This window comes from Variovorax sp. PMC12, assembly GCF_003019815.1.
GTDB lineage: Bacteria > Pseudomonadota > Gammaproteobacteria > Burkholderiales > Burkholderiaceae_C > Variovorax.
In genome coordinates, this window is the sequence record NZ_CP027773.1 from 4,823,314 (window position 1) to 4,879,144 (window position 55,831).

The 55,831-nt window shown below is 68.4% G+C and carries 53 protein-coding genes and 1 riboswitch (2 of these 54 running past the window's edge); of the genes, 42 read left to right on the top strand and 11 right to left on the bottom strand.

Annotated features, from left to right (window positions below; all coding sequences use genetic code 11):
- The 9 genes in view from C4F17_RS22460 to C4F17_RS22500 are tightly spaced (at most 59 nt apart) and all read left to right on the top strand, a layout consistent with a single transcriptional unit that may run on beyond the window.
- On the top strand, positions 1-1,227 hold the 3' portion of the coding sequence (locus C4F17_RS22460) for an AMP-binding protein (RefSeq protein ID WP_106936712.1). The gene continues 453 nt to the left of window position 1, outside the view; 1,227 of the gene's 1,680 nt are visible here — the last part of the coding sequence; its start codon lies beyond the left edge, outside the window; its stop codon occupies positions 1,225-1,227.
- Positions 1,224-2,852, top strand: coding sequence for a carboxyl transferase domain-containing protein (locus tag C4F17_RS22465; RefSeq protein WP_081269647.1), 1,629 nt, complete (start codon positions 1,224-1,226; stop codon positions 2,850-2,852). The genes C4F17_RS22460 and C4F17_RS22465 overlap by 4 nt, the downstream gene beginning before the upstream one ends.
- Positions 2,853-2,873: 21 nt before the next feature.
- The gene (locus C4F17_RS22470) at positions 2,874-3,740 is read left to right on the top strand and encodes an alpha/beta hydrolase family protein (protein WP_106936713.1); all 867 of its coding nucleotides are present in this window, start codon (positions 2,874-2,876) and stop codon (positions 3,738-3,740) included.
- 16 nt (positions 3,741-3,756) lie between these two features.
- Entirely contained in the window at positions 3,757-4,557 is an 801-nt protein-coding gene (locus C4F17_RS22475; protein ID WP_106936714.1) for an enoyl-CoA hydratase/isomerase family protein, read from the top strand.
- Between the two features lie 5 nt (positions 4,558-4,562).
- Positions 4,563-5,066 carry an SMI1/KNR4 family protein gene (locus C4F17_RS22480; protein WP_159053686.1) on the top strand — a complete coding sequence of 168 codons (504 nt, stop codon included), beginning with the start codon at positions 4,563-4,565 and terminating at the stop codon, positions 5,064-5,066.
- A 15-nt stretch (positions 5,067-5,081) separates the two neighbouring features.
- Entirely contained in the window at positions 5,082-5,756 is a 675-nt protein-coding gene (locus C4F17_RS22485; RefSeq protein WP_081269650.1) for a DUF4126 domain-containing protein, read from the top strand.
- Positions 5,749-7,773 (top strand): acetyl/propionyl/methylcrotonyl-CoA carboxylase subunit alpha, encoded by a 2,025-nt coding sequence (locus tag C4F17_RS22490; protein ID WP_106936715.1) that lies wholly within the window; start codon positions 5,749-5,751, stop codon positions 7,771-7,773. The genes C4F17_RS22485 and C4F17_RS22490 overlap by 8 nt, the downstream gene beginning before the upstream one ends.
- Positions 7,774-7,832: 59 nt before the next feature.
- The gene (locus C4F17_RS22495; protein ID WP_106936716.1) at positions 7,833-8,798 is read left to right on the top strand and encodes a DUF4349 domain-containing protein; all 966 of its coding nucleotides are present in this window, start codon (positions 7,833-7,835) and stop codon (positions 8,796-8,798) included.
- A 57-nt stretch (positions 8,799-8,855) separates the two neighbouring features.
- The gene (locus tag C4F17_RS22500; RefSeq protein ID WP_325002787.1) at positions 8,856-9,143 is read left to right on the top strand and encodes a hypothetical protein; all 288 of its coding nucleotides are present in this window, start codon (positions 8,856-8,858) and stop codon (positions 9,141-9,143) included.
- Positions 9,144-9,149: 6 nt separating this feature from the next.
- Here C4F17_RS22500 and C4F17_RS22505 read toward each other — a convergent pair whose 3' ends face one another.
- Complete coding sequence (locus C4F17_RS22505) at positions 9,150-9,464, bottom strand: EthD family reductase (RefSeq protein WP_106936718.1); 315 nt, start codon at positions 9,462-9,464, stop codon at positions 9,150-9,152.
- 86 nt (positions 9,465-9,550) lie between these two features.
- Here C4F17_RS22505 and C4F17_RS22510 point away from each other — a divergent pair, with 86 nt between their 5' ends.
- From C4F17_RS22510 to C4F17_RS33180, 13 genes are all read left to right on the top strand, one after another.
- Positions 9,551-10,471: a 2-hydroxyacid dehydrogenase gene (locus C4F17_RS22510; protein ID WP_106936719.1), complete on the top strand. Its 921-nt coding sequence runs from the start codon at positions 9,551-9,553 to the stop codon at positions 10,469-10,471.
- Positions 10,472-10,564: 93 nt separating this feature from the next.
- Positions 10,565-11,314 carry an IclR family transcriptional regulator gene (locus tag C4F17_RS22515; RefSeq protein WP_106936720.1) on the top strand — a complete coding sequence of 250 codons (750 nt, stop codon included), beginning with the start codon at positions 10,565-10,567 and terminating at the stop codon, positions 11,312-11,314.
- Entirely contained in the window at positions 11,311-11,700 is a 390-nt protein-coding gene (locus C4F17_RS22520) for a cupin domain-containing protein (protein WP_106936721.1), read from the top strand. Before C4F17_RS22515 ends, C4F17_RS22520 begins: the two co-directional genes overlap by 4 nt.
- Before the next feature lie 26 nt (positions 11,701-11,726).
- A complete protein-coding gene (locus C4F17_RS22525) occupies positions 11,727-12,746 on the top strand; it encodes a Bug family tripartite tricarboxylate transporter substrate binding protein (protein ID WP_106936722.1) in 1,020 nt (339 codons plus the stop codon).
- A gap of 52 nt (positions 12,747-12,798) precedes the next feature.
- Positions 12,799-14,022 carry a CaiB/BaiF CoA transferase family protein gene (locus C4F17_RS22530; RefSeq protein WP_106936723.1) on the top strand — a complete coding sequence of 408 codons (1,224 nt, stop codon included), beginning with the start codon at positions 12,799-12,801 and terminating at the stop codon, positions 14,020-14,022.
- Positions 14,019-15,188, top strand: coding sequence for an acyl-CoA dehydrogenase family protein (locus C4F17_RS22535; RefSeq protein WP_106936724.1), 1,170 nt, complete (start codon positions 14,019-14,021; stop codon positions 15,186-15,188). The genes C4F17_RS22530 and C4F17_RS22535 overlap by 4 nt, the downstream gene beginning before the upstream one ends.
- Positions 15,189-15,325: 137 nt before the next feature.
- Positions 15,326-16,246 (top strand): hydroxymethylglutaryl-CoA lyase, encoded by a 921-nt coding sequence (locus C4F17_RS22540; protein ID WP_106936725.1) that lies wholly within the window; start codon positions 15,326-15,328, stop codon positions 16,244-16,246.
- 3 nt (positions 16,247-16,249) lie between these two features.
- Complete coding sequence (rhtB, locus tag C4F17_RS22545; protein ID WP_081269661.1) at positions 16,250-16,891, top strand: homoserine/homoserine lactone efflux protein; 642 nt, start codon at positions 16,250-16,252, stop codon at positions 16,889-16,891.
- A gap of 14 nt (positions 16,892-16,905) precedes the next feature.
- Positions 16,906-17,394 carry a YbaK/EbsC family protein gene (locus C4F17_RS22550; protein WP_081269662.1) on the top strand — a complete coding sequence of 163 codons (489 nt, stop codon included), beginning with the start codon at positions 16,906-16,908 and terminating at the stop codon, positions 17,392-17,394.
- Complete coding sequence (locus C4F17_RS22555; protein WP_081269663.1) at positions 17,391-17,648, top strand: DUF1289 domain-containing protein; 258 nt, start codon at positions 17,391-17,393, stop codon at positions 17,646-17,648. Before C4F17_RS22550 ends, C4F17_RS22555 begins: the two co-directional genes overlap by 4 nt.
- Complete coding sequence (locus C4F17_RS22560) at positions 17,645-18,292, top strand: 2-hydroxychromene-2-carboxylate isomerase (RefSeq protein ID WP_106936726.1); 648 nt, start codon at positions 17,645-17,647, stop codon at positions 18,290-18,292. Before C4F17_RS22555 ends, C4F17_RS22560 begins: the two co-directional genes overlap by 4 nt.
- Before the next feature lie 182 nt (positions 18,293-18,474).
- Complete coding sequence (locus tag C4F17_RS22565) at positions 18,475-20,169, top strand: MFS transporter (protein WP_106936727.1); 1,695 nt, start codon at positions 18,475-18,477, stop codon at positions 20,167-20,169.
- A 124-nt stretch (positions 20,170-20,293) separates the two neighbouring features.
- On the top strand, positions 20,294-20,443 hold the full coding sequence (locus C4F17_RS33180) for a hypothetical protein (protein WP_199851880.1): 150 nt from the start codon (positions 20,294-20,296) through the stop codon (positions 20,441-20,443).
- An 18-nt stretch (positions 20,444-20,461) separates the two neighbouring features.
- On the opposite strand, the gene C4F17_RS22570 is transcribed toward C4F17_RS33180, so the two are convergent.
- Positions 20,462-21,574, bottom strand: a complete 1,113-nt coding sequence (locus tag C4F17_RS22570) for an ABC transporter substrate-binding protein (RefSeq protein WP_106936728.1) — start codon at positions 21,572-21,574, stop codon at positions 20,462-20,464.
- A gap of 187 nt (positions 21,575-21,761) precedes the next feature.
- Here C4F17_RS22570 and uvrA point away from each other — a divergent pair, with 187 nt between their 5' ends.
- Positions 21,762-27,614 (top strand): excinuclease ABC subunit UvrA, encoded by a 5,853-nt coding sequence (gene uvrA / locus C4F17_RS22575; protein WP_106936729.1) that lies wholly within the window; start codon positions 21,762-21,764, stop codon positions 27,612-27,614.
- 10 nt (positions 27,615-27,624) lie between these two features.
- On the opposite strand, the gene C4F17_RS22580 is transcribed toward uvrA, so the two are convergent.
- A complete protein-coding gene (locus C4F17_RS22580) occupies positions 27,625-28,584 on the bottom strand; it encodes a LysR family transcriptional regulator (protein ID WP_106936730.1) in 960 nt (319 codons plus the stop codon).
- A gap of 112 nt (positions 28,585-28,696) precedes the next feature.
- On the opposite strand from C4F17_RS22580, the gene C4F17_RS22585 reads away from it, so the two are divergent.
- The 5 genes from C4F17_RS22585 (at position 28,697) to C4F17_RS22605 (ending at position 34,298) form a co-directional block, all read left to right on the top strand.
- On the top strand, positions 28,697-29,683 hold the full coding sequence (locus C4F17_RS22585) for a Bug family tripartite tricarboxylate transporter substrate binding protein (RefSeq protein ID WP_106936731.1): 987 nt from the start codon (positions 28,697-28,699) through the stop codon (positions 29,681-29,683).
- Between the two features lie 11 nt (positions 29,684-29,694).
- A complete protein-coding gene (locus tag C4F17_RS22590; RefSeq protein ID WP_106937663.1) occupies positions 29,695-30,903 on the top strand; it encodes an amidohydrolase in 1,209 nt (402 codons plus the stop codon).
- A gap of 143 nt (positions 30,904-31,046) precedes the next feature.
- On the top strand, positions 31,047-32,096 hold the full coding sequence (locus C4F17_RS22595) for an ornithine cyclodeaminase (protein ID WP_106936732.1): 1,050 nt from the start codon (positions 31,047-31,049) through the stop codon (positions 32,094-32,096).
- Between the two features lie 40 nt (positions 32,097-32,136).
- The gene (locus C4F17_RS22600; protein WP_106936733.1) at positions 32,137-33,177 is read left to right on the top strand and encodes a histone deacetylase family protein; all 1,041 of its coding nucleotides are present in this window, start codon (positions 32,137-32,139) and stop codon (positions 33,175-33,177) included.
- Positions 33,178-33,317: 140 nt separating this feature from the next.
- Positions 33,318-34,298 carry a Bug family tripartite tricarboxylate transporter substrate binding protein gene (locus C4F17_RS22605; protein ID WP_106936734.1) on the top strand — a complete coding sequence of 327 codons (981 nt, stop codon included), beginning with the start codon at positions 33,318-33,320 and terminating at the stop codon, positions 34,296-34,298.
- Here C4F17_RS22605 and C4F17_RS22610 read toward each other — a convergent pair.
- Positions 34,285-34,854 carry a TetR/AcrR family transcriptional regulator gene (locus C4F17_RS22610; protein WP_106936735.1) on the bottom strand — a complete coding sequence of 190 codons (570 nt, stop codon included), beginning with the start codon at positions 34,852-34,854 and terminating at the stop codon, positions 34,285-34,287. The genes C4F17_RS22605 and C4F17_RS22610 overlap by 14 nt on opposite strands.
- Before the next feature lie 88 nt (positions 34,855-34,942).
- On the opposite strand from C4F17_RS22610, the gene C4F17_RS22615 reads away from it, so the two are divergent.
- Positions 34,943-36,193: an MFS transporter gene (locus C4F17_RS22615; protein WP_106936736.1), complete on the top strand. Its 1,251-nt coding sequence runs from the start codon at positions 34,943-34,945 to the stop codon at positions 36,191-36,193.
- A gap of 13 nt (positions 36,194-36,206) precedes the next feature.
- Here C4F17_RS22615 and C4F17_RS22620 read toward each other — a convergent pair whose 3' ends face one another.
- A complete protein-coding gene (locus C4F17_RS22620; RefSeq protein ID WP_106936737.1) occupies positions 36,207-37,040 on the bottom strand; it encodes an HAD-IIB family hydrolase in 834 nt (277 codons plus the stop codon).
- 107 nt (positions 37,041-37,147) lie between these two features.
- On the opposite strand from C4F17_RS22620, the gene C4F17_RS22625 reads away from it, so the two are divergent.
- From C4F17_RS22625 to C4F17_RS22635, 3 genes are all read left to right on the top strand, one after another.
- Positions 37,148-38,143, top strand: a complete 996-nt coding sequence (locus tag C4F17_RS22625) for an ABC transporter ATP-binding protein (protein ID WP_106936738.1) — start codon at positions 37,148-37,150, stop codon at positions 38,141-38,143.
- A gap of 2 nt (positions 38,144-38,145) precedes the next feature.
- Complete coding sequence (locus tag C4F17_RS22630) at positions 38,146-38,982, top strand: ABC transporter permease (RefSeq protein WP_106936739.1); 837 nt, start codon at positions 38,146-38,148, stop codon at positions 38,980-38,982.
- A gap of 311 nt (positions 38,983-39,293) precedes the next feature.
- On the top strand, positions 39,294-40,097 hold the full coding sequence (locus tag C4F17_RS22635) for an ABC transporter permease (RefSeq protein ID WP_106936740.1): 804 nt from the start codon (positions 39,294-39,296) through the stop codon (positions 40,095-40,097).
- A 14-nt stretch (positions 40,098-40,111) separates the two neighbouring features.
- Here the strand turns inward: C4F17_RS22635 and C4F17_RS22640 are convergent, their stop codons facing one another.
- From C4F17_RS22640 to C4F17_RS22655, 4 genes are all read right to left on the bottom strand, one after another.
- Positions 40,112-41,740 carry a peptide chain release factor 3 gene (locus tag C4F17_RS22640; protein WP_081269679.1) on the bottom strand — a complete coding sequence of 543 codons (1,629 nt, stop codon included), beginning with the start codon at positions 41,738-41,740 and terminating at the stop codon, positions 40,112-40,114.
- A 95-nt stretch (positions 41,741-41,835) separates the two neighbouring features.
- Positions 41,836-42,339 carry a TIGR01841 family phasin gene (gene phaP / locus C4F17_RS22645; RefSeq protein WP_106936741.1) on the bottom strand — a complete coding sequence of 168 codons (504 nt, stop codon included), beginning with the start codon at positions 42,337-42,339 and terminating at the stop codon, positions 41,836-41,838.
- A 132-nt stretch (positions 42,340-42,471) separates the two neighbouring features.
- On the bottom strand, positions 42,472-43,116 hold the full coding sequence (locus tag C4F17_RS22650; protein ID WP_081269681.1) for a hypothetical protein: 645 nt from the start codon (positions 43,114-43,116) through the stop codon (positions 42,472-42,474).
- Between the two features lie 143 nt (positions 43,117-43,259).
- On the bottom strand, positions 43,260-45,377 hold the full coding sequence (locus tag C4F17_RS22655; RefSeq protein ID WP_159053687.1) for a hypothetical protein: 2,118 nt from the start codon (positions 45,375-45,377) through the stop codon (positions 43,260-43,262).
- A gap of 192 nt (positions 45,378-45,569) precedes the next feature.
- A riboswitch (S-adenosyl-L-homocysteine riboswitch) is annotated at positions 45,570-45,639 on the top strand.
- Positions 45,640-45,706: 67 nt separating this feature from the next.
- Here C4F17_RS22655 and ahcY point away from each other — a divergent pair.
- The 4 genes from ahcY to C4F17_RS22675 all read left to right on the top strand — a co-directional run bounded on the left by ahcY (position 45,707) and on the right by C4F17_RS22675 (position 49,475).
- Positions 45,707-47,146: an adenosylhomocysteinase gene (ahcY, locus tag C4F17_RS22660; RefSeq protein ID WP_106936743.1), complete on the top strand. Its 1,440-nt coding sequence runs from the start codon at positions 45,707-45,709 to the stop codon at positions 47,144-47,146.
- A gap of 10 nt (positions 47,147-47,156) precedes the next feature.
- Positions 47,157-47,933: a TlyA family RNA methyltransferase gene (locus C4F17_RS22665; protein WP_106936744.1), complete on the top strand. Its 777-nt coding sequence runs from the start codon at positions 47,157-47,159 to the stop codon at positions 47,931-47,933.
- A gap of 10 nt (positions 47,934-47,943) precedes the next feature.
- Positions 47,944-48,768: a methylenetetrahydrofolate reductase [NAD(P)H] gene (gene metF / locus C4F17_RS22670; protein WP_106936745.1), complete on the top strand. Its 825-nt coding sequence runs from the start codon at positions 47,944-47,946 to the stop codon at positions 48,766-48,768.
- Between the two features lie 92 nt (positions 48,769-48,860).
- Positions 48,861-49,475: a septal ring lytic transglycosylase RlpA family protein gene (locus C4F17_RS22675; protein ID WP_081269708.1), complete on the top strand. Its 615-nt coding sequence runs from the start codon at positions 48,861-48,863 to the stop codon at positions 49,473-49,475.
- 10 nt (positions 49,476-49,485) lie between these two features.
- On the opposite strand, the gene C4F17_RS22680 is transcribed toward C4F17_RS22675, so the two are convergent.
- The gene (locus C4F17_RS22680) at positions 49,486-50,457 is read right to left on the bottom strand and encodes a 23S rRNA (adenine(2030)-N(6))-methyltransferase RlmJ (RefSeq protein WP_106936746.1); all 972 of its coding nucleotides are present in this window, start codon (positions 50,455-50,457) and stop codon (positions 49,486-49,488) included.
- A gap of 160 nt (positions 50,458-50,617) precedes the next feature.
- Between C4F17_RS22680 and C4F17_RS32855 the strand changes: the two genes are divergently transcribed.
- The 6 genes from C4F17_RS32855 (at position 50,618) to mdtD (ending at position 55,575) form a co-directional block, all read left to right on the top strand.
- The gene (locus tag C4F17_RS32855; protein ID WP_159053688.1) at positions 50,618-51,232 is read left to right on the top strand and encodes a hypothetical protein; all 615 of its coding nucleotides are present in this window, start codon (positions 50,618-50,620) and stop codon (positions 51,230-51,232) included.
- Entirely contained in the window at positions 51,229-52,509 is a 1,281-nt protein-coding gene (locus tag C4F17_RS22695; protein WP_106936749.1) for a S1C family serine protease, read from the top strand. Before C4F17_RS32855 ends, C4F17_RS22695 begins: the two co-directional genes overlap by 4 nt.
- A 175-nt stretch (positions 52,510-52,684) precedes the next feature.
- Positions 52,685-53,116 (top strand): 50S ribosomal protein L13, encoded by a 432-nt coding sequence (gene rplM, locus C4F17_RS22700; RefSeq protein ID WP_007827946.1) that lies wholly within the window; start codon positions 52,685-52,687, stop codon positions 53,114-53,116.
- Between the two features lie 12 nt (positions 53,117-53,128).
- Complete coding sequence (rpsI, locus tag C4F17_RS22705; RefSeq protein WP_081269689.1) at positions 53,129-53,521, top strand: 30S ribosomal protein S9; 393 nt, start codon at positions 53,129-53,131, stop codon at positions 53,519-53,521.
- A 182-nt stretch (positions 53,522-53,703) separates the two neighbouring features.
- The gene (gene erpA, locus C4F17_RS22710) at positions 53,704-54,069 is read left to right on the top strand and encodes an iron-sulfur cluster insertion protein ErpA (RefSeq protein WP_007827949.1); all 366 of its coding nucleotides are present in this window, start codon (positions 53,704-53,706) and stop codon (positions 54,067-54,069) included.
- A gap of 81 nt (positions 54,070-54,150) precedes the next feature.
- A complete protein-coding gene (mdtD, locus tag C4F17_RS22715) occupies positions 54,151-55,575 on the top strand; it encodes a multidrug transporter subunit MdtD (protein ID WP_106936750.1) in 1,425 nt (474 codons plus the stop codon).
- 13 nt (positions 55,576-55,588) lie between these two features.
- On the opposite strand, the gene C4F17_RS22720 is transcribed toward mdtD, so the two are convergent.
- On the bottom strand, positions 55,589-55,831 hold the end of the coding sequence (locus C4F17_RS22720) for an anhydro-N-acetylmuramic acid kinase (RefSeq protein ID WP_106936751.1). It continues 882 nt past the right edge of the window; only the last 243 of its 1,125 coding nucleotides appear in the window; its start codon lies beyond the right edge, outside the window; the stop codon is at positions 55,589-55,591.

The window sequence follows — 55,831 nt, forward strand, 5'->3', positions numbered from 1 at the left end:
CTGCAGCACATCTTCTGGATCGACAGGCCCGGCCAGGGCGATGAACAGCCCGGCATGCGGCGCTTCAGCGAACTGCTGGCCAGCGGCGATGCGGCCGATCCGCGCATCGCGCAGATCCAGAAGACGCTGAAGGCCACCGACCCGATCAACATCCAGTTCACCAGCGGCACCACCGGCTTTCCCAAGGGCGCGACGCTCACGCACCGCAACATCCTGAACAACGGCTTCTTCATCGGCGAATGCATGAAGCTGTCGCCCGTCGACAAGCTGTGCATTCCGGTGCCGCTGTACCACTGCTTCGGCATGGTGCTGGGCAACCTGGCCTGCCTCACGCACGGCTCGGCCATCGTGTACCCGAACGACGGGTTCGATCCGCTCACCGTGCTTGAGACGGTGCAGGCCGAGAAGTGCACCGGCCTGCATGGCGTGCCCACCATGTTCATCGCCGAGCTCGACCATCCGCGCTTCAAGGAGTTCGACCTCTCCACGCTGCGCACCGGCATCATGGCCGGCTCGCCGTGCCCGATCGAGGTGATGAAGCGCGTGGTCAGCCAGATGCACCTGAGCGAGATCACCATCGCCTACGGCATGACCGAGACCAGCCCCGTGAGCTGCCAGAGCAGCACCGACACGCCGCTGGACCGCCGCGTGTCCACCGTGGGCACGGTGCAGCCGCACCTCGAGGTGAAGATCGTCGACCCCGAGACCGGCGCGATCATGCCGCCCGGACAGTCGGGCGAGCTGTGCACGCGCGGCTACTCGGTGATGCACGGCTACTGGGACGACGAGCCCAGGACGCGCGAAGCCATCGACCCCGAACACTGGATGCACACCGGCGACCTCGCCACCATGGACGCCGAGGGCTACGTCAACATCGTCGGGCGCATCAAGGACCTGGTGATCCGCGGCGGCGAGAACATCTACCCGCGCGAGATCGAGGAGTTCCTCTACCGCCACCCCAAGGTGCAGGACGTGCAGGTGGTCGGCCTGCCCGACAGGAAGTACGGCGAAGAGCTGTGCGCGTGGATCATCGTCAAGCCCGGCCAGAGCGCCACCGACGAGGAGATCCGCGACTTCTGCAAGGGCCAGATCGCGCACTACAAGGTGCCCAGGTACATCCATTTCGTCACCGAATTCCCGATGACCGTCACCGGCAAGATCCAGAAATTCAAGATCCGCGAAGCCATGACAGAGCAACTCGGCCTCAGCCAAGAAAAAACCGCATGAGCAAACTCGAAACCAAACTGAACGCCCGCTCGGCCGACTTCCAGGCCAATGCCGCCGCCATGCGCGCGCTGGTCGACGACCTGCGCCAGCAGTTCGCCAAAGTGGAGCAGGGCGGCGGCGAGGCCGCGCGCGCCAAGCACACCGCGCGCGGCAAGCTGCTGCCGCGCGACCGCGTGGCGGAACTGCTCGACCCGGGCACGCCCTTCCTCGAAATCGCGCCGCTGGCCGCGCATGCGATGTACCTCGACGCCAAGGGGGCCGAGTCGGCACCGGGCGCGGGCATCATCGCGGGCATCGGCCGGGTGAACGGCGTCGACTGCATGATCGTCTGCAACGACGCCACGGTGAAGGGCGGCACCTACTACCCGATGACGGTGAAGAAGCACCTGCGCGCGCAAGAAATCGCCGAGCAGAACCGCCTGCCCTGCATCTACCTGGTCGACTCGGGCGGCGCCAACCTGCCGAACCAGGACGAGGTGTTTCCCGACCGCGACCACTTCGGCCGCATCTTCTACAACCAGGCCAACATGAGTGCGCAGGGCATTCCGCAGATCGCGGTGGTCATGGGCTCGTGCACGGCCGGCGGCGCGTATGTGCCGGCCATGAGCGACGAGTCGATCATCGTGAAGAACCAGGGCACCATCTTCCTGGGCGGCCCGCCGCTGGTGAAGGCGGCCACGGGCGAAGTGGTCACGGCCGAAGACCTGGGCGGCGGCGACGTGCACACGCGCCTGTCGGGCGTGGTCGACCACCTCGCGCAGAACGACCTGCATGCGCTGGCGCTTGCGCGCACGGCGGTGGCGAACCTCAATGCGAAGAATGCGGGCGCCGAGGCCGCGGACGGCAAGGCGGTGCGCGCGCCCGAGTTCCCGCGCGAGGAACTGTACGGCGTGATCCCCACCGACACGCGCAAGCCCTTCGACGTGCGGGAGATCATCGCGCGCATCGTCGACGGCAGCGAGTTCCACGAGTTCAAGGCGCGCTTCGGTGCCACGCTGGTCTGCGGCTTTGCCGAGATCGAGGGCATGCCGGTGGGCATCATCGCGAACAACGGCATCCTTTTCAGCGAGTCGGCGCAGAAGGGCGCGCACTTCATCGAGCTGTGCTGCCACCGCAAGATCCCGCTGGTGTTCCTTCAGAACATCACCGGCTTCATGGTGGGCCGCAAGTACGAGAACGAAGGCATCGCGCGCCACGGCGCCAAGATGGTGACGGCCGTGGCCACCGCCAACGTGCCCAAGTTCACCATCATCATCGGCGGCAGCTTCGGCGCCGGCAACTACGGCATGTGCGGCCGCGCATACAGCCCGCGCTTCCTCTGGATGTGGCCCAACGCGCGCATCAGCGTGATGGGCGGCGAGCAGGCCGCGAGCGTGCTGGCCACCGTGAAGCGCGACGGCATCGAACTCAAGGGCGGCAGCTGGAGCAAGGAAGAGGAAGAAGCCTTCAAGGCGCCTATCCGCCAGCAGTACGAGGACCAGGGCCACCCCTACTACGCCACCGCGCGGCTGTGGGACGACGGCATCATCGATCCGGCGGACACGCGCCGCGTGCTGGCGCTGGGCCTGGCGGCCGCGCGCAACGCGCCGGTGCCCGAGCCGAAGTTCGGCATCTTCCGGATGTAAGAGGCGCCCGAGGAATCCTTCATGACGTTGCGCAAGCTCGCGTTCATTGCCACCGCTCTGTTGTGCTGCGCGCTCGGCGCGCAGGCCCAGGACGTGGCGCGCCGCGACGTCGAGATTCCGATGACCGTCAAGGGCTTCTTCGGCGAGTCGCACGTCAAGCTCGCGGCCACCGAATACAAGCCCGAGGGCGACGGGCCGTTTCCGGTGCTGGTGATCAACCACGGCACGCCGCGTTCGCCTTCCGACTTCGCGAAGATGCAGGACCGCTATGCACGGCAGGCCCAGATGTTCGCGCGCCACGGCTTCCTGGTCATCAACCCGATGCGCCGCGGCTACGGCAAGTCCGACGGGCCGTGGGCCGAGAACTACTTCAGCTGCAGCAACCCCGACTACGTGCGCGCCGGCCTGGAGAGCGCCAAGGACATCGGCGCCGCGCTCGACTACGCCCGCGCGCTGCCGTATGCCGACGCGCAGCGCATCGTGCTGCTGGGCAAGTCGGCCGGCGGCTTCGGCGTGCTGGCACTGTCGAGCCTGAACCCGGCCGGCGTGATCGGCACCATCAATTTCGCGGGCGGACGCGGCTCGCGCGGACCGGACGACGTGTGCAACGAGGCCAGCCTGGTGGACGCCTTCGGCCGCTATGCCTCGACCACGAAGGTGCCGATGCTGTGGGTCTATTCGCAGAACGACCATTTCTTCGGCCCCGCATTGGCGAGCCGGCTGCTGGACGCCTACAAGGCCAGGGGCGTGGACGTGCGCTTCGAGGCCGTGCCGCCCTACGGCGACGACGGCCACGCCTTCTTCGAAGGTCGGGACAACGCGGCCATCTGGGTGCCGATGGTGGATCAGTTCCTTGCGAAGCTGGGGCTGCCACAGCGCCTTCAATGAACAAACGACAAGAGACATGAGCGAATACACCAAACTGCAACTGCGCATCGACGGCGCCATCGCCCGCATCTGGCTCGACCAGCCCGACGCGCGCAACGCCTTCGACGACGTCGTCATCGCCGAGCTGACGCAGGCCTTCACCGAGGCCGGCGCATTGCCGCAGGTCAAGGCCATCGTGCTCGGCGCCAACGGCCCGGCCTTCTGCGCGGGCGCGAATCTCAACTGGATGCGCCGCATGGCCGACTACACGCGCGACGAGAACATCGCCGACGCGGGCAAGCTGGCCGCCATGCTGCGCACGATTGCCGAGTGCCCCAAGCCCACCGTCGCGCGCGTGCAGGGCGACGTGTACGCGGGCGGCATGGGGCTGGTCGCCGCATGCGACATGGCCGTGAGCGTGGACACCGCCTGGTACTGCCTGAGCGAGGTGAAGATCGGCCTGGTGCCCGCGACCATCAGCCCGTATGTGCTGCGCGCGATGGGCACCCGCGCTTCTCAGCGCTACTTCCTCACGGCCGAGCGCTTCACCGCCGCCGAGGCGCACCGCATCGGCTTCGTGCATGAAGTGGTGGCCGCCGACGCGCTCGATGCCAAGGTCGACGAACTGCTGAAGGCGCTGACCGGGGCCAGCCCTGCGGCCGTGCGCGCCTGCAAGCAGCTGATTGCCGACGTGGACGGCCGAGAGATCGACGATGCGCTGATCGCGAAAACCGTCGAGGGCATTGCCGACATCCGCGCGAGCAACGAAGGCCGCGAGGGCGTGCAGGCCTTCCTGCAGAAGCGCAAGCCCTCGTGGCTGGAAACGGGCAAGGCCTGAGCACCATGGCGCACGACGCACTCGTCGAACGCATGGATGCGTGGCTGGCCGCGCATCGCGCGGACTACCACGCGGTGCTGCAGCCCGGCGTGAGCGATGCCGGCCTCGACGCATTCGAAGCGAAGTTCTCGCTGAAGCTGCCGGAGGCTTTTCGTGCGCTCTACCGCTGGCGCAACGGCCAGCCGGACAGCAGCTTCGACAGCCTGCAGGGCAACCGCATGTTCAGCGCGCTCGAGGACATCGCCGACACCAAGGAGATGCTCGACGACATGATCGGCACCGACTTCGAGGACCCCGCCACCTGGCGGCGCGGCTGGGTGCCGTTTCTGTCGAACGGCGGCGGCAGCTACCTGTGCGTCGACATCGATGCCGAGGGCGGCGGGCAGCCGGGGCAGCTCATCGCCTTCTGGAAAGCCGACGAAGACCGCCCCGTCGAACATGCGTCGGTCGAGTCATGGCTCGCGGACCTCGTGGCTTCCATGGAAGCCGGCACCATCGAATTCGACTGACAGAGAGCCGCCGCCATGAACACCAGCCTCGACATGCCCCAGCTCATCGCACTGGCCGCCGCCATCGGCTGGGCCAGCGGCGTGCGGCTCTACCTGGTCGTGCTGCTGACGGGCATCGTCGGCTACTTCGGCTGGGTTCCGTTGCCGAGCGGCCTGCAGTTGCTGGCGCACCCGGTGGTCATTGCAGCCAGCGGCTTCATGGTGTTCATCGAATTCTTCGCCGACAAGATTCCCGGCCTCGATTCGCTGTGGGACGTGGTGCACACCGCCATCCGCATCCCGGCCGGTGCCGCGCTCGCTGCCAGCGTGTTCGGCACCGACCACGGCGTGATGGCCATCGTCGCGGCGCTGCTGGGCGGCGGCTTCGCTGCCACGGCGCACGCGGCCAAGGCCACCACGCGCGCGGCCATCAACACCTCGCCCGAGCCGTTCTCGAACGTGGGCGCCTCGCTGGTCGAGGACTCCATGGTGCCTGCCGGGCTGTGGCTGGCGGTGGCGCACCCTTTCGTCTTTCTCGTGCTGTTCGTGCTGGTGCTTGTGCTGAGCGTGTGGCTCATCCGCAAGAGCTGGCGTTTCCTCAAGGCGCTGTTCGCCCGCGTGGCCCGCATCTTCAGCGGCCGACCCGATCCGGGCGTGGTGCCCGCGTTTCAACTGAAAAAGAATCCTCCGGGAGACACTCCGAATGTTTAAGAAGATCCTCATTGCGAACCGTGGCGAGATCGCCTGCCGCGTCGCGGCAACTGCGCGCCGCATGGCCATTCGCACGGTCGCCGTGTATTCCGATGCCGACGCGCATGCCAACCACGTGCGTGCCTGCGACGAGTCGGTGCACCTCGGCGGCAGCGCGCCTAAAGACAGCTACCTGCGCTGGGAAAAGATCCTCGAAGCCGCCAAGGCCACGGGCGCCGAGGCGGTGCACCCGGGCTACGGCTTCCTGAGCGAGAACGAAGAGTTCGCGCAAGCCTGCGCCGACGCCGGCCTGGTCTTCATCGGCCCGCCGCCCTCGGCCATCAAGGCCATGGGACTGAAGGCCGAATCGAAGCAACTGATGGAGAAAGCCGGCGTGCCGCTGGTGCCCGGCTACCACGGCCACGACCAGGACCCGCAACTGCTGCAGCGCGAGGCCGACCGCATCGGCTACCCGGTGCTCATCAAGGCGAGCGCGGGCGGCGGCGGCAAGGGCATGCGCGCGGTCGACAAGGCGGAGGACTTCGCTGCCGCGCTCGCATCGTGCCAGCGCGAAGCCATCAACAGCTTCGGCGACGACGCGGTGCTGATCGAGAAATACGTGCAGCGCCCGCGCCACATCGAGATCCAGGTGTTCGGCGACACGCACGGCAACTACGTCTACCTGTTCGAGCGCGACTGCTCGGTGCAGCGCCGCCATCAGAAGGTGCTGGAAGAAGCTCCCGCGCCTGGCATGACCGAGGCCATGCGCAAGCAGATGGGCGATGCCGCTGTGGCGGCCGCGCGCGCCGTGAACTACGTGGGCGCGGGCACGGTGGAGTTCATCGTCGAGCAGCGTGAAGGCGGGGAGATGAACTTCTTCTTCATGGAGATGAACACGCGTCTTCAAGTCGAGCACCCGGTGACCGAAGCCATCACAGGCCTCGACCTCGTCGAATGGCAACTGCGCGTGGCCTCGGGCGAGGCATTGCCCGCGAAGCAGGCCGACCTGAAGATCCACGGCCACGCCATCGAGGCGCGCATCTGCGCCGAGAACCCCGACAACAACTTCCTGCCCGCCACCGGCACCCTGCGCGTGTACCGCAAGCCTCAGGCGACGGCCTTCCAACGCATGGCCCTGACCGGCGCGAGCGCCGGGGTGCGCATCGACGACGGCGTGCGCGAGGGCGGCGAGATCTCGCCGTTCTACGACTCGATGATCGCCAAGCTCATCGTGCACGGCGCCACGCGCGACGAAGCACTGGCGCGGCTCGACGCCGCGCTGGCGCAGGTGCAGATCGTGGGCGTGCAGACCAACGTGCAGTTCCTGCGCGGCATCCTGGCGACCGAATCGTTCTCCAGGGCCAACCTCGACACCGCGCTGATCGAACGCGAGCGCGCGGTGCTGTTCGACCGCGAGACGCTGGGCCTGCCGCTGGCCGCCGCCGCCGCCATCACGCGCACGCTGGTCACCGAATGGCCTGGCAAGATGCCCGACCCCTTTGCCCGCCGCGACGGCTGGCGCTCGCTGGGCGAGTACCGGCGTCATTTCGACTTCGAGTTCCGCGGTGCGGCGCAGGCCGCCGTGCTCACCTACAAGCGCGACGGCGGCCTGTGGCTGGAAGCCGGCGGCACCGAGGGTCCGCTGGTGATCGGCCAGTTCCCGTCGGGCGAATTCGAGGTCGAGTTCGCCGGCATGCGCCAGACGCTCGACGTGCACCTCGACGGCGCCACCGCCCACGTCTTCGCATCGAAGGGCGCGACGAAGATCACCACCATCGACCGCCTCGCCCACGCTGGCGACGCCCAGGCCGAAGGCGGCCGGCTCACCGCGCCCATGCCGGGCAAGGTGGTGTCGTTCGCCGTCAAGGCCGGCGACAAGGTCAGCCGCGGCCAGCCGCTCGCGGTGATGGAAGCCATGAAAATGGAGCACACCATCGCGGCACCGGCCGACGGCACCGTGGAGGAACTGATGTTCGCCCCCGGCGAGCAGGTGGCCGAAGGCGACGAATTGTTGCGAATGGCCGCCGCAACGGTTTAACCCCGTTCCGGGCGCTGGCCCGTATCAGCTGCGGTAGTCATTCTTTCAAAGGGATTTTCATGACCGCTCGCAGGCCCTTCGCTTCTTTCTTCCTCGCCCGCCATCGCTCAGGGCTCGCCCTGCTGGCCCTGGCCGCCGCCCTGTCGCTGGCCGGCTGCGGCCGCAACAACGGGCATGACGAATCGCTCGCCCGGCCGGCACCTCCGCCCGCACCCATGCAGGCCGCCGCCGGCTACGGCGGTGGCGTCGCGATGAAGGAGTCGCGCTCGCGAATGGCCGACACGGCCGCGGAGCCGTCGGCGGCCGAGGCGTCGTCGGCGCAGGACTCGCCGCTGCAGCGCTTCCTCGCCGTGCGGCAGGACTTGAACGTCGAAGTGCCGGCGGAGCAACTGGCCGACGCATGGGGCAAGGTGCGCGACCTGTGCGGCACGCTCAAGTGCGAGCTGCTGTCGTCCTCGTTGCTGCGCGAGACGCCGCAGCAGCCCGGCAACGCCATGCTCGAGATGCGCGTGGAGCCCGCCGATGTCGAGAAGCTGCTCGGCGGCCTGGCCGGCGTGGCGAACGTGGTTTCGCACACCACCACCAGCGAGGACAAGACCGCCGAAGTGATCGACGTCGAGGCCCGCATCAAGAACCGCACCGAGTTCCGCGACAGCCTGCGCGTCATGCTGCGCGATACCGTCACCAAGCGCACCATGGCCGACCTGCTGGCGATCCAGCGCACGCTGTCGGACACGCAGGCCGAGCTCGACGCCATCGCCACGCAGCGCAAGGTGCTGGCGCAGGAAACCAGCAAGCAGCACATCCAGATCCAGTTCACGCCCAAGCGCGCGCTGGTGAGCAACGGCGACGGCTACAGCCCGATGCGGCAGGCGCTGCGCAACGCGGGCTCGGTGCTGGCGGAGAGCGTGGGCGCGCTCATCACCTTCGTCGCGGCGGTGCTGCCGTGGCTGGTGCTGGTGGTGCTGCCGCTGGGGTGGCTGGTGCGGGTGCTGTGGCGCCGTCGGCGGATCAAGGTGGCGTGAGGCCCGCGGTCGGGCCTGCCGTCAAACCCCAGGAGCCATTCCCGATGCAGCACCCCGATCCGGCAGGAGCGTTCGGCGGAGGTCGTGTTCTTCAGGCCGTCGAGCGCGCCGCTGTCCGCAGCGGCGCAGGCCTGCGCGAAGTCGCTGTTCGACGCGGTGGAGGCGCCGCTGCCCGCCGATGCGCAGAACCTGTTCGGGCAATGGTCGATCGCCGATGTGGACCTGGCGCTGATGCTGAACCGGCTGATGATGAACGGGGACGAAGTGCCGCAGCGGTTGGCCGCGTATGCGGCGCGGCAGTGGCAGCGGCCTTCGGTCCAGCGGTGGGTGAATCTGGCGCGCTGACCCGCGTCAGCCCACCACCACTTCGCTGATCTGCATCACCGGCGCGATGTCGGTGTAGTTCTTCACGTCGCCCATGATCTCCTTCATGTGCGGGCCGAAGGCCTTCTGGAAGGCTTCGACGGATTCGCTGAACACGTGGCACATGCCGACGTAGGTGGGCGGGGAGCCAGGCGCGCCGCCGGCCAGGCCCTTGTCGATGGTGTACGAGAGGCAGGCGTCGCCCATGCGGGCCTTGAGCATCGGCATGTGCTTGTCGCGGTAGTAGTCGTGGTCGAACCGCGCGCCGGGGGTGTGGGGGTACATCACGCTGACTTTGATCATGGGTGTCTGTCTCCTGATTGAAGCAAGGCGTTCGAGCATAGCCATCCGTGCGCGCCGCGTCAGCGGCTTCACTAAGATTCGGCCCCATGCGAATCACCGTCTACCTCACCGACAACCGCCCAGAACCCTGGATCGAAGGCCTCAAGGCCGAACTCCCCGATGCCGTCATCGAGCCCTGGAAGCCCGGCGCGCCGCAGGCCGACCATGCCGTGGTGTGGGCGCCGCCGCAGGAGCTCATCGACGAGCAGCCGCAGCTGCGCGGCATCTTCAACATCGGCGCGGGCGTCGATGCGCTGCTCAAGCTCAGGGTGCCGGCGCACACGCGCATCGTGCGGCTCGACGACGCGGGCATGTCGGTGCAGATGGCCGAGTACGTGTGCCACACGCTCATTCGCCACTTCCGCGAGTTCGACGCCTATGAGGCCGATGCGCGCGAAGGCAAGTGGAGCTATCGCAAGCCGAAGCTGCGGCGCGACTTCCCGGTCGGCATCATGGGCCTGGGCGTGCTCGGCGAGCGCGTGGCCAGGGCCGTGGCGCAGTTCGAATTCCCGGTGCTCGGCTGGAGCCGCTCGCCGAAGGACATCGACGGCGTGCAGGTGTTCAGCGGCGAAGCGCAGTTCGACGAGTTCCTGTCGTCCACGCGCGTGCTGGTCAACCTGCTGCCGCTGACCGAGGCCACGCGCGGCATCCTGAACCGCAAGACGCTCGGCAGGCTCAAGCCCGGGGGCTACCTGATCAGCATCGCGCGCGGCGGCCACCTGGTGGAAGACGACCTGATCCCGATGCTCGATGCAGGCGAGCTCGCGGGCGCCACACTCGACGTGTTCCAGGTCGAGCCGCTGCCCTCGGACCATGCCTTCTGGCGCCATCCGAAGATCACCGTGACGCCGCACGGCTCGGCGCGCACGCTGCGCGAGGAGTCCATTGCCCAGATCGCCGGGAAGATCCGCGCGATGGAGCAGGGCCTGCCGATCGCCGGCGTGGTCGATCCGGCGCGCGGCTACTGAAGGCGGTCGCCACCGCTTCCGGCGCTGGCGTGATTCGGCGCGGGCAGGGGAAACCCTGAAGCGCGAGTTTTTCACAAGCATGAAAATCTTTTCATGACTGTGAAAACTGCGTTTCGGGTGATCGAGATCGTCGAGCTATTCGCCCGGGAGAAGCAGCCGCTGGCGCTTTCGGAAATGGCGCGGCTGCTCGACATGCCGGTGTCCAGCTGCCTGGGGCTGATCCGTACCCTCGAAGAGCAGGGCTACATGTATGAAACCGGCCGTCGCCAGGGCTACTACCCGACCGGCCGGCTGCTGGCGATGGCGCAGGTCATCGCCGCCCACGACCCGGTGCTCGACCGGGTGAAGGCCACGCTGGAAGAACTGCGCGACGCGGCGCGCGAGACGGTGGTCTTCGGCAAATTCCGCGACGCGGGCCAGGTGGTGTACCTGGAGGTGCTGAGCGCACCGCAAGCCATCCGCTATTCCGCCGAGTCGGGCGAAACGCGCCCGGCCTATGCCAACTCGCTGGGCCGCGCGCTGCTGTCCACGCTCGAACCCGAGGCGCGCCGCAAGCTGCTGGACGGCATGGCGCTCGCGCCGCTGACCGAAGCCACGCTCACCACCGCCGAAGCCATCGAAGCCGAGCTGCAGCGCGGCGCCGCGCGCGGCTGGTACGGCAACCTCGGCGAAAGCATTCCGGACCTGATCGGCCTGGCCTGGCCGCTGCGCATCGGCGGCGAGGCCTACGCCATCTCGGTCGCGGGCCCGCGCTACCGCATGGAGCCGCGCATCGAAGACATCGCCGCGATGCTGCGCTCCGCCTGCCTCGCCATCGAACCCAAGACCGAGAACCCCCGATGACCACCTCCACCGCCCGCTACTTCGTCCGGGAAGCCGACATCGCCGGCTACCACCCCGCCAACCACACCGGCACGCTGAACAAGCGGCTGATCGGCCCCGAGACGGTGGGCGCGAGGCAGCTCGAGGTGCTGGTCGGCCACATCCAGAAGGGCAAGGGCGCGCTGCCGCATGCGCACCCTGGCATCGAACAGGTCTGCTACATGCTCGAAGGCCGCGCGGTCGCCGAGGTGGGCGGACAGCGGCAGGAGCTGCACCCTGGAGACAGCTGCTTTTTCCCGGCCGACGCGATGCACACCTTCACGGTGGTGAGCGACGAGCCGGTGCGCGTGCTGGTGATCTACAGCCCGCCGTACGAGGAATCGCCGGAGCGCGTGATCCGGCCCTGAAGCGACAACAACCCGGAGACAAGCAAATGCAGACAACGAAGAACGCGACCGAGAAATCGGTCGTGGTGGCAAGCCGCCGCCGTTTCATTTCCATCGGTGCCGCCACGGGCCTGGCCAGTGCGGCGCCCTGGGCCTTCGCGCAGGACGGCGGCTACCCGAAGCAGCCGATACGCATCGTCGTGCCCTTCGCGGCCGGCAGCGGCACCGACGCGGTGGCCCGCATCGCCGGGCAGATGCTCGGCGATGCGCTCAAGGGCTCGGTCATCGTCGACAACAGGGCGGGCGCAAACGGCGTCATCGCGGCCGAGTACGTCGCCAAGGCGGCGCCCGATGGCTACACGCTGTTCATGACCACCAACACCACGCACTCGGCCAACCCGAGCCTGATGAAGTCGCTGCCCTACGACCCGGTGAAAGACTTCGCGCCCGTCAGCCGCATGGGCAACCTGCCGTTCATGCTGGTGGTGAACAACGACCTGCCGGTGAAGAGCGTGGCCGAGCTGCTGGCCTGGGGCCGCGCGCATCCCGGCAAGCTGACTTACGCGAGCGGCAACAGCACCGGCATCGTCAGCGGCGCCACGCTGTCGCGCATGAGCGGCGTGCCGATGCTGCACGTGCCCTACAAGAGCACGCCGCCCGCGATTGCCGACCTGATCGGCGGGCAGGTGTCGATGATGGTGGTCGACCTCGCCGCGGGGCTGGCAACGGTGAAGGCCGGCAAGATGCGCGCGATTGCCGTCACCACGCAGGAGCGCACCAAGCTCTTTCCCGAGCTGCCGCCGCTGGCCGACACGCCGGAGCTGAAAGGCTTCGACATCACCTCGTGGAACGGCGTGTTCGCACCGGCCGGCACGCCGCGCGACATCGTGCTGAAGCTCAACAAGGTGCTGTCGGACATGGCGAACGGAGCGGTCTTCCGCGAGCGCGTGGCGAAGCTGGGCTTCGATGCCTTCGGCAGCACGCCGGAGGAGCTGGGGGCGTTCACGGTATCTGAATTGGCGAAGTGGAAGAAGCTGATCCAGGCCGCCGGCATTCAACCCGAATGAGCGAACTGAATTTCTCCCTCGCCCCAGAGGGGGAAGGAGCCAACGCAAAGACATGAGTACATCCGGACCTCTCCAAGGCATCCGCATCCTCGACCTCACGGCCGTGGTGATGGGCCCTTACGCCACCCAGACGCTCGGCGACCTCGGCGCCGACATCGTCAAGGTCGAGCCGCCCGGCGGCGACAACCTGCGCGCCGTGGGTCCGATGCGCCATGCGGGCATGGGCGCGATGGCGATGCACCTCAACCGCAACAAGCGCTCCATCGTGCTCGACCTCAAGCAGCCCGAGGGCCGCGAGGCCTGCTTGAAGCTGGCGGCGGGCTGCGATGCGCTGATCTACAACACGCGACCGCAGGCGATGGCGCGACTGGGGCTCGGCTACGAAGCCGTGGCGGCGGCCAACCCCAAGATCGTCTACCTCGGCGCCTTCGGCTACGGCGAGCAGGGCCCCTACGCGGGCAAGCCCGCGTACGACGACCTGATTCAAGGCGCGGCCGGCATCGCCTCGCTGTTCGCGCAGCAAAGCGGCGGCGAGCCGCGCTACGCGCCCGTCACGCTGGCCGACCGCGCCGTGGGTCTGCAGGCGGCCATCGCATTGCTGGCCGCCGTGCTGCATGCGCAGCGCACCGGCAAGGGCCAGGCGGTGGAGGTGCCGATGTTCGAGGCGCTCTCGCAGTTCGTCATGGGTGATCACCTCGGCGGCCGCAGCTTCGAGCCGCCGCTCGGCCCCACCGGCTACGCGCGCCTGCTCGCGCCGCACCGCAAGCCCTATGCGACCTCGGACGGGCACCTCAGCGTGCTGATCTACAACGACAAGCACTGGCAGGCCTTCTTCGACGTGATCGGCCGGCCCGAGCTGCGCGACTCGCCCATGTTCGGCACGCACACCGCGCGCGCCGCGAACATCGGCGCCGTGTACGCCTTCGTTGCCGAAGTGATGGCCACGCGCACCAGCGACGAATGGTTCGCCGCGCTGGCGGCGGCCGACATTCCGGTCGCGCGCCTGCACAGCACCGACAGCCTGCTCGACGACCCGCACCTGCGTGCCGTGGGCTTCTATCCCGAGTTCGACCATCCGAGCGAAGGGCGCATCCGCACCCTTGCGCCGGTCGGCCGCTACAGCGCCACGCCCACCGCCATACGCCGCCTTGCGCCGCGCATCGGCGAGCAGAGCGTGGAGCTGCTGCGCGAGGCGGGCTACGACGACGAGAGCATCGAAGCCATGCTGGCGCGCGGCGTCACGCTGCAACCGGAACCAACGAAAGACAGCGAATGAATTTTTCCCTGAACGATGACCAGCGCTCGCTGGTCGCGGCCATCGAGCGCCTGTGCGAAGACTTCCCGGCCGACTACTGGCGCGACCATGACGACCGCGCCGTGTTCCCGCACGAGTTCCACCGCGCCGTGGCCGAGAGCGGCTGGCTCGGCATCGCCATGCCCGAGGCACAGGGCGGCGCGGGCCTCGGCATCACCGAGGCGGCGCTGATGATGCGTGCCATCAGTGCGTCGGGCGCGGGCATGTCGGGCGCGTCGTCGGTGCACATGAACATCTTCGGGCTCAACCCGGTGGTGGTGTTCGGCACAGAGGAACAGCGCCAGCGCTTCCTGCCGCCGCTCATCGCCGGCACCGAGAAGGCCTGCTTCGCCGTGACCGAGCCCGATGCGGGGCTCGACACCACCAGCCTCAAGACGCAGGCGGTGCGCCAGCCCGATGGCGGCTACCTGCTGCACGGCCGCAAGATCTGGATCTCGACCGCGCAGGTGGCCGACCGCATGCTGATCCTCACGCGCACCACGCCGCTCGACCAGGTGAAGAAACCCACGCAGGGCCTCACGCTCTTCTACACGCCGCTGGACCGCAGCAAGGTCGAGGTGCGCGAGATCCACAAGCTCGGCCGCGCGGCGGTGGACTCCAACATGCTCTTCATCGACGGGCTCGCGGTGCCTGAAGAAGACCGCATCGGCGAGGAGGGCAGGGGCTTCGAATACATCCTGCACGGGCTCAACCCCGAGCGCATCCTCATCGCGGCGGAAGCCATCGGCATCGGCCGCGCGGCGTTGCGCATCGCCTCGCAGTACGCGCAGGAGCGGGTCGTGTTCGGCCGGCCCATCGGCCAGAACCAGGGCGTGGCGCATCCGCTGGCGCGTGCCTGGGCCAACGTGGAGGCGGCCGACCTGATGATGCTCAAGGCCGCCACGCTGTACGACGCGGGAGAGCCCTGCGGCGTCGAGGCCAACGCCGCCAAGTACCTCGCGGCCGAGGCTGCGCACGACGCCTGCCAGAACGCGGTGCTCACGCTCGGCGGCATGGGCTATGCCAAGGAATACCATGTGGAGCGGCTGCTGCGCGAGAGCTACATACCGCGCATCGCGCCGGTGAGCCCGCAGATGATCCTGAACTTCATCGCCGAGAAGGCGATGGGGCTGCCCAAGTCGTACTGAGCCGCGCGGCTGGCACCATTTGCAACCCCGCAGGCAGGCATTGCTACCTTCCGCGACTCGTGCGGCGAGCAGGGCATTTGCAGGTGTCGGACAATCGCAGGCGGTCTTCCATCCTCCCGCGATACAAGAGACATCCCATGAAACTCCCCGCCCAAGTCAAGATCATCGACGTCGGCCCGCGCGACGGCCTGCAGAACGAAAAGCAGCCGGTCTCGGCCGAAGTGAAGATCGGCCTCGTGCACCGCCTGCAGGACGCGGGCCTGAAGGAGATCGAGGTCACCAGCTTCGTGTCGCCCAAGTGGGTGCCGCAGATGGCCGACAACGCCGAGGTGATGCACGGCATCCGCCGCCAGCCCGGCGTGCGCTACTCGGTGCTCACGCCGAACATGAAGGGCTTCGAGGCCGCCATCGCCGCGCCGCGCGAAGAATGGCCCGACGAGATCGTGGTGTTCGGCGCCGCCAGCGAAGCCTTCAGCCAGAAGAACATCAACTGCTCGATCGCCGAGAGCATCGAGCGCTTCGCGCCCGTGGTGGCCGCGGCGCTCGACAAGGGCATCCGCGTGCGCGGCGCCATGTCGTGCACCGTGGGCTGCCCCTATGAGGGCGAGATCGCGCCGGCCAAGGTCGGCCATCTCGCGCAGCTCATGAAGGGCATCGGCGTGCAGCGCGTGGACGTGGCCGACACCATCGGCGTGGGCACGCCGCGCAAGGTGCAGGCGGCCATGGAAGCCACGCTGGCGCACTTCGATGTCGACGCCGTTTCAGGGCACTTCCACGACACCTACGGGCAGGCGCTGGTCAATACGCTGGCGGCGCTCGAGCTGGGCGTGTGGAACTTCCAGTCGTCCTCGGCCGGGCTGGGCGGCTGCCCCTACGCCAAGGGCGCGACGGGCAACGTGGCGACGGAAGACGTGGTCTACATGCTGCACGGCATGGGCATCGAGACCGGCATCGACCTCGACCGGCTGATCGACGCGGGCTTGTACATCAGCGAGGCACTGGGCCGCGAGCCGAACTCGCGCGCGTCCAAGGCCATCCGCACCAAGCGGGCGGGTTGAAGCATGGACCTGAATGTCTGGCTCGCATTCCTGGTGGCGAGTTGCGTCATCGCGGTGTCGCCCGGTTCGGGCGCCGTGCTCAGCATGAGCCACGGCCTCAGCTACGGCGTGCGGCGCACCACCGCGACCATCGTCGGCCTGCAGCTGGGGCTGGCGGTGATCCTGCTGGTGGCCGGCCTCGGCGTGGGCGCGGTGCTCACCGCCTCGGCCACCGCGTTCACGGTGATCAAGGTGGTTGGCGCGTGCTACCTGCTGTGGCTGGGCTGGCGCCAGTGGCGCGCGCCCGTGGCGCCGGCGGCGAGTGCAGAAGGCGGCGAGGCCGCGCGCGAGCCCGACCTCACGGCGCCGCAGCGCGTGCTGCGCGGCTTTCTCACCAACGTGACCAACCCCAAGGGCATCGTCTTCATGGCCGCGGTGCTGCCGCAGTTCATCCAGCCGACGCGCCCGCTGTGGCTGCAGCTGCTGGTGCTGCTGGCCACGACGGTGATGGTCGACGTGACCGTGATGCACGGCTACGCCTGGCTGGCCGCGCGGCTGCAGGGCGTGCTGCGCAGCGTGCGTGCCCGGCGCGCGCAGAACCGCGTCTTCGGCGGCGTGCTCATGAGCATGGGCGCCTTCCTGTTCCTCTTCAAGCGAAGCGCCTGATAGATTCGAATCCCATGTGCGGCTCCGAACTCCACTCCCTCCCCGAAGGCGTCCAGCGCGTTTCCCGCGTGCTGCAGGACGCCGGCCATCCCCATTCGCCACGCATGCTCGATGACGCCTGCCGCACCGCGCAGCAGGCGGCCGACGCGCTCGGCATTTCCGTCGGGCAGATCGCCAAGAGCATCATCTTCCGCCGCAAGAGCGACGAGGCGGCGGTGCTGGTCATCACCTCCGGCGACAAGCGCGTGGACGAGAAGAAGGTCGATGCGCTGATCGGCAAGACCGGCCGCGCCGACGCCGACTTCGTGAAGGCGCGCACCGGCTTCACCATCGGCGGCGTGTCGCCCGTGGGCCACCTGACCAAGCCCGTGGTGCTGATCGACCGCGAGCTGTTCCGCTTCGAGGAAATCTGGGCCGCGGCCGGCCACCCGCATGCGGTGTTCCAGCTGCGCCCGCAAGACCTCGAGAAGCTCACCGGCGCGCCGGTGGCGGACGTGGTGTGAATTTCGGCGAGGCGCAGACGCTGGCCGAGCGCGCCGTGGCCGTGCAGGCCATGGCCGAAGACGTGCCCTCGCCTTGCTCGTCGGTGTGCCGCATGGACCGCCTGAGCGGCTTCTGCGAAGGCTGCCTGCGCACCATTCCCGAAATCGCGGGGTGGAGCAAGATGGAAGACGAGACGCGGCGCCATGTGTGGCGCGCGATAGAGTTGCGGGCGCTCGCCGGCATCTGGCGCGCCCCAGGAGACCACGCCGCATGAAGCACATCGACTTCTATCTCGACTTCATCTCGCCCTACGCGCACCTTGCGTTCGAGCACCTGCCGGAGGCGCTCGAAGGGCTGAGCTACAGCGTGGCCTACAAGCCGGTGCTGCTGGGCGCGCTGCTCAAGCAGCACGGCCAGCTCGGCCCGGCGGAGATTCCGTCCAAGCGCAGCTGGACCTACCGCCACGTGCTCTGGCTGGGCCACGCGCACGGCATCCCGATCGAGATGCCCGCCTCGCATCCCTACAACCCGCTGGCGCACCTGCGGCTCGCGCTGTCGACCGGCGACGACGGCACCGTCAGCCGGCTCGTGGCGGAGACCGTCTTCCGCCATGTGTGGCGCGGCGGCGAGGAAGCGGGCGACCCGGCCCGCCTTGCCGCGCTCACCGCGCAGCTCGAGCCCCTGCGCGACGCGAACAGCGACGAGAGCAAGGCCCTGCTCAAGCGCAACACCGAAGAGGCGCTGCAGCTGGGCGTGTTCGGCACGCCGGCCTACGTGGTCGATGGGCGCCTGTTCTGGGGCTTCGACGGGCTCGCCATGCTGCGCGCCTACTTGAGCGGCGACACATGGTTCGACGGCCCGCAATGGACCGCCGCCGACCAGCGCCCGTCCCTGCTGCGCAGCGGCAAGCAGGGCTGAGGACAAACCCGAGCAAGGGTCCGATTTCTTACAAGCTGAAACGCACGGCGCGGGTTTCACCCTAATCCGTAAGCGTCGATTCAGTTTCGCGAAAGCCTCGGGTCAGTCGCGCCTCCAAGAATGCCCCACGGTCCCCGGAATCGGTGGAACCGCATGGACGCATACACACAGGAGACGACCAAATGGCAGCCACACTAGATTCGCGGGGAGTGCCGCATCCGGCCCCCCGGCCCATGTCAGCGGAGGAGAAGAAGGTCATCTTCGCCTCGTCGCTCGGCACCGTGTTCGAGTGGTACGACTTCTATCTCTACGGCTCGCTGGCCGCGATCATCGCCAAGCAGTTCTTCAGCGGCCTCGATGCGGGCGCGGCCTTCATCTTCGCGCTGCTGGCGTTCGCGGCCGGCTTCCTGGTGCGTCCGTTCGGCGCCATCGTGTTCGGCCGCCTGGGCGACATGATCGGGCGCAAGTACACCTTCCTTGTCACGATCCTGATCATGGGCCTGTCGACCTTCATCGTCGGCCTGCTGCCCAGCTACGCGACCATCGGCGTCGCGGCGCCGGTGATCCTGATCGCGCTGCGCATGCTGCAGGGCCTGGCGCTCGGCGGCGAGTACGGCGGTGCCGCCACCTACGTGGCCGAGCACTCGCCGCACGGCAAGCGCGGCGCCTACACCTCGTGGATCCAGACGACGGCCACGCTCGGCCTGTTCCTGAGCCTGCTGGTGATCCTGGGCGTGCGAGAAGGCCTGGGCGAAGCGGTGTTCAACGACTGGGGCTGGCGCATTCCGTTCCTGGTGTCGATCCTGCTGCTGGGCATCTCGGTGTGGATCCGCCTGACGCTGTCGGAGTCGCCCGCCTTCCAGAAGATGAAGGCCGAGGGCAAGACCTCGAAGGCGCCGCTGGCCGAGTCCTTCGGCCAGTGGAAGAACCTGAAGATCGTGATCCTGGCGCTGGTGGGCCTGACGGCCGGCCAGGCGGTGGTCTGGTATTCGGGCCAGTTCTACGCGCTGTTCTTCCTGACGGCACAGCTGAAGGTCGACGCGACCACGGCCAACCTGATGATCGCCGCGGCACTGCTGCTGGGCACGCCCTTCTTCGTGATCTTCGGTACGCTGTCCGACAAGATCGGCCGCAAGCCGATCATCATGGCCGGCTGCCTGCTGGCCGTGGTCACCTACTTCCCGGTCTTCAAGATGCTGACCGAAGCCGCCAACCCCGACCTGGCCCGCGCACAGGCCACCGCCGGCGTGACGGTGACGGCCGACCCGGCGACCTGCTCGTTCCAGGGCAACCCGGTGGCCCGCGAGATCGACTTCAAGAGCTCGTGCGACATCGCCAAGCGCTACCTGGTGCAGAACTCGGTGAGCTATGAGAACGTGGCCGGCGCGCCGGGCTCCAAGGCCGTGGTGAAGATCGGCGACAAGACCGTCGAGGCGCCCATCGGCAACGTGGTGAACCTCAAGTTCGACGAGAACTCCGCCAAGGAAATCGCCGCCTTCAAGAAGGGCGTGGCCGAAGACCTGAAGATCGCGGGCTACCCGTCCAAGGCCGACCCCGCGAAGATGAACAAGGTGCTGACGGTGCTGCTGCTGTTCTGGCTGGTGCTGCTGGTGACGATGGTCTACGGCCCGATCGCCGCGATGCTGGTCGAGATGTTCCCCACGCGCATCCGCTACACCTCGATGAGCCTGCCGTACCACATCGGCAACGGCTGGTTCGGCGGCCTGCTGCCGACCACCGCGTTCGCCATCGTGGCTTCCACCGGCAACATGTACAACGGCCTCTGGTACCCGATCATCATCGCGGGCATCACGCTGGTGATCGGCACGCTGTTCATCCGCGAGACCAAGGACGTGGACATCTACGCCAACGACTGATTCCGCCGCAAGCAGGAGGGCGCAACGCCCTCCGTTCAACAAAGAGGCTTCATGCCACCCCGCATGAAGCCTTTTTCTTGAGCCCTTTCCCTTCATCCCCCCAGTTTTTCAGGAGACCAGACCCATGTGGAAGATCGTCGTCGGCTTCATCGCTTTTGCCGCACTTGCCCTGTTCGTGATTTCCAAGGCCGGCGACAAGGTCGACATGTCTGGCGAAAAGCACGGCGGCGACACGACCACGCACGAAGCCGCGCCGGCCGCCGCGCCGAAGTAGGTTCGCGGAGCTGGCTGGCTAGCGCTTGAAGCGGCCGTCGCTGATGATCGACAGGTCGGCGAAGTCGATGCCGCTGTGGTCCTGCGGCGAGTAGCTCACCTCCAGCCCGCCGCCCAGGTCGAAGCCCCTGATGCTTTCCAGCGCGGCCGTCACCTTGGCGCGCGTGGGCTTGGGGCCGGCGCGGCGCAGCGCCTCCACCAGCACCTTGGCCGACGCGAAGCCTTCCAGCGCGGCGGGCGACAGCTCCGCCTGGCCCTTGGCCTGCGCCAGCGTCAGCGCTTCCTTCACCATCGGCTGGCCCAGCGAGCGTTCGTTAGGGAACACCTGCGTCACGATCACGCCCTTGCTCGCATCGCCCAGTTGCTTGATGAAGCCCGACGACGCGTTGTTCGACAGCGTGACCACCTGCGCCGCCGAGCCGGCCGCGCGCAGCGCCTTGATGCCGTCCACCACGGCCACGCCCGAGCCGATCCACACCACGGCCTGCGCGTTGGCCTCCTTGATGGCCGGCACGATGGCCTTGTAGTCGGGCTTGTCGCGGTCCGCGGGAATGGTCGCGGTGGGCTTGGCCCCGCCCTTGGCGAAGCCTGCCATCGCGCCTTCCAGCGCGTCCTGCCCGAACGAGTCGGTCACGTACACCACCGCAATGCGCGTGAGGCCGATGGTCAGCAGGTGCTGCACCGCCTTTTCCGCCTCGCGCTGGTAGGTGGCGCGCACGTTGAACACATGCTTCTGCAGCGGCTTGTGCAGCACCATCGCGCCGGTCGAGGGGCCGATGAGCGCCACGTCGTACTTGTCGAGCCAGGGGATGATGGCCTGCGAATGCGGCGTGCCCCGGCTCATGAACAGCGCCAGCACTTTCCTGTCCTCGATCAGCGCGCGGGCGTTGTCGCCGGCGCGCTTCACGTCGAAGCCGTCGTCCATGCGCAACACCTCGATCTTCTCGCCGTGGATGCCGCCCTGCGCGTTGACCGCGTCGATCACCAGTTGCGCCCCGCCGATGGTCTCGTTCACGCTCGCGGCCACCGAGCCTGTCATGCCTGCGGTCTGGCCGATCAGTAGCTGGGCCGAGGCGCCGACGGCGCTGAAAGCCAGAAGGGCTGCGGCGCAAAGCGTGCGCGTCTTCGTCATGGAAACCTTTCGGAACAGGGCTGGGAAGCAGTGTGTGAATTGGCGTAAACAAACGTCGTATTTGTTTCCAGAAGTGTCTCGAACTCCATTCGGACAAACCCCTGCGCGGACACAGACCTTGTGACCCACCACGCAAGCCCGTCATGGACCACTCCCTAGAATGTTTGCCCCACCCCTCAAGGCATTCATGACACAGGGCTCCATCCGGATTCGCGGCGCGCGCCAGCACAATCTCCAGAACCTCGACCTCGACATCCGCACCGGCGAGATGACCGTGGTCACCGGGCCCAGCGGCTCGGGCAAGTCGAGCCTCGTGTTCGACACCCTCTATGCCGAAGGACAGCGGCGCTACGTGGAGACCTTCTCCGCCTACGCGCGCCAGTTCCTGGACCGCATGGACAAGCCGGCCGTCGACAAGGTGGAGGGCGTGCCGCCCGCCATCGCCATCGACCAGACCAACCCGGTGCGCTCCTCGCGTTCCACGGTCGGCACCATGACCGAGCTGAACGACCACCTGAAGCTGTTGTTCGCGCGCGCGGCCGACCTGTTCGACCGCGAGACCGCGCTGCCGGTGCGGCACGACTCGCCCGACAGCATCTATGCGCAGATCGTCGAGCGCGCGGCCGCCGCCGGCGACCCGCGCCTGGTCGTCACCTTCCCGGTCGAGCTTCCCGCGAGCACCACGGCGGAGGAAGTCACGCAGTGGCTGTCGGCCAGCGGCTTCACGCGCGTGCAGGCCGAGCGCGAAGTGGCCACGCCCACCGGCCCGCGCAAGGTGCTGGACGTGGTGGCGGACCGCTTCCGCGCCTCGAGCGCCGAGCGTTCGCGCGTGGTGGAGGCCATCGAGGTCGCGCTCAAGCGCGGCAGCGGGCGCGTCACCGTGCATGCCACGGGAGCCGAGGAAAACGCTGCAACCGATGTGTGGAAATTTTCGACCGGCCTGCACTGCCCCGAGAGCGACATCCGCTACGCCGACCCGATCCCGTCGATGTTCTCGTTCAACTCGGCCGTGGGCGCCTGCGACACCTGCCGCGGCTTCGGCCGCGTGATCGGCGTCGACCTGGGCCTGGTGATTCCGAACGACAAGCTCACGCTGCGCGCGGGCGCCATCAAGACCATCCAGACGCCCGCTTGGAAAGAAGCGCAGGACGACCTCATGCGCCACGCCGAGACGGCGGGCATTCCGCGCGACACGCCATGGAACAAGCTCACCGACGAGCAGAAGCACTGGGTGATCGAGGGCACGCCCAACTACAAGGAAGGCAACTGGAACAAGCAGTGGTACGGCGTGCGCCGCTTCTTCGCCTACCTGGAGAGCAAGGCCTACAAGATGCACATCCGCGTGCTCTTGTCCAAGTACCGCAGCTACACGCAGTGCCCGACCTGCAGCGGCGCACGGCTGAAGCTCGACAGCCTGATCTGGCGCATCGGCAGCAAGGAAGACGCCGACGCGGTGCTGCCGCCCGGGAAGCGCTTCATGCCGACCGGCGCGAAGTGGACGCGCGCGCAGCTGGAGGCGCTGCCGGGGCTGTGCCTGCATGACCTGATGCTGTTGCCCATCGAGAGGCTGCGCAGGTTCTTCGACCGCATGGGCAACGGCATGGCTTCCTCCCCCGCTGGGGGAGGGCAGGGGTGGGGGCACGGGGCCTCCGCAAAGGCCGTGGCCGTGGTGGAGGCCGAGAGCCCCCATCCCGACCTTCCCCCGGCGGGGGAAGGAGCAAGACAGGGCGAGGCGCAGGCGCTGAAGCTGCTGTTCGAAGAAATCACCACCCGCCTGCGCTACCTGCACGACGTCGGCATCGGCTACCTCACGCTGGACCGCCAGAGCCGCACGCTGAGCGGCGGCGAGGTGCAGCGCATCAACCTCACCACCGCGCTCGGCACTTCGCTGGTCAACACGCTGTTCGTGCTCGACGAGCCCAGCATCGGCCTGCATCCGCGCGACATGAACCGCATCACCGAAGCCATGCTGCGCCTGCGCGACGCGGGCAACACGCTGGTGGTGGTCGAGCATGACCCGGCCGTGATGCTGGCCGCCGACCGCGTGATCGACATGGGCCCCGGCCCCGGCGCGCGCGGCGGGCAGATCGTGTTCGACGGCACCACCGACCAGCTGCGCGACGCCGACACGCTCACGGGCCAGTACCTGGGCGGTCGCAAGAAGATCGGCATGGGCTTCAAGCGGCTGGTGAGCGAGAACACGCACCGGCTCATCCTCGAAGGCGTGCGCGAGCACAACCTGAAGGACGTGACGGTCGAGTTCCCGCTGGCGCGGCTGGTGTGCGTCACCGGCGTCAGCGGCTCGGGCAAGTCCACGCTCATACAGGACGTGCTGGCGCCCGCGCTCATGCGCCACTTCGGCAAGGCCACGGAAACGCCCGGCGCGCACGACCGCATGCTCGGTGCCGACCACCTCGGCGACGTGGTGTTCGTCGACCAGTCGCCCATCGGCAAGACCGCGCGTTCCAACCCCGCGAGCTACGTGGGCGCGTGGGACGCCATCCGCGAAATCTTCGCGACGGCGGCGCTGTCGCGCCAGCGCGGCTACACCGCGAGCAAGTTCAGCTTCAACTCCGGCGACGGGCGCTGCCCGACCTGCGGCGGCTCGGGCTTCGAGCACGTCGAGATGCAGTTCCTGTCCGACGTGTACCTGCGCTGCCCCGACTGCGACGGCAAGCGCTACCGCCCCGAGATCCTCGAAGTGCGCGTGGAGCGCAAGGGCAGGAGCTACAACGTGGCCGACGTGCTCGACCTCACCGTGGCGGAAGCGGCGGCGGTGTTCGAGGCCGACCGCGACGTGCTGCGCGTGCTGCAACCCATCTCCGACGTGGGCCTGGACTACGTCAAGCTGGGCCAGCCCGTGCCCACGCTTTCCGGCGGCGAGGCGCAGCGCCTGAAGCTCGCCGGCTTCCTGGCCGAGGCCGCGAAGAACGCGACCGCCAGCAAGCAGTCGGTGGCGCGCAAGGGCACGCTGTTCCTGTTCGACGAGCCGACCACCGGCCTGCACTTCGACGACATCGCGCGGCTGATGCGCGCGCTGCGCAAGCTGCTGGACGCGGGGCATTCGCTGATCGTGATCGAGCACAACCTCGACGTGATCCGCGCGAGCGACTGGCTCATCGACCTCGGCCCCGAAGGCGGCGAAGGCGGCGGCCAGGTGGTGGCCGAAGGCACGCCAGAGCAGCTGCGCGAGAACCGCGCCTCGCTCACCGGCGCCGCGCTGGCCGACTACGAGCTGGCCATCGGCCCCGATGCCTACAAGGTGGCCGAGCGCGCCGCGCGCCGCTACATCGCCAACGCGAAGACGGCGCCGGGCAGCAACGCCATCGAGATCGTCAACGCGCGCGAGCACAACCTGAAGAACCTGAGCGTGGACATTCCGCGCGGCAAGTTCAGCGTGGTGACCGGCGTGAGCGGCTCAGGCAAGTCGACGCTCGCGTTCGACATTCTCTTCAACGAAGGCCAGCGCCGGTACCTCGAGTCGCTCAACGCCTATGCGCGCAGCATCGTGCAGCCCGCCGGCCGGCCCGAGGTGGACGCGGTGTACGGCATTCCGCCGACCGTGGCCATCGAGCAGCGCCTGTCGCGCGGCGGCCGCAAGAGCACGGTGGGCACTACCACCGAGGTGTGGCACTTCCTGCGGCTGCTGTACGTCAAGCTGGGCATCCAGCACTGCATTCACGACGGCGCCGCCGTGCAGCCGCAGACGCCCGACAGCATCGCCGCGCAGCTGATGCGCAACTTCAAGGGCCAGCACATCGGCCTGCTCGCGCCGCTGGTGAGCAACCGCAAGGGCGTGTACACCGAGCTGGCCGACTGGGCGCGCCCGCGCGGCTTCACGCACCTGCGCGTGGACGGCGACTTCCTGCCGACCACCGGCTTCCCGCGCATCGACCGCTTCAAGGAACACAGCATCGAGCTGCCCGTGGCCAGCCTCGACGTGCTGCCGTCGAAGGAAACCGAGCTGCGCGAGGCGCTGACCAGGGCGCTCGAACACGGCAAGGGCGTGGTGCATGTGCTGAGCGAGCTCGACGGCCTGCGCGCAGCGATGATGGCGGGCGTGTCCGCCGCGGGCATCGGCCGCGTGAACGTGTTCTCCACGCTGCGCGCCTGCCCGGTGTGCAGCACCAGCTATGCCGAGCTCGATCCGCGCCTGTTCAGCTACAACAGCAAGCACGGCTGGTGCCCCGATTGCGTGGGCACCGGCGTCAAGCTCAGCAAGGACCAGCGCAAGGTGTTCGACGACTCCGTGCGCGACGACGACAACAAGGGCCGCGAGCAGACCTTCGCCGAACCCGAGGTCGAGGACCTGGCCGACGTGGTCTGCCCGACCTGCGAGGGCACGCGCCTGAACGCCACCGCCCGCGCCGTGGGCTTCGGCACCGCGGCCGACGGCACGGGCGGGATCGGCATCACCGAGCTTGCGCGCATGAGCGTGACCGAGGTGCGCCAATGGTTCGAAGGGCTGGCGCTCACGGGCCGCGAAGCCGAGATCGCGCGCGACCTGGTGCCCGAGATCAAGAGCCGGCTCGAGTTCCTCGAAGAAGTGGGCCTGGGCTACCTCACGCTCGACCGCGGCGCGCCCACGCTCTCCGGCGGCGAGGCGCAGCGCATCCGCCTGGCGGCGCAGCTGGGCAGCAACCTGCAGGGTGTGTGCTACGTGCTCGACGAGCCGACCATCGGCCTGCATGCGCGCGACAACCAGATCCTGCTGAACGCGCTGCACAAGCTGGGCGACAAGGGCAACACGCTGGTGGTGGTGGAGCACGACGAAGACACCATCCGCCGCGCCGACCACATCATCGACATCGGCCCGAGCGCGGGCAAGCGCGGCGGCCGTCTCGTGGCCGAAGGCTCGGTGGCCGACATCCAGAATGCCGGCGATTCGCAGACCGGCCGCTACCTGCGCGATGCCATCCGGCACCCGCTGCAGGCACGCCGCACGATTCCCTCGCCCGACCCGAAGGCCGAGGAGAGCGGCGATTGGCTCACCGTGCACGGCGCCGACCTGCACAACCTGCAGGACGTGACCGCCACGCTGCCGTTGCACCGCTTGGTGGTGGTCACCGGCGTCAGCGGCTCGGGCAAGTCGACGCTCGCGCGCGACGTGCTGCTGGCCAACGTGCAGGGCATCGTGGTGCAGCGCATGACGAAGGCGGGCCGCGACGCCGACGCCGCCGGCAAGCGCCCGGCATGGGCCGGCTGCAGGAAGGTCGACGGCTACGAGACCATCGACCGCGTGCTCGAGGTCGACCAGACGCCCATCGGCAAGACGCCGCGCAGCTGCCCGGCCACCTACATCGGCTTCTGGGACACCATCCGCAAGCTCTTTGCCGACACGCTCGAAGCCAAGGCGCGCGGCTACGGCCCGGCGCGCTTCAGCTTCAACACCGGCGAAGGCCGCTGCCCTGGCTGCGAGGGCGCGGGCGTGCGCACCATCGAGATGAGCTTCCTGCCCGACGTGAAAGTGCCCTGCGAGGTCTGCCACGGCGCGCGCTTCAACCCCGAGACGCTGGCCGTGAGCTGGCGCGGCAAGAGCATCGGCGACGTGCTGAAGATGGAAGTCGACGAGGCCGTCGAGTTCTTCGCGAGCATGCCCAACATCGCGCATCCGCTGCAGCTGCTGAAGGACGTGGGCCTGGGCTACCTCACGCTGGGGCAGCCCTCGCCCACGCTGTCGGGCGGGGAGGCGCAGCGCATCAAGCTGGTGACCGAACTCAGCAAGGTGCGCGACGACATCACCCGGCGCGGCCAGAAGCCGCCGCACACGCTGTACGTGCTCGACGAGCCGACCGTGGGCCTGCACATGGCCGACGTCGAGAAGCTGATCCACGTGCTGCACCGGCTGGTGAACGGCGGCCACAGCGTGGTGGTGATCGAGCACGACCTCGACCTGATCGCCGAGGCCGACTGGATCCTCGACCTGGGGCCGGAAGGCGGCAACGCGGGCGGGCGCATCGTCGCGGCGGCGCCGCCGGAAGAAGTGGTGCGCCTGGGTACCCACACCGGGGTGGCGCTGGCGCCTGTGCTGGCGCGCTGACCGCCGCCGCTCAGGCGGGGGCCTCCCAGCCGGCGGCCTCGCGCAATGCCTCCAGGCAGGCGGCCACCGCCGGCCTGTCGCTGTCCGAACCCTGCAGCACGCCCAGGCCCTCGAACTCGCCGCCGAGTTCGTAGGCTACTCGGGCGACCACGCCCCACTCCACGAAGGGCGCGATGATGCTGCGCGGCACCAGCGTCAGCACGCGGTGGTTGCGCAGCAACTCGAGCACCAGCGGCAGCGAGGTGCTGGAGATCGGGTGAAGCTGGGGCTTCGGTGCATCGGGCGTGTCGAACAGCGCATCGAAGACGCTGCGCACGCCGATGCCCCGGACAGGCTCCATCCAGCGCGCGGCGCGCAGATCGGCCAGCGTCGGCCGGGCATTGCGCACGAGCGGATGACGGCGACCCGCCACGATCCAGGGGGCGTCCGGCGCGAGCATCTCGAAGGTGCAGGGCGCGGGCAGTTCGGGCGGCCGGCGGCACAGCGCCATGTCGACGCGGCCCGACATCACGTCGGCCAGCAGTTGGTCGCCGGGCGCCTCCAGCACCTCGATGCGCAATGACGGGTGCCGCGTTGCAAACGCGGGCAGCACCCGGCACAGCAGGCCACCGACGCCGGCGGTGATCGCGCCCACGCGCAGCACGCCGCCGGCGCCTTCCGCCAGCGCATGCACCGTGTCAGCGGATGCGCGCAAGGCGCTCAGCGTGTTGCGCGCCATCGGCACCATGGCGTGGCCCGCGGGTGTGAGCCGCATGCCGCGCACGTGACGGTCGAACAGAGGGGTGCCGAGCAGGAACTCGATGTCGGCCAAGGCCTGCGTCGCCGCCGGCTGGCTGATACCTATTTGTTCGGCCGCGCGCCGCACGCTGCCCGAATCTGCGACCGACACCAGGAGCTGCAGGTGCCGCAAGCGTCCCTTCGTGACCAGCCGGGAATAGAGGACGGAGGAGGCTGGTGTCGCGGCGTGCATGCGGGCTCCGGGATATTGGATTTGCTTATACGAAGGGCCGCGAATTTATTGGATGCCGATCATGGGCGTCAACATAATCCGACAACTTTCGGCATACACGGATCACCAACCCATGAAACTCTCACGCCGCCGGTTTGCCGCCATCCCGGCTGCCCTGCTGGGCCAGCTCGCGCTTCCGGCCGCGGCGCAGGACAGCTATCCCCAGCGCCCGGTCAAGCTGATCGTGCCGTTTGCGCCCGGCGGCTCCACCGACATCGTGGCCCGCCTGGTGGCGGACAAGATGCAGTCCACGCTGGGCCAGCCGGTGGTCGTGGACAACCGGGCGGGCGGTGGCGGGATGATCGGCTCGGAAGCAGTGGCCCGCGCCGAAGCGGACGGCTACACCCTGGGCATCGGCACCGTGAGCACGCTGACGGTCAATCCGGTCATGCTGAAGGCCAACCGCGTCGATCCGCTGAAGGACCTCGCGCCGATCACCATGCTGGCGACCGTGCCCACGGTCCTCATGGTGCATCCTTCGTTCCCGGGGCGCAGTTTCGAGCAGGTGGTGGCCGAGGTGCGCGCCAGGCCCGACATCTACAACATCGGCTCGTCGGGCCCCGGTTCCATCAGCCACCTGCTGATCGAGGCGATGAATGCCGACCTCAAGTTCAGGCTGCGCCACGTCCCGTACCGCGGAATGGGGCCGGCCATGACGGCCGCGCTGGCGGGCGAGACCCAGGTGTCGATCGACCAGTACCCCTCGTCGGCCCCGCATATCAAGAGCGGCAAGCTGTTGCCTTTCGCCGTGGGCGCCTCGAAGCGGCTGCAGGCGTTGCCTTCCGTGCCCACGCTCAAGGAACTCGGCCAGCCGGATCTCAACCAGCTCGCGATGACCTGGTTCGGCCTGGTGGCGCCGGCGAAGACGCCGGCCGCCATCCAGAAGAGGCTGCACGAGGCCGCGGTGGCCGCGTTGCGCGATCCGGCGCTGATCGCGCGCCTGAACGAGATGGACGCGGACCCGGTCGGCGGTTCTGCCGACGCCTTCCGCTCGCAGATCGAAAGCGGGCTGGCGCGCAACCGCCGCATCATGCAGGCTGCGGGCATCAGTCCCGAGTGAGCGACGGCACCATGAACGTATTCAGCACGCGGTTCTCGCTCGCCGGCATCGCCGAGACCATCGAATCGCAGTCGCAGCGCCAGCATGCCGAGGTCGTCGCATGGCGGCGCCACATGCACCGCCACCCCGAACTCTCGTTCAAGGAGGTGGATACCGCCAACTTCCTCGAACGCGAGCTCACTGCCATCAAGGGCCTGGAAGTGAGCCGTCCCACGCCGACCAGCCTGCTCGCGCGGCTGGCCGGCGGCAGGAAAGGCCGCACGCTGGCGATGCGCGCGGACGTCGATGCGCTGCCGCTGCAGGATCGCAAGCGCTGCGACTATGCCTCGACGAGGCCCGACGTCATGCACGCCTGCGGCCACGACGGCCACGCTGCGATGCTGCTCGGCGCGGCGCGCATCCTGGCCGGCCTGCGCGCGCAGGTGCCGGGCGAGGTGCGCTTCTTCTTCCAGCATGCCGAGGAACAGCATCCGGGCGGCGCCCAGCAGATGGTGGACGCGGGCGTGATGCGGGGCGTAGACCAGGTGATCTCGGCGCACGTCATGTCGACGCTGGACACCGGCAGCATCGCCGTGCTCGACGGCCCGGCGCTGGCCAGCTCCGACCGCTTCGTGCTGCGCCTGCGCGGGCGCGGCGGCCATGCGGCCAACCCCGACCGCTGCATCGATCCGATCATGATCGGCGCCCAGATCGTCGGCAACCTGCAGGCCGTGGTCTCGCGCAACGCCGATCCGCACGAGGCGCTGATCCTGTCGATCACCCGCTTCGAAGGCGGCAGCGCCTTCAACGTGATTCCGGACACGGTGGAGCTGTGGGGCTCGGTGCGCTGTTTCAGCGAGCATGTGCGCGAACTGGTACCGGCCCTGGTCGAACGCATCGCCAACGGTGTGGCGGGCGCGCACGGCGCCTCCTGCGACCTGGAATACGTCCGCGGCTACAGCCCGGTGGTCAACGACCCGGCCGTGGCCGAACGCATGCGCGAGGTGGTGCGCCAGGGCGTTTCCACGGCGGCGCTGCAGCCGATCCGGCCGCTGCCGAACAGCGAGGACTTCGGCGCCTTCCTGAAGCATGCGCCGGGCGCCTATGTGTTCATCGGTGCGCGCAGCGCGGCCAAGGGCATCGTGCATCCGCATCACCATCCGAATTTCGACTTCGATGAAGACGCGCTGCTGCACGGCGTGCAGCTGTTCGCCAACGCGCCGTTCCATCTGAACGCATAGGCCTTTCGGGGGCCTCGCCAAGGTCGTGGAAAGCGGCGCACAATGGCTTCAACCCTTGGCGCAGGCGCATCCTGAATCAGCCATGGTGGAGACCATGTGAAGGGGTGAAGCGCCGTGCCGCGGGCCACGCAAGGAGCCATGTCATGACCCGCTTCATCGATGTTCACAGCCTGGTCCGCCTGGTGGACGAGACCGGCGTTCCGCAATTCCTCGAGGCCCTGGCCGACGCATTGCGCGACGACTTCCTGCGGTGGCGCGAGTTCGACAAGAAGGCGCGCGTGGCCAGCCATTCGCACCTCGGCGTGATCGAGCTGATGCCGGTGGCCGACGACGGCGCCTATGCCTTCAAGTACGTCAACGGGCATCCCCACAACACGCAGGTCGGGCTGCCGACGGTCATGGCCTTCGGCGTGCTGGCCGAGGTCGACACGGGCTACCCCATGCTGCTGTCGGAACTCACGCTCACCACCGCGCTGCGCACGGCCGCCACCTCGGCAATGGCCGCGAAGGCGCTGGCGCGGCCCGACTCGCGCAGCCTCGCGCTGATCGGCAACGGCTCGCAGAGCGAGTTCCAGGCACTGGCCTTCCATGCGCTGCTGGGCATCGAGCAGGTGCGCGTGTTCGACACCGACCCGCACGCCACCGACAAGCTGGTGCGCCATCTCTCGGCCTGCACGCCGCTGGAGATCGTGCGTGCGCGCTCCGTGGCCGATGCCGTGCGCGGCGCCGACATCGTCACCACCGCCACCGCCTACCAGGGACGCGCGACCGTGCTCACGCCCGACATGATCGAGCCCGGCATGCACATCAACGCCGTGGGCGGCGACTCGCCCGGCAAGACCGAGCTGCACCCCGACGTGCTGCGGCTGGCGCGCGTGTTCGTCGAGTACGAGCCGCAGACCCGCGTGGAGGGCGAGATCCAGCAGCTGGCGGCCGACTTCCCGGTGCACGAGCTGTGGCGCGTGCTGCTGGGCGAAGTGCCCGGCCGCGAGAGTCCGGGGCAGGTGACGCTGTTCGATTCGGTCGGCTTCGCGCTGGAGGACTACACCGCGCTGCGCTACATCCAGCGCATTGCCACCGAGCGCGGCATCGGCCAGCAGATTGCGCTGGTGCCCGAGCTGGACGACCCGAAGGACCTGTTCGGCCTCACGGCCTCTGGCCGGCGCCGGGCGGTGCTGCGGCGTGCGGCATGATGGGCGGCTTCACCACCGCAGATGCCGCTCTTCTTCATCCATGCTCACCATCTACAACGACCAGCACGTTCTCCACCAGGGCAAAGTCGAGATGTTCCGCGGCGAACTCGTGCCGTGCTTCGAGGTGCCCGCACGCGTCGACCATGTGAAGCATGAACTGGATCGCCGCGGCCTCGGCCCGCTGCAGGCGCCCGATGCGTTCGACGAATCGCTGCTGGCCAGGGTGCATGCGCCGCGCTATTTGGACTTCATCGCGCATGCCTGGGACGAGTGGGTGGCGCTGGACCCGGCCAACGCGTCGCGCGATGCGCTGCCGTCGTACTGGCCCACGCGCGGCATGCGCACCGACGTGCTGCCCAAGAGCTTTCCGGCGCGCATGGGGCTGTTCTCGTTCGACTCCGGCACGCCGCTGATGGCCGGCAGTTGGGCGGCGGCGCGGCATGGCGCCGCCTGTGCGTGGACTGCGGCGCGGCGCGTCATCGGCGGCGAGCGCGCGGCCTTTGCCCTCACGCGCCCGCCGGGCCACCATGCGGGCGCCGATTTCTTCGGCGGCTATTGCTTCATCAACAACGCCGCCGTCGCCGCGCAGGCGCTGCGCGATGCGGGCGTGGGGCGCGTGGCGGTGCTCGACGTGGACTACCACCACGGCAACGGCACGCAGGCCATCTTCTACGAGCGCGACGACGTGCACTTCGCCAGCCTGCATGGCGATCCGCTGACCGACTACCCGTACTACCTGGGCCATGCCGACGAGCGCGGCGCGGGCAGGGGCGAGGGCTTCAACCACAACCTGCCGCTGCCGCGGGGCACCGATTTCACGGCGTGGCGCGCGGCGCTGAAGGCCGCGCTCGGGCGCATCGCCGAAGTGAAGGCCGGCGCGCTCGTGGTCTCGCTCGGCGTCGACACCTTCGAGGGCGACCCCATCTCCGGCTTCAAGCTGAAGAGCGACGACTACCTGCGCATGGGCGAGGACCTGGCACGCGCCGGCCTGCCGACCGTGTTCGTGTTCGAGGGCGGCTATGCGGTGGCCGAGGTGGGCGTGAACGCGGTGAACGTGCTCGAAGGCTTCGGGCAGGCGTAGCCAGCCGGCTGGCTGACGCGCAGGCGACTCGGATCGCCCGATTCACCCCTCGCCAGGCGGGAAATCAGGGCAGTCCCGATTGCCTTCGCGCACCGGGCAAGGCCCAATCGGCGCTTTTCCAAGTCAGGATCCAGTCAGCCATGCTCCGCCGTTCATCATTCCTCTGTGCCGCTACGCTCGCCGCGTGCGGCCTCGTTTCTCCTCTGGCGGCTTTCGCACAGGGCTTTCCCACCAAGCCGGTCAAGCTGGTCATCGCCTTTCCGGCGGGCGGCCCGACCGACATCACCATGCGCCAGCTTGCCGACAACGCGAGCAAGATCCTCGGCCAGCCGGTGATCATCGACAACAAGCCCGGCGCCGGCGGCACGCTGCCCGCGCAGGCGCTGCAGACCGCGCAGCCCGACGGCTACACCGTCGCGCAGATCCCGCTGGGCGTGTTCCGCCTGGGCTACACCACCAAGATCAACTGGGACCCGCTGAAGGACATCACCTATGTGCTGAACGTCACCGGCTATGCCTTCGGCATCGTGGTGCCGGCCGACAGCCCCTTCAAGACCTGGGCCGACTTCGTCGCCTACGCCAAGGCCAACCCCGGCAAGCTCACCTACGGCTCCACCGGCACGCTGACCAGCCCGCACCTGACCACCGAAATCGTCGCGCAGAAGGCCGGCATCGAGCTGCAGCACGTGCCCTACAAGGGCAGCGCCGACCTGATGCTGGCGGTGGTCAGCGGCCAGCTGATGGCTGCCGCCGACAGCACGGGCTTCGCGCCGCAGGTGGAAGCCGGCAAGCTGCGCGTGCTCAACACCTGGGGCGAGAAGCGCCTGGCCAAGTTCCCCGACGCGCCTACGCTGAAGGAACTGGGCTACGACGTGGTGCAGAACTCGCCCTTCGGCATCGGCGCGCCCAAGGGCACGCCGTCCGAGGTGGTGAAGAAGCTGCACGACGCCTTCAAGCAGGCGATGGAAGAACCCAGCTACGTGGCGTCGCTGGGCCGCTACGACATGCTGCCGAACTACATGAGCTCGGCCACGTACACCAAGTTCGCGCAGGACACGGTGGTGCGGGAGAAGGCGGTGATCGAGAAGCTGGGGTTGGCGAAGGAAGTCAAGACGAACTGATCGCAAACAGCTCGTCCACCAGCCGCGCCGCCAGCTCCGGCTTCACCGGCTCACTCCCGAACACCAGCCTGAACACGATCGGCGCAATCAGGTGATCGATCACCTGCTGCGGCTCGGGCGCGCGCTCGCCGCGCGCATGCGCCTGCTCCACCAGCGTCAGCGCTTCCCTGCGGCGGTTGCGCAGGCAGTCGGTGTCCGAATCGCTGTTGGCCAGCGCGGCCGCGGCTTTCAGCAATGAGGTATTGCACGGCTTGGCCAGGTGCTCGATGAGTTCGCGCGCCCAGGCTTCCAGGTCCTGGCGCAGGGTGCCGGTGTCCGGCAGCGGGCGGTTCGGGTCCAGCCGATGGGTGGCCGTTTCGGCCAGCAGGCCCTGCAGGTCGCCCCAGCGGCGGTAGATGCTGGACGCGCTGACGCCCGCGCGCTCCGCCACGGCCGGCACGGTGACGCGCTCGCGGCCCTGCTCGGCCACCAGTTCTTCCAGCGCGGTACGCACCTGCGCCTGCACCTGCGCGCTGCGGCCGCCGGGACGCTTGTTGGGGAGGGTGACGTCGTTCATGTACGGACTTTAACGCAAAGATATTTGCTTTAGAAGATTCACAGGTCTAGAATCACAAAAGCAAAAAAAGTTGCATTAAGGATTCGACATGCCGTCCACCTGCCCCGAACTCGCAGCCGCCACCGCCGACATCGCCGCCCGCGCCAAGCCCCGGCGGCTACCTGCGAGCGTGGCGTTCCCGTTGCTGGCCGCCGTGCTGTTCGCCTTCTTCTTTGCGGCCGCGGCGCCATCGCCGCTGTTCGTGGTGTTCCAGCACGCCTGGCATTTCTCGTCGTCGTTGCTCACCGTGGCCTTCGCGATCTATGCCATCGCGCTGCTGATCTCGCTGCTGGTGGCGGGCTCGCTGTCCGACCACATCGGACGGCGGCCGGTGGTGCTCGGAGCGCTGGCGCTGCAGGCCGTGGCGATGGGGCTCTTCCTGCTGGCGCAGAGCATCGGCGGCCTGATCGTCGCGCGGGTGGTGCAGGGCGTGGCCACGGGCGTTGCGAGCGGCGCGCTGAGCGCGGCGGTGGTCGAGGCCGCACCGGCATCGCGCAAGCGGCTGGGCGCGCTGATCACCAGCGTGTCGCCGATGGCCGGCCTTGCGCTCGGCGCGCTGCTGACGGGCGTGGCGGTGAAGTTCTCGCTCCAGCCCGTGGCGCTGGTGTTCGGCGTGCTGGCAGCGGTGTTCGCGCTCGGCGCGGCAGTGGTGCTGTGGATGCCCGAGACGGTGACGCGCCGCCCCGGTGCCTGGGCCTCGCTGGTGCCGCGCGTGTCGATCCCGGCGCGCGCGCGCGCCGAGTTCGCGCGCGGCCTGCCGGTGTTCGTCGTGGTGTGGGCGCTCGGCGGGCTGTTTCTTTCGCTGGCGCCGTCGCTGATGCTGCATGTCTTCGACGTCGACAACGGCGTGGTCAACGGGCTCACGGTGGCGGTGCTGTCGGGTGTCGGCGCCATCGCGCCAACGCTGCTGGGCCGCCTTGCCGCGCCGCGGCCCGCCATCGTCGGCATGGCCAGCATCGCGGCTGGGCTGGTGCTGCTGCTCGCGTCGCTGGCCACGGGCTCGCTCGCTCTGTTCTTCGTCGGCACCGCCGTGGCGGGCGTGGGCTTCGGCGGCGCGTTCTCGGCGCTGGTGCAGGCGCTGGCGCCGCTGGCGCAGCCGCATGAGCGCGGCGAACTGTTCGCGGCCATCTTCGTGGTGAGCTATCTCGCGTTCAGCCTGCCGGCGATGCTGGCGGGCTTTCTCGTCAAGCCGCTCGGCCTGCTGGCGACGGTGGAAGGCTATGCCGCCGTGCTGCTGCTGATTGCCGCCTTCGGCGCATGGAATTACTGGGCGGTGCTGCGGAAGGCGCCCGGCGCCTGAGCCCCGGCGTCGGCTATGCGCGGCGCGCGGCCAGCACGGCGCGCGCCGCCTCGGCAAACCCCGTGCCGCGCTCTCCCTGCGTCACGTAGCGCGGCAGGTGCGCCAGCTGCGGCACGAAGCGCGCCACATTCGCCACCCCGATGCTGTGCGCGAAGGTGCGGAACATCAGCTGGTCGTTGGTGGAGTCGCCCACGTAGGCCCAGCGGTCCATCTCGTCGTCGAGCGTGCGGCTCCACAGCTCGCGCACGATCCAGCGCGCGCCTTCGAGCTTGTCGTTGTCGCCGTACCAGCCGTTGATGTGGATGCTGCTCACGGTGGCGTGCATGCCTTCGCCGCGCATCAGCGCCACCACCCGCGCCACGGTGGCGTCGTCGAGCTGGACGAACTCGCTGTGGTCGATGGCGATGTCGGTCTCGCGGCCCGGCGAGTCGGTGGCGCGCGCGGCGCCGGGTATCTCGCGCTCGATGCGCGCCAGCACGGCCTGCATCCGCGCGAAGTTGGCGGCGCGCGTGGCTGCGTCCTGCTGGTAGCGCTTCTCGACTTCGCCGCCCGCGGCCGGCAGCAGCGCCACCGCGCCGTTCTCGGCCACGATGGCATCCACCGGCCAGGCATTGACGAAGGGCAGGCTCCAGCCCACCGGCCGGCCCGTGATGGCAACCACCGCGAGGCCCGCGGCCTTGAGGTCGGCCAGCGCCTCAAGGGCGTCCGGCGTGATCGCGCCCTCGCTGGTCAGCGTGTCGTCGATGTCCGTGAACACGCCCGTCAGCGCGCCGCGCGCGGATGCCTCCCAACGTGTCAGAGGCATCAGGTGGTTCGGCAAAACGGGCAGTGAAGACGGCGCTGGCATGGCGTGCAGGAGGGGGCAGATGAGGATGAGAGGAGGCGTGATCGTAGCGGCGCTTTTCGTGTAGCATCCCGCCCCCGCCGCGCATCGAGCCCGGTGCGGCGCCCTTCATGCCCCACATCCTCGTCGACAACCTCCTCAAGACCTACCGCATCTCCGAGCGCGACCCCGGCGTGATGGGCGCGCTGCGCGGGCTCGTGCACCGCCGCCATCGCACGGTGGAGGCGTTGTCGGGCGTGTCGTTCTCGCTCGAGCGCGGCGAGCTGCTGGGCTTCATCGGGCCCAACGGCGCGGGCAAGTCGACCACCATCAAGATCCTTGCGGGCATCCTGCGGGCCGACGGCGGGCGCGTGGAGATCGACGGGCGCGACCCCTTCGCCGACCGCGAGCGGCACGTGGGGCGCATCGGCGTGGTCTTCGGCCAGCGCACGCAACTGTGGTGGGACCTGCCGGTGGGCGACGGCTTCGACCTGCTGCGCGACATCTACCGGGTCGACCCCGTGCGCTACCGCCGCACGCGCGACGAGCTGGTCGCGCTGCTGCACCTGGAGCGCGTGCTCGACCAGCCGGTGCGGCAGCTGTCGCTCGGCCAGCGCATGCGCGCGGAAATCGCGGCGGCGTTGCTGCACGAACCCGACATCCTGTTCCTCGACGAACCGACCATCGGGCTCGACGCGCCGTCGAAGCTGGCGGTGCGCGACTTCGTGCGCCGCGCCAACCGGGAGCGCGGCACCACCGTGCTGCTGACCACGCACGACATGCACGACATCGAGGCGCTGGCGCAGCGCGTGATCATCATCGGCCACGGCCGCGTGCTGGCCGACAGTCCGGTGGAAGCGCTGCGCGCGCAGGTGATGGCCGAGCGCCGGCTGGTGGTCGACTTTGCGCAGGACGCGGCGCTGCCCGCGCAGGTGGAAGGCGCCAGGGTGCATTCGCGCGACGGCCAGACGCTGGTGCTGGACTTCGACCCGGCGGTGACGACGGCGCCCGCGCTGATCGCCCGCATCGCGGCCGTGCATGCGGTGGAAGACATCCGCCTGGAGGGCCTGGCCATCGAGGCCGTCATCGCACGCTTCTACGCGATGCACGGAGCGGCCGAAGCGTGACGATGGCCCTGCGCGAACTCACGCGCCCTTATGTCGCGGCGTTCGCTTCGCGTTTCCTGCAGATGCTGCAGTACCGCACGGCCGCGCTCGCGGGTTTCGGCACGCAGTGCTGGTGGGGCGGCATCAAGGTGATGGTGCTGGCCGCCTTCTACAGCGGCGCGTCGATGGCCGGCACGCCGATGTCGTTGACGCAGGCGATCACCTACAGCTGGCTCTCGCAGGGCTTGCTGGTGCTGGTGCCGTGGCTCGGCGACCCTGAGGTGGCCCAGGCCGTGCGCACCGGCGCTGTGGCCTACGACCGCCTTCGGCCTGTCGATGCCTACGCCCTGTGGTTCGCGCGCAGCGCGGGCTGGATCGCGGCGCGCGTGTTGCCGCGCGTGGCGATGATGGCGGCCTTCGCTGGCATCGCGCTGCCGCTGGCCGGGCTGGGCGACTGGGCCTGGCAGCCGCCGGCGAGTTTTTCGGCCGCGGTGGCATTTCTGGCGTCAGCGGTGCTGGCGCTGCTGTTGTCCACGTCGATGGTCATGCTGCTCAACATCGCGGCGACCGCGGCGCTCAACGAGCGTGGCATCAACGCGCTGGCGGGGCCGGTGGTCATCGTGTTCTCTGGAAACCTGCTGCCGCTGGTGCTGTTGCCCGACGCATGGCAGACGGCGCTGCTGCTGCAGCCGTTCGCGGGCGTGGTCGACATTCCCGCGCGGATCTACTTCGGGCTGATGAGCGGCTGGCAGGCCATGGCTGGGCTAGTGCTGCAGTCGTTCTGGATCGTGGCGCTGGTCGTGTTCGGCCGCGTGGCGATGCAGCGGACGATGCGGCGGCTGGAGGTGCAGGGTGGTTGAGTTCTTGACTGTGTGTTCGATGCTTTCGGGGCGCAATCACGCCGGCTGGGTGCTCTGCTCCGCGAATGTCCCCCGGCCTGCGGCCTCCTCCTTTATTTCGCTGCGCAGAGCACCCAGCCGGCGTGATCGTTCAGAGCACTGGTTGATCGGCGAGCACGACGGCAGCGTCCACTGTGCGCAGGGCGCCGGGTGGCTCCCGCAGCGAAATAAAGGAGGAGCCCGAAGGGCGGGGGACATTCGCGGAGGGAGCTACCCGGTGGCCTGTGCACGCACCCACAGCACACGCAAAACAATTCGGAGCCACTGAACAAATGGGATCGCTCCGCCTCCTCATGAGGCTCATCGCAGCCTCCCTCAGCGGCCAGGCACGCTATCCAGCCTCCGCGCTGATGCTGACCACGGGACAGTTCCTGGGCACCGGCATCGAGGTCATCGCAGTGTGGGCACTGTTCCATCGCTTCGGTGAAGTGCAGGGCTGGCAGCTGGGCGAAGTGGCGCTGTTCTACGGGCTCGTGAACTGCATGTTCGCCGTGGCCGACGCGCTGGGGCGCGGCTTCGACACGCTCGGCACCGAGTTCCTGCGCACCGGCGCCTTCGACCGTCTGCTGCTGCGCCCGCGCCCCGTGGCGCTGCAACTGATGGGGCACGACTTCCGCATCAGCCGCGCGGGCCGGCTGCTGCAAGGCATTCTGGTGCTCGTGTTCGCGACGGTGCAGGCCGGCATCGCGTGGACGCCGGGCGCCGTGGGCATCGCGCTCTTCGCGCTGGCCGGCGGCGCGGCGCTGTTCCTCGGCATCCTGGTGCTGCAGGGCACGCTGTCGTTCTGGACCGTCGAAAGCCTGGAGATCGCCAACGTGCTGACCTACGGCGGCGTACAGGCGGCGCAATATCCGCTGGCGCTGTATGCGCAGTGGTTCCGGCGCGTGCTGACATTCATCGTGCCGCTCGCCTGCGTGGCGTACTACCCGGCGCTGGCGATCCTGGGCAAGCCCGATCCGCTCGGGGCGCCCGCGTGGATGGGGCTCGTGTCGCCGCTCGCGGGCTTCGTGTTCCTCGCGGCGGCTTTCGGCGTGTGGCGCTTCGGGTTGCGCCACTATGCTTCTACCGGGAGCTGATCCCGTCCGGGCGCTCAGCCCGCGCTCTGCAGCGCCAACCCCGCATGCTCGCGCAGCGGATGGAAGTGGATCTTCGGAAAGCGCTCCTGCGCCAGCCGCACGTCGTAAGGCGAGGTGCACAAAAACGCCAGCGTGTCCGCCGCGTCCTTGGCCATGCGCTGCGGATAGGCATTGACGAACTCGCGCAGCTCGGCCGGGGTGTCGGCGGTGATCCAGCGCGCGCCGGTGTACTGGCAGCCTTCGAGCCGCACGTCGGCGTCGTACTCGGCCTTGAGGCGGTGCTGCACCACTTCGAACTGCAGCTGGCCGACGGCGCCCAGCAGCATCGGGCCGCCGATCTCGGGGCGGAACACCTGGATGGCTCCCTCTTCGCCGAGCTGGGCCAGGCCCTGCTGGAGCTGCTTGGTACGCAGCGGGTTCTTCAGGATCACGGTCATGAACAGCTCGGGCGCGAAGAAGGGCAGGCCGGTGAACTGCAGGCTCGCGCCGTCGGTGATGGTGTCGCCCAGCTGCACGCCGCCGTGGGTGGTGAAGCCCACGATGTCACCGGCATAGGCCTCTTCGACCGCCTCGCGGCGCTGGCTCATGAAGGTCACGACGCTGGTGGGGCGCAGTTCCTTGGCGGTGCGCTGCACCTTGAGCTTCATGCCCGGCGTGTACTTGCCCGAGGCCATGCGCACGAAGGCGATGCGGTCGCGGTGGTTGGCGTCCATGTTGGCCTGCACCTTGAAGACAACGCCCGCGAAGTCCTTGTCCTCGGGCTGGATCTCTTTCACCACCGGCTGGCGGTTGACCATGGTGGTGCTGGTGCGCGACTGCGGCGAAGGCGCCAGGTCGACCAGCGCGTCGAGCACTTCCATCACGCCGAAGTTGTTCACGCCGGAGCCGAAGAAAACAGGCGTCTGCTTGCCGGCCAGGAAGGCTTCGCGGTCCCAGGTGGGCGATGCGCCGGTGGCCAGCTCCATGCTTTCCATGGCGGTCTCGAAGTCGGCGCCGAAGCGCTTGGCGAGCGTGTCGCGCTCGCTCAGCGGAATGGTCTCGAAGTCCTGCGGCAGCCGCTCGCTGCCCGACTCGAACACCGTCATGGCCTGCGTGCGCAGGTTCATGATCCCGCGGAAAGTCTTGCCCTGGCCCACGGGCCAGGTCATGGGCACGCAGGGCATGCCGAGTTCGCGCTCCACCTCGTCCAGGATGTCCAGCGGCTCGCGCACTTCGCGGTCCATCTTGTTGACGAAGGTGATGATGGGCGTGTCGCGCTGGCGGCAGACCTCGATCAGCCGCCGCGTCTGCGCTTCCACGCCGTTGGCCGCGTCGATCACCATCAGCGCCGAGTCGACGGCGGTGAGCACGCGGTAGGTGTCTTCCGAGAAGTCCTTGTGGCCGGGCGTGTCGAGCAGGTTGATGACGTGGTCGCGGTACAGCATCTGCATGACCGACGAGGCCACCGAGATGCCGCGCTGCTTTTCGATTTCCATCCAGTCGGAGGTGGCGTGGCGCGAGGCCTTGCGCGCCTTCACCGAGCCGGCGATCTGGATCGCGCCCGAGAAAAGCAGCAGCTTCTCGGTCAGCGTGGTCTTGCCGGCGTCAGGGTGGGAAATGATCGCGAAGGTGCGACGGCGGCGGGTTTCGGCAACAAAAGACAAGGTGGGCAATCGGGCAGGGGAATGCCGCGATTTTAGAAGGCCGGGGATTTCCGCCCGCCGGCCGGCGCAAAGCGCCCGCGAACGCCGGTGCTTCCTTACTTGCGCTGCAGCATCTTCGTGACCTCGTCCACGTTGGACTGGATGCGCTGGCGCACCACGTCGAACGCGTCGGCCTGCGACTTGGCGGCAAGGTTGGCCAGCTCCTTGATGTCGTCGATGGCGCGCTGGAACGACTGGCGCCCGAGCTCGTCGAGCCTGGCGAGGTTTTCCTTCGCACCCTTGCCCGGCATTTCCTTGGCGGCGGTCTGCCATTCGGTGATGGCGTGCTTGATCATCTCGGTCTGCCGCTGCACCACGGTCTGCAGGCCCTGGTAGGACTTCTCGTTGGCCTGCATCAGGGCCGCCAGGTCCTTGCGGCCGCTTTCCAGCAGCTTGCCGGCGCCACCGGTCAGGTTGAGGTCCTGCAGCCGGTCGGCCATGCCCTTCAGCGGATTGAGCATGTCCGCGGCAGTCGGCGCCGCCTTCTTCGCGCTGGCGGTGCTGTCGCTGCTGCTGCTGGTGGTGGTCTTCTTGGCGGCGGCTTTCTTGGCTGTGGCCATGGTGCGGAATCTCCTGTGACGGTGAACGGATGGATGGCGAGGACCGGCCGGACGGCAAAAGTCCATCGCCACGATACGCCGCACCGGCATGCCGCCACGAAAAAAATGCCTGCGGGATTTCCCTTGGATGGATTACATCGGAGGCGCGAAGCCGTTGCGGCCTGCGGTCACGCGCAGCGCCGTGGGCGTGCCGTTCTTTTCCTGCGCGTTCACCATCACCTTGGCGCCGGGCACCAGCAGCGCGTCGGTGCCGGGGCGGAAAGTGACCACCGGCACGTCGGGCGGCACGATGACGGTCTTCTCGCCGCCCTTGTAGGTCAGCCGCATCTGCTGGCCGCCGCGCACCGACTTCGGCGCCGCGGCCAGGTCGGCGACGGTGGCGTTGGTCATGGTGCTCTCGGGCAGCAGGTCCCAGGGGCGGTGGCCTTCGCCGGTGCCGCGCGCGGCCTCGGGGAACACCACCACTTCGATCGCCTTCTGCGTACCGTCGGCCTGCGGCATGGCGGCCGTGCCGACGAAGCTGCCGCGCTTGATGTCGGACAGCTTGATGCGGTAGACCTCCGACACCGGCATGTCGGCCGGCCGAGCGAGCGAGACGACCTCGCCGCCGCGGTCCTGCACGACGAGGGTCTTCGCGTCGACGCGGACGATGGTGCCGCGGATGCGCACGGGGTCGGAAGTCTGGGCGGCTGCGCCGGTTGGCAGCGCGGCGAAGCCCAGGCTGAGGACCGTGGCGGCGAGCAGCGCCCGGCGGTTGTGGGACAGGAAGATCTGCATGGGTGCTTTCGGCGGAGTGGGAGTCGGGGCAATGTACGCCGCCGCGCCGGAATCTGCTGGCGGCCGACTTAGGACTGAATGAGCAAGGGCCGCATGCCGGCGTTGCGGCATGCGGCCCCGGGAGCGGGCGACGCGCCGGCGCGTCAGTCGACCAGGCCGATTTCAAGCGCGCCGGCGGTGGCCGGACTGCGTGCGCCGACCATCGCGAACAGCTTGCTGCTCTGGCTCGAGAAATGGAAGGTCGAGTTGGGGAAGCCCACCGCGCGCATGTTGATCGGGCCGACGATCCCCATGGAGCCCAGCGTGGCGTTCAGCGTGCCCGCCGTGCCGTCGGGAAGCACCCGGGTGCGCGCATAGCTCGAGGCATCGACGGCCGTGCTGCCCCAGCCGCCGTTGGCGGCGCCGCCGCGCGCGGTGACCGTGGGCCAGGCCGCGCGTTCGGGCAGGCCGATGCGGAACACCGACGTGGTGGGCGTCGCGGGCACGATGCCGGCCGAGAGATAGACGTTCTCGTTGCCCACCCGTGCGATCGCGAAGCTGCCGTGGTCAGACGGGTTCGCCACGTTCACGATGTTCCAGGTGTCGACGGTGGCGCCGGGCGACACCGTGTAGGTCAGCAGCGTTGCCGAGGGGCAGGTGTCGATGCGGTAGATCGCGGCGTTGTTGCACAGGTAGAGCGTGGTGCCGCCGTTGGCAACCTGGATCTGCGTGATCGACGAATCGCCCGTGGTGGCCGTCAGGTTGATGCCCAGCCGGTTGTAGACGCCGTCGAGCGCGGCCTGCGTCTTCACCAGGGCGCGCGATGCCACGAAGGGCCGCACGCCGTAGCTCGCCGGCGTGACCTGCGCGACCGCGAACGGGAACGATCCGACCACCGTGTCCGCGGCCAGCCGGAAGCGCGCCGTGTTCACCGGGCTCGTGATGCGGCTGCTGTCGAAGACGAAGCTGCCGGGCTCGGCCGTGTCCTCGGCGAAGCTGCCCGAGGCGAGGGTGCCGCTTTCGTCCGTCATCTCGTAGCGCTTGCTGTCGAGGTTCAGCGCCAGCGTCTGCCGCGTGCCGTTGGTGGCGTACACCTTGTAGCTGCCGTTGCGCGCATCGGGCGCTGCGCCGGTGTCGATCAGGTTGAGCTGCAGGTAGCCCTGCGTGTTCGGGTTGCGCGCGCCGACGAGCACCGAGAGCAGGCCGTTCTGCATGGCGAAGTACTTGCTCGTGCCGCTGCCGTTGACGAGCCGGATGCCTTCGGGCTGCTGCGCAAACGTGCCGCCCACAGGCAGGGTCAGGCTGCCGTAGGTGCCGTCCGCGCCGGTGGACGTGCGCACCGAGTTCGCGGTGTCGATCAGGTTGCTGCCCCAGCTGCCCGTGGTCGACGCGCCGACACCGCGGGTGGTGGGCCAACTCGACGACTCGGGCAGGCCGATGCGCATGAACTGCACGGCCGGCGCCAGGTTGACGCCACCCGCGAGATAGACGTTCTGGCCGCCGATTCGCGCCATGCGGAAGTTGGCGACGTCGCTGCTGTTGGCGACGTTGGTGCCGACCCAGGTGTCGTCGGCGCCGGCCGCCACCGAATAGGTGCGCTTCGAGGCCGCAGGGCAGAGATCGATCTTGTAGATGATCGCGTCGTTGCAGATCTCCAGCACCGTGCCGCTGCCAGAGAGGCGCATGGCCAGCAGTGTCGAGTCCTGCGCGCCGCCCGGGCTGCGCGTGACGCTGAAGCGGTTATAGGTGCCGTCCAGCAGCGCCGCGGTGCTGACGAATTCGCGTGCCGCCACGAAGGGCTGCGCGGCGTAGGCCGCGGGGCTCGAGTACGCCGCTTGGAACGGGAACGCGCCGACCACCACATCCGCCGCCACGCGAAAGCGCGCCGTGTTGGCCGCCGTGGTGATGCGGCTGCTCGCGAAGACGTAGGTGCCGGGCTCGGTGAAGTCTTCGGCGGAGGTGCCGGACTCGGCCGCGCCGAGGTTGTCCGTCATCGTGTAGCTGCCGGCGTCGAAGTCGAGCGCCAGTTGCTGCTGGGTGCCGTTGGATGCATAGACGCGGTAGGTGCCGCTGCGCGCGTCGGCGCCGGCCAGTGCGGCCTTGGCCGCCTTCGCCACTTGCGCGGACTCGGGCGCGGCCGAGGCCTGCGCCTGCGGCGCGCCGCCGTCCAGGCCCGCCAGCGGCAGCCCGCTGCCCGTGGCACCGCCACCGCTGCCTCCGCCCCCGCAGGCCGCCAGCAAGGCGGCCAGTCCACAACCCGCGAGATATCTCGTCATCCTCATGTTGAGCCCTCTTCTTTGTCTGATGGGCCCGGCAGCGAGCCGGCTGGCTCCTGAACCGAACCTGAGCAAATCGTAAAAACAGGGGGCTTTAACGTTGAGGCTGGCAAATGTCAGCCGAAGAGGGCAGAAGACGCTCGAAATGCGCGCAAATCCCCGAGGTTGGCGCGGCTGTTCGCCCCGTCTACAATGCCCCGTCCCGAGGAGCGTTGCAGCGCCGCCAGGCGTGAGGCTCGGATCCACATCGCAACCACGCTCACCCGCTGTTCTCGCGGTGAGTCCTTTTCCCCGAACGCAGTGGCATCTTTCAAACCAGTTTTGTTGGAGTTCTCATGAGCGCTGTTCTCAAGCCCACCCCCGTCTCGACCGCCGACCAGGCGATCGCCGACCTGTCCCTCGCTGCCTGGGGCCGCAAGGAAATCCGCATCGCGGAAACCGAAATGCCCGGCCTGATGGCCATCCGCGAGGAGTTCGCGAAGGGCCAGGCGCTCAAGGGCGCGCGCATCACCGGCTCGCTGCACATGACCATCCAGACGGCCGTGCTGATCGAGACGCTGCAAGCCCTGGGCGCCGAAGTGCGCTGGGCCTCGTGCAACATCTTCTCGACGCAGGACCACGCCGCCGCCGCCATCGCCGAAAAGGGCACGCCGGTGTTCGCCATCAAGGGCGAGTCGCTGAAGGACTACTGGGACTACACCCACGCCATCTTCGACTTCGGTCCCAAGGGCTCGAAGGGCGAAGGCCCGAACATGATCCTGGACGACGGCGGCGACGCCACGTTGCTGATGCACCTGGGCCAGCGCGCCGAAAAAGACCAGAGCGTGCTGGCCAACCCGACCAGTGAAGAAGAACGCATCCTGTACGCCGCCATCAAGGCCAAGCTGGCTGTCGATCCGACCTGGTACACCCGCAAGTCCGCCGAGATCATCGGCGTGACCGAGGAAACGACCACCGGCGTGCACCGCCTGAACGAAATGTCGGCCAAGGGCACGCTGCTGTTCCGCGCCATCAACGTGAACGACTCGGTCACCAAGAGCAAGTTCGACAACCTGTACGGCTGCCGCGAGTCCCTGGTGGACGGCATCAAGCGCGCGACCGACGTGATGATCGCCGGCAAGGTGGCTTGCGTGGCCGGCTACGGCGACGTGGGCAAGGGCTCGGCACAGGCGCTGCGCGCGCTGTCGGCGCAAGTGTGGGTCACCGAGATCGACCCGATCAACGCCCTGCAGGCCGCGATGGAAGGCTACAAGGTCGTGACGATGGAGTACGCCGCCGACAAGGCCGACATCTTCGTGACGACCACGGGCAACAAGGACGTGATCACGCACGACACCATGGTCAAGATGAAGGACCAGGCCATCGTCTGCAACATCGGCCACTTCGACAACGAGATCGACGTCGCTTCGATCGAGAAGTACGAGTGGGAAGAAATCAAGCCGCAGGTCGACCACATCACCTTCCCGGACGGCAAGAAGATCATCCTGCTGGCCAAGGGCCGCCTCGTGAACCTGGGTTGCGGCACGGGCCACCCGAGCTTCGTGATGTCGTCGTCGTTCGCGAACCAGACCATCGCCCAGATCGAGCTGTTCACCAAGCCCGACGCCTACGAGGCCGGCAAGGTCTACGTGCTGCCCAAGCACCTCGACGAGAAGGTCGCTCGCCTGCACCTGAAGAAGGTCGGCGCCATGCTCACCGAGCTGACCGACGCGCAGGCCGCCTACATCGGCGTGGACAAGAACGGTCCGTACAAGCCGGACACGTACCGCTACTGATCGACAGCGCATGCGCGCCGATCAATTGCTGGTGGAGCGCGGCCTGGCCGCGTCGCGTTCGCAGGCCGTGCGGCTCATCGCCGGCGGCATGCGCTGGCGCGACGCGGGCACGAGCGACGCGTGGCGCAACGTCGCCAAGAACAAGGACGAAGTGCCCGAGTCGGCCGAGCTCGAGCTGGTCGACGCGGCCGAGGCGCGCTATGTGTCGCGCGGCGGCCTCAAGCTCGAAGGCGCGCTGGCCGCGAGCGGCGTCGATCCGGCCGGCAAGCTGTGCCTCGACGTGGGCCAGTCGACCGGCGGCTTCACCGACTGCCTGCTGCAGCGCGGCGCCACCAGGGTGGTGGGCGTCGACGTCGGCCACGGGCAGCTGCACGCGAAGCTGCGCGAGGACGAGCGCGTGGTGCCCATCGAGGGCGTTAATGCGCGCGCGCTGTCGCCCGAGGACCTCGGCGAAGAGGGCGAGTCGCGCTTCGACCTGATCGTGGGCGACCTGTCGTTCATCTCGCTCACGCTGGTGCTGCCGGCGGTGGTCGAGTTCCTGGCGGACGACGGCCGCCTGCTGATGCTGGTCAAGCCGCAATTCGAACTGCAGCCGGGCCAGGTCGGCAAGGGCGGCATCGTGCGCGACGAGTCCATGTATGCGGTGGTCGAGAAGCGCCTGCGCGACGCCTGCGAGGCCCTCGGCCTGCGCGTGCTGCAGTGGTTCGACAGCCCGATCGCCGGCGGCGACGGCAACCGCGAGTTTTTCATTCACGCCGTGCGCGCTGTTCACGCGGACGGTTCCTAAGGAGACGCAGGTGCGCCTTCCGCTGAGTTTCGAATTCTTCCCGACCAAGACGCCCGAAGGCGCGGTCAAGCTGCGCGCCGTGCGCCAGCTGCTGTATGCGCGCAAGCCGCAGTTCTGCTCGGTCACCTACGGCGCTGGCGGCTCCACGCACCAGGGCACCTTCGGTGCGGTGCAGGAGATCCTGTCCGAGGGCGTGGACGCGGCGAGCCACTTCTCGTGCATCGGCGCCACGCGCGCCACGGTGCGCGAGCAGCTCGCCGAGCTCAAGGCCATGGGCGTCAAGCGCCTCGTGGCGCTGCGCGGCGACCTGCCGAGCGGCTACGGCATCGGCGGCGAGTTCCAGTACGCGAGCGACCTGGTCGCCTTCATCCGCGAGGAGACCGGCCGCGACTTCCACATCGAGGTGGCCTGCTACCCCGAGATCCATCCGCAGGCCCGCTCGCCCGAAGCCGACCTGCAGGCCTTTGCCGCCAAGGTGAAGGCGGGCGCCGATTCGGCGATCACGCAGTACTTCTTCAGCCCCGAGGCGTACTTCCGCTTCGTCGACGACGCGCGCAGGCTGGGGCTCGACACGCCCATCGTGCCGGGCATCATGCCGATCACCAGCTCGACGCAGCTCATGCGCTTCTCGGACGCCTGCGGCGCCGAGATCCCGCGCTGGATCCGCCTGCGCCTGCAGGGCTTCGGCGACGACACGGCGTCGATCAAGTCCTTCGGCCTCGACGTGGTCACGGACCTGTGCGCGCGCCTGGCCGAGGGCGGCGCGCCGGCGATGCATTTCTACACGATGAACCAGTCGGCCGCGACGCTGGCTCTGCTGGAGCGCCTGGATTGAGAGGGCGCGCGGTCGGGGTGACGGCAGCATCGCTGCGCAGCGTGCTGCACGCGGCCCTCGTGGCCGCGACCTGCGCACTCGTGGGCTGCGCCATGCCGCCCGCCACCGATGCCGAAGGCGATGGCAGCCTGAAACCCCTGCCGCGGGCGCTGGCGGTGCCGCCGGGCGTCGCGGCGCGGTCGAGCGTGCCCTCGGTGCGCTATGACCTGGCCGTGTCCGGCACGGGCGAACTGACGCCGGACGACGGCGTGCCCGGCGACGACGGCCCGCGCGAGATCTTCGAGCGCGGCGGCGCTTCCTGGTACGGCATCCAGTTCCACCAGCGCAAGACCGCCAGCGGCGAACGCTTCGACATGACCGCCATGACCGCGGCCCACAAGACATTGCCCTTCAACACGCGCGTGTGCGTGCGCAGCCTCGTCAACGGCAGCGAGGTGCTGGTGCGCATCAACGACCGCGGCCCCTATTCGATGGGCCGCGTGATCGACCTGAGCCGCGCCGCGGCCGACCGCATCGGCCTGACCGGCCTGGGCATCAAGCAGGTGGCGCTGACCGTGGTGGACCACGACGGCATGCGCTGCGGCGGCTTGCCGGTGGAGCCGGGCGACGCGCAGGCGCCGGTGGCGTCGGCCGAGCCGCAGCAGCGTGCCAAGGTGCAGGTTCCGGCGCGGCGCAAGGTGATCGTGCCGCAGCGCCGCCGCAAGTAGCGGGAAAGGGCTAGCCGCCCGATTCGAGCGAGAAGGTGGCGTTGCGGTCCTGCCCCAGGCGTTCCGCCAGCTGTGGCAGCGCTTCGGCGAGCAGCGGCTTCAGCGTGTAGGGCGGATTGATCAGGAACATGCCGCTGGCCGGCAGGCCCGGGCGCTGCGTTTCGCCCGATGCGGCGTCCTTCGTGATCTTGCTCGACTTGACCGTCAGCGTGGCATGCAGCCACGACTTGCCGGCCTTGGTCGCCATTGTCTTCAGGCGACGCGGCAGGTCGTGCGCCTCGGGACGCGGAATGATCGGATACCAGATCGCGTAGGTGCCGGTGGCAAAGCGCTTGAGCGCCTCGGCCGCGAAGTCGAGCACGCGGCCGTAGTCGGTCTTCATCTCATAGCTCGGGTCCATCAGCACCAGCGCGCGGCGCGAGGGCGGCGGCAGGAACTTGGTGGCGCTGCCGAAGCCGTCTTCCAGCAGCACGGCGATCTGCCGGCCGGCTTCGAGCTGAGCGATGTTGGCGCTCAGCGTGCGCGAGTCGGTCGGGTGCAACTCGAACAGCTTGAGCTTGTCGTGGTCGCGCAGCAGGTGCTGGATGATGAACGGCGAACCCGGGTAGACGCGCGCGCCGCCCTTGGGGTTGAAGTCGCTGATCACGCCGAGATAGCGGGCGATGGCGTCGGCCAGCGGGTCTTCGGCGTCGGGTGCCGCCTTCTTCGCGGCCGACTTCGCCGCGGGTGCGGGTGCTGCTGCTGCTGCGGGCGCGGCGGGCTCTTTCTTGCCCGAAAGAAGGCGAAGGATGCCTTCGGCGGCTTCGCCGCTGGTGCCGGCGTAGTCGCCGTCGAGGCGGTACAGGCCGGCGCCGGCGTGGGTGTCGACGACCGTGAGGGCCGCGTCTTTTTCGAGCAGGTGGTCGAGCGTGGCAATCAGCACCGTGTGCTTGAGCACGTCGGCGTGGTTGCCGGCATGGAAGGCGTGGCGGTAACTGAACATGAGGAATGGGCCTGAAAAAAGTGGATGGACGACGCTAGACTCTCGCGCCGAAACATCGATTTACAAAAAGAGGGCGTCGCAGATGCGAGGAGCTGGATGGCGATTTTGGGGCCTGTGCGCCTGCACGGGTGTTCTGTCTATTCTGACGGGCTGCGCGTCGGTGACGCACGGCACCACGCAGAACGTGAAGATCGAGACCATGACGTCGACGGGCAAGGTGGTCGACGGCGCGAAATGCCTGGTCACCAACGACCGCAACGACTCGGTGATGCGCTCCGGCGACACGGTGCCGATCAGGCGCTCTAGCGCCAATCTCAACATCGAATGCAGCCAGCCCGGCTTCGCACCGGCCAACGGACAGGCCGTGTCGCGCGCCAACGTGGGCATGGCGGGGAACATCCTGATCGGCGGATTGATCGGCGCGGCGGTCGATGCCGGCACGGCGGCGGGCTACAACTATCCGAGCTGGATCCAGCTGATTTTCGGCGAAGTGCGAAGCATCGACCGCAGCGCCCAGACGGGCGAGGGGCCGACGGCAGGTGTCCGCATCGGCACGACCGAGATGGCCGCGGCACCGCCGGCGGCGCCCAAGGCCGTGGCGGTGAAGCCGCCCGAGGAGGCGCGTCCGGCGCCCGTGGTGCCGGTGCCTGAGCCGCCGCCTGCGGTCAAGGTGGTGGCGCCGGCCGCTCCGGTGGCCCCGCCTGCGCCGCAGCCCAAGGCCGAAACACGGGTTTCGATGGACGACCTGAGCGGCTTGCTGCCGAACAAGCCATGAGCGGCCCGGTGAAGGCCGTGCCGCTGCGCACGGCATCCGCGTTCCTGGGCCTGGCCCTCGCGGCGGGCGCGGCCGCCGCGCTGGAGCCGGAAGTGCTGTTCAGCAAGGTGTCGGGCAGCGTCTGGGCGGTTCGCACCTTCGACGCGCAGGAGCGGCCCCTGCGCGCCGGCAGCGCGGTGGTGATCGCGCCCGGGCGCCTCGTCACCAACTGCCACGTGCTGGCCAAGGCGAGCAGCTTCGTCATCAAGCAGGACAACGTCACCTACGGGGCGACGCTGGAGTTTCCAGACCCGGCGCGCGACCTGTGCCAGATCAAGGTGGCCAATTTCACGGCGCCCCCGGTCGCGCTGGCGCCCGCGGGCAGCGCGCGCGTCGGACAGCGGGTGTATGCCATCGGCAACCCGCGCGGGCTGGAGAACACGCTCAGCGAGGGCATCCTGTCGGGTCTGCGCGGCGGCACCGGTGGTGGTGGCGCCGGGGAGCCGGAGGCGCGGCTGCTGCAGACCACGGCGGCCATCTCTCCCGGATCGAGCGGCGGAGGCCTGTTCGACAGCGAAGGGCGCCTGCTCGGCATCACCACCTTTGCCGCGCGCGACGGCGGCAGCCTGAATTTCGCGATGCCGGTCGAGTTCCTGGCGGAATTGCCTGTGCGTGCGAAGGCGATGCTGGAGGCCCGGGCCAGCGAGCCCGCGGGCAGCGCCCGCCGGGGGGCCGGCAGCAGCGTCGCCCTGAACGAACCGCTGCGCGCCGGCGATGCGCTCGAATACGTGCGCACCGACAAGCTCACAGGCACCCGCGCGACGGTGATCTACCGGGTGGACCGGATCAACGGGGACGAAATTGTCTTCAACGGTGGCGGCAAGGTCGAGAAGACCGACGGGCAAGTGGTGTCGGTCACGTCGCCGGCCGGCGGGCTGTTCGACTCGTCCTCGCCGCCAGGCGGGTGGGCGCGCAACAATCTGCTGCCCGGCATGCGCTGGCAGGCGAACTACGCGTCCGCCGGCGAAAACCAGCGCTATGAGCTCGTCGCCACGGTGGGCGGAGAGCGCTCGGTACGCGTGGACGGGGTCGAGCTCCAAGTGCTCAGCATCGGGTACGAAGGCTGGATCTATGCCTCCAGCATGAGCGCACCGCTCGCCAGCGGCAGCGTCCGCTTCTCCGGGGCCGCCCTCTACAGCCCCGAGTTGCGCCGCGTCGTCCGCTTCGAAGCCGCGTACCAGCGAGGCATCGTTTCCGGCGGAAACGAGGTTCTGGAGCTGGTCCGCATCCAGCGCTGAAACCGGCCCGAACCCCGGAAATTGGCCATTTCGCCGTTTCTTCATATAATCGCGGGCTTCGCAGCGTTTTTGTAGCCCCGCGGCGAAGACTTCAAACCCACCTAAGAGATTCCCACCAGAGGAACGCCGACCGTGGAAAAGGGCTCGCCAAACCCTCTTTTCAAGAGAAAAACTCATGACCAAAACGTTCAGCGCCAAGCCCGCTGACGTGACGCACGAGTGGTTTGTGATTGACGCGACCGACAAGGTCCTCGGACGAGTAGCCAGCGAAGTTGCTCTCCGTTTGCGCGGCAAACACAAGGCCATTTACACGCCTCACGTCGATACCGGTGACTTCATCGTCATCATCAACGCCGCGCAACTGCGCGTCACCGGCGCCAAGTCGATCGACAAGGTGTACTACCGTCACTCGGGCTACCCGGGCGGTATCACGGCGACGAACTTCCGCGACATGCAGAACAAGCACCCGGGCCGCGCCCTGGAAAAGGCTGTCAAGGGCATGCTGCCCAAGGGCCCGCTCGGTTACGCAATGATCAAGAAACTCAAGGTGTACGGTGGCGCTGAGCACCCGCATACCGCCCAACAGCCCAAAGTGCTGGAACTGTAAGGAGCCTTGAGAATGATTGGTGAATGGAACAATGGCACCGGCCGTCGCAAATCCAGCGTCGCCCGCGTGTTTCTGAAAAAGGGCACCGGCAAGATCACGGTCAACGGCAAGGACATCCAAGCGTTCTTCGGCCGCGAAACCTCGATCATGATCGCGAAGCAGCCCCTCGTGCTGACCAACAACCTCGAAGCTTTCGACGTGATGGTCAACGTGAACGGCGGCGGCGAATCGGGTCAAGCTGGCGCCACGCGCCACGGCATCACCCGTGCGCTGATCGACTACGACGCAAGCCTGAAGCCCGTCCTGAGCCAAGCCGGCTTCGTGACGCGCGATGCACGTGAAGTCGAGCGTAAGAAGGTCGGTCTGCACTCCGCCCGTCGTCGCAAGCAGTTCAGCAAGCGCTGATCCTGTTCGCTTCGAACAAAAAGCCGCCTCCGGGCGGCTTTTTCGTTGCGACGTCTTTGCGCATTGCCGTCCGACCCCACTTGCATAGGGGTGCACGCCACAGTCCGCCTGCCGAAAATGCGGCATTGCAGTAGCATTCGTTCCATTGGCCGCCTGTTCGGCCCACCAGGAGTTATTACCCCATGAGCGCCGTAGCCGAAAACATCCAGACCCAGATGCCCGAGCCGATCGTCTTCACCGACAGTGCGGCAGCCAAGGTGGCCGACCTGATCGCCGAAGAAGGCAACCCCGACCTGAAACTGCGCGTGTTCGTGCAAGGCGGCGGCTGCTCCGGCTTTCAGTACGGCTTCACCTTCGACGAGATCACCAACGAAGACGACACCACCATGACCAAGAACGGTGTGTCGCTGCTGATCGACGCCATGAGCTACCAGTACCTGGTCGGCGCCGAGATCGACTACAAGGAAGACCTGCAAGGCGCCCAGTTCGTGATCAAGAACCCCAACGCCACCAGCACATGCGGCTGCGGATCGAGCTTCTCGGCCTGATGCCCGGATGCCGCTGACCAAGCCCTCTCCAGAAAGCCGCCTCCGGGCGGCTTTTTCGTTCCTGCTCCTTTCCCCTTGCCCATGACTTCAGAGGCCGAAACCGCCGTCCAACCCGTTCGCAAGAGCCTGCTGTGGCTCGTCGCCGTCGGCTTCTTCATGCAGACGCTCGATGCCACCATCATCAACACGGCGCTGCCGGCAATGGCGGCCAGCCTCGGCGAGAGCCCGCTGCGCATGCAGTCGGTGGTGGTGGCCTATGCGCTGACCATGGCGATGCTGATTCCGGCCTCGGGCTGGATCGCCGACCGCTTCGGCACGCGCCGCATCTTCTTCTCGGCCATCGTGCTGTTCGCGCTCGGCTCGGTGCTTTGCGCGCTGTCGCACAGCCTTGGGCAGCTGGTGGCCGCGCGCGTGGTGCAGGGGCTCGGCGGGGCGCTGCTGCTGCCCGTGGGGCGGCTGTCGCTGCTGCGCACGGTGCCGCGCGGGGAGTTCCTCCAGGCGATGAGTTTCGTGGCCATCCCGGGGCTCATAGGGCCCTTGCTGGGCCCCACGCTGGGCGGGTGGCTGGTGCAGTACGCCTCCTGGCACTGGATTTTCCTGATCAACGTGCCCGTGGGGCTGGCCGGCTGCATCGCCACGCTCAAGTACATGCCCGACCTGCGCGGCGTGGTGCAGAAGCGCTTCGACAGCGTCGGCTATGCGCTGCTGGCCTTCGGCATGGTGGCGATCTCGCTTTCGCTCGACGGCGTGGGCCTGCGCCAGGGCGGCGTGATGGTCGTGCTGATCTTCGGCTTTGCCAGCATCGCCGCTTACTGGCTGCGCGCCTCGCGCACGCCCGAACCGCTGTTCGCGCCCTCGCTCTTCCAGGTGCCGACGCTCAGCATCGGGCTGATCGGCAACCTGTTCTCGCGGCTCGGCAGCAGCTGCATGCCTTTCCTGGTGCCGCTGCTGCTGCAGGTGTCGATGGGCTATTCGCCGGTGCGCGCCGGTCTGATGATGCTGCCGATCGCGCTGGCCGGCATGGCCATGAAGCGCTTCGCCACGCCGCTGATCACGCGCTACGGCTACCGCCGGGTGCTGGTGGTCAACACGGCCCTCGTGGGCTGCACCATGGCCAGCTTCGGCCTCACGGCGCCGGGCCAGCCGATGGTGCTGCACGTGCTGCAGCTGCTGGCTTTCGGCGCGGTCAATTCGCTGCAGTTCACCGCCATGAACACCATCACGCTGAAGGACCTGGACGGCAGCATGGCCAGCAGCGGCAACAGCCTGCTGTCGATGGTGCAGATGCTGGCCATGAGCATGGGCGTGGCCGCCGCCGGCGCGGTGCTGGCGGGCTACAACGGCATCTTCGGCACCGAGACGGCCGCCCACACGCTCGATGCCTTCCAGGCGACCTTCGCGACCATGGGGCTGATCACCGTGGCGTCCGCTCTCATCTTCTGGCACCTGCCGTCGGAGGTGCGCGCGGCGCACCCCGCGCAGCCGGAAGTGTCCGGCCAGGGCTGACGGACGGCCGCTGTCAGGCGGGGTAGATGGCGCCCAGCACGCGCGCCCCGCGCGCGCCGGTCACGCTGGCAAGGTTGCCGGGCTCGCGCCGCACGGTGGCGCGGGCCAGCCAGGCAAAGGCCGCGGCCTCGACCTGCTGTGGCGGCAGGCCGTGGTCGGTCGATGCCTCCACGCTGACGCCGGGCAGCAGCGCGCGCAGGCGGGCGAGCAGGTGGCCGTTCAGCGCGCCGCCGCCGCAGACGATCAGCAGCCTGGC

Coding starts and splice junctions, on each gene's coding strand:
- C4F17_RS22465 (WP_081269647.1), top strand. CDS start 1,224: ATGAGCAAACTCGAAACCAAACTGAACGCCCGCTCGGCCGACTTCCAG.
- C4F17_RS22470 (WP_106936713.1), top strand. CDS start 2,874: ATGACGTTGCGCAAGCTCGCGTTCATTGCCACCGCTCTGTTGTGCTGC.
- C4F17_RS22475 (WP_106936714.1), top strand. CDS start 3,757: ATGAGCGAATACACCAAACTGCAACTGCGCATCGACGGCGCCATCGCC.
- C4F17_RS22480 (WP_159053686.1), top strand. CDS start 4,563: ATGGCGCACGACGCACTCGTCGAACGCATGGATGCGTGGCTGGCCGCG.
- C4F17_RS22485 (WP_081269650.1), top strand. CDS start 5,082: ATGAACACCAGCCTCGACATGCCCCAGCTCATCGCACTGGCCGCCGCC.
- C4F17_RS22490 (WP_106936715.1), top strand. CDS start 5,749: ATGTTTAAGAAGATCCTCATTGCGAACCGTGGCGAGATCGCCTGCCGC.
- C4F17_RS22495 (WP_106936716.1), top strand. CDS start 7,833: ATGACCGCTCGCAGGCCCTTCGCTTCTTTCTTCCTCGCCCGCCATCGC.
- C4F17_RS22505 (WP_106936718.1), bottom strand. CDS start 9,464: ATGATCAAAGTCAGCGTGATGTACCCCCACACCCCCGGCGCGCGGTTC.
- C4F17_RS22510 (WP_106936719.1), top strand. CDS start 9,551: ATGCGAATCACCGTCTACCTCACCGACAACCGCCCAGAACCCTGGATC.
- C4F17_RS22515 (WP_106936720.1), top strand. CDS start 10,565: ATGACTGTGAAAACTGCGTTTCGGGTGATCGAGATCGTCGAGCTATTC.
- C4F17_RS22520 (WP_106936721.1), top strand. CDS start 11,311: ATGACCACCTCCACCGCCCGCTACTTCGTCCGGGAAGCCGACATCGCC.
- C4F17_RS22525 (WP_106936722.1), top strand. CDS start 11,727: ATGCAGACAACGAAGAACGCGACCGAGAAATCGGTCGTGGTGGCAAGC.
- C4F17_RS22530 (WP_106936723.1), top strand. CDS start 12,799: ATGAGTACATCCGGACCTCTCCAAGGCATCCGCATCCTCGACCTCACG.
- C4F17_RS22535 (WP_106936724.1), top strand. CDS start 14,019: ATGAATTTTTCCCTGAACGATGACCAGCGCTCGCTGGTCGCGGCCATC.
- C4F17_RS22540 (WP_106936725.1), top strand. CDS start 15,326: ATGAAACTCCCCGCCCAAGTCAAGATCATCGACGTCGGCCCGCGCGAC.
- rhtB (WP_081269661.1), top strand. CDS start 16,250: ATGGACCTGAATGTCTGGCTCGCATTCCTGGTGGCGAGTTGCGTCATC.
- C4F17_RS22550 (WP_081269662.1), top strand. CDS start 16,906: ATGTGCGGCTCCGAACTCCACTCCCTCCCCGAAGGCGTCCAGCGCGTT.
- C4F17_RS22560 (WP_106936726.1), top strand. CDS start 17,645: ATGAAGCACATCGACTTCTATCTCGACTTCATCTCGCCCTACGCGCAC.
- C4F17_RS22565 (WP_106936727.1), top strand. CDS start 18,475: ATGGCAGCCACACTAGATTCGCGGGGAGTGCCGCATCCGGCCCCCCGG.
- C4F17_RS33180 (WP_199851880.1), top strand. CDS start 20,294: ATGTGGAAGATCGTCGTCGGCTTCATCGCTTTTGCCGCACTTGCCCTG.
- C4F17_RS22570 (WP_106936728.1), bottom strand. CDS start 21,574: ATGACGAAGACGCGCACGCTTTGCGCCGCAGCCCTTCTGGCTTTCAGC.
- uvrA (WP_106936729.1), top strand. CDS start 21,762: ATGACACAGGGCTCCATCCGGATTCGCGGCGCGCGCCAGCACAATCTC.
- C4F17_RS22580 (WP_106936730.1), bottom strand. CDS start 28,584: ATGCACGCCGCGACACCAGCCTCCTCCGTCCTCTATTCCCGGCTGGTC.
- C4F17_RS22585 (WP_106936731.1), top strand. CDS start 28,697: ATGAAACTCTCACGCCGCCGGTTTGCCGCCATCCCGGCTGCCCTGCTG.
- C4F17_RS22590 (WP_106937663.1), top strand. CDS start 29,695: ATGAACGTATTCAGCACGCGGTTCTCGCTCGCCGGCATCGCCGAGACC.
- C4F17_RS22595 (WP_106936732.1), top strand. CDS start 31,047: ATGACCCGCTTCATCGATGTTCACAGCCTGGTCCGCCTGGTGGACGAG.
- C4F17_RS22600 (WP_106936733.1), top strand. CDS start 32,137: ATGCTCACCATCTACAACGACCAGCACGTTCTCCACCAGGGCAAAGTC.
- C4F17_RS22605 (WP_106936734.1), top strand. CDS start 33,318: ATGCTCCGCCGTTCATCATTCCTCTGTGCCGCTACGCTCGCCGCGTGC.
- C4F17_RS22610 (WP_106936735.1), bottom strand. CDS start 34,854: ATGAACGACGTCACCCTCCCCAACAAGCGTCCCGGCGGCCGCAGCGCG.
- C4F17_RS22615 (WP_106936736.1), top strand. CDS start 34,943: ATGCCGTCCACCTGCCCCGAACTCGCAGCCGCCACCGCCGACATCGCC.
- C4F17_RS22620 (WP_106936737.1), bottom strand. CDS start 37,040: ATGCCAGCGCCGTCTTCACTGCCCGTTTTGCCGAACCACCTGATGCCT.
- C4F17_RS22625 (WP_106936738.1), top strand. CDS start 37,148: ATGCCCCACATCCTCGTCGACAACCTCCTCAAGACCTACCGCATCTCC.
- C4F17_RS22630 (WP_106936739.1), top strand. CDS start 38,146: ATGGCCCTGCGCGAACTCACGCGCCCTTATGTCGCGGCGTTCGCTTCG.
- C4F17_RS22635 (WP_106936740.1), top strand. CDS start 39,294: ATGGGATCGCTCCGCCTCCTCATGAGGCTCATCGCAGCCTCCCTCAGC.
- phaP (WP_106936741.1), bottom strand. CDS start 42,339: ATGGCCACAGCCAAGAAAGCCGCCGCCAAGAAGACCACCACCAGCAGC.
- C4F17_RS22650 (WP_081269681.1), bottom strand. CDS start 43,116: ATGCAGATCTTCCTGTCCCACAACCGCCGGGCGCTGCTCGCCGCCACG.
- C4F17_RS22655 (WP_159053687.1), bottom strand. CDS start 45,377: ATGAGGATGACGAGATATCTCGCGGGTTGTGGACTGGCCGCCTTGCTG.
- ahcY (WP_106936743.1), top strand. CDS start 45,707: ATGAGCGCTGTTCTCAAGCCCACCCCCGTCTCGACCGCCGACCAGGCG.
- C4F17_RS22665 (WP_106936744.1), top strand. CDS start 47,157: ATGCGCGCCGATCAATTGCTGGTGGAGCGCGGCCTGGCCGCGTCGCGT.
- C4F17_RS22675 (WP_081269708.1), top strand. CDS start 48,861: ATGCCGCCCGCCACCGATGCCGAAGGCGATGGCAGCCTGAAACCCCTG.
- C4F17_RS22680 (WP_106936746.1), bottom strand. CDS start 50,457: ATGTTCAGTTACCGCCACGCCTTCCATGCCGGCAACCACGCCGACGTG.
- C4F17_RS22695 (WP_106936749.1), top strand. CDS start 51,229: ATGAGCGGCCCGGTGAAGGCCGTGCCGCTGCGCACGGCATCCGCGTTC.
- rplM (WP_007827946.1), top strand. CDS start 52,685: ATGACCAAAACGTTCAGCGCCAAGCCCGCTGACGTGACGCACGAGTGG.
- rpsI (WP_081269689.1), top strand. CDS start 53,129: ATGATTGGTGAATGGAACAATGGCACCGGCCGTCGCAAATCCAGCGTC.
- erpA (WP_007827949.1), top strand. CDS start 53,704: ATGAGCGCCGTAGCCGAAAACATCCAGACCCAGATGCCCGAGCCGATC.
- mdtD (WP_106936750.1), top strand. CDS start 54,151: ATGACTTCAGAGGCCGAAACCGCCGTCCAACCCGTTCGCAAGAGCCTG.